The following is a 48,101-nucleotide window of genomic DNA, read 5'->3' as shown; positions in this document are numbered from 1 at the left end:
CACGTGCTCATGGCAACAATAGGCGATACTCATGAATGTACTAGATCGGTTTCGTAAACGGGGTTTTATCCACCAAAAAAGAGGCGACCTCAGACCTGCATTAACAGGATGAACAGTTTAATGCATCATTAAACCGCTAGACCCAATTTTCATTCATTGCGGTGTCTGACAGGACATGGGGTTTCGTATACTTTGTTGCTCTTGACACAAAGAAAAAACAGGCAGTTGTTTTTTTCGATTGATTACTTCCTTTTTATCTAGAAATGAAGAATTTTTCATTAGGAAAGGCTATTTTCGCAAAGTTTGTTGCTTTTCGAACCAGTCTGTAAACGGTGATATAGCTTTGTTTCGGGCATCATTTCGTCTATTTTTGATGGAAATCCACAGTGAAATGGGCGATTTAATCAAAAATCAGATGAAATAACCACAATGTATACGAAAAGAGCCTTAGGAAAAGAGCACGAAGTCATACAAGTCAAGGGATTCCTTCATATTCGAAAAGCCACAATCTTTGCGAAAACAGCCTTTTTATAAGATAATAAAGTGTGAATTTTGGGTGTTAGATAAATGTCTAGCTCCATGCGCTCTCGGCTAGAGGTCATAAGCCAAGCCCTGTCATGAGACAAGAGCGCGCCAGAAGAGTCCTCATCTTATGCTTATTGCCGATGAGTGGACGCCTTGCGTTTTTCTAAAGTCGAAGGAGAAGGATTCAGATGAATATTCCAAATTTATTGTTACAAAGAGCTCATCTTACCCCTGATCGTATTGGATTATTTGGCATTGAAAAAAATTATACTTTTCAGGAATTATTCGCGCAATCATTAATAGTTGCAGGAAGACTAAGACGGCTTGGGGTGAAATCTGGCGATCACGTAGGAGTATTGTCAAGCAATGACGAAAAAATGGTAATCCTCCTACATAGTTTGCAACAGTTGGGGTGCGTGAGTGTTTTACTCAATACTCGGTTAACGGCAGAAGAGTTGTCATTTCAACTACGGGATGCAAATGTTGAAGTGATCTGTACGGAGGCAGCCTTTGCTAACCGCTGTTCCTTTATCAATAAAGATAGCATTTATACAATTACCGATCTTTTCTCAAACGAGGGAGAAGAATTTGAGCCTGAAAAAGAGTTAATCTTAGAGGACATTTGTTCAATCATGTTTACTTCTGGAACAACGGGTAAACCGAAGGGGGTTCTCCAATCTTATCAAAATCATTGGTGGAGTGCGATGGGATCTGTGTTAAACCTCGGACTAGACGAGAACGATTGCTGGCTTTGCGCTGTGCCACTTTTTCACATTAGTGGGTTTTCGATACTCATGAGAAGTGTCATCTATGGGATACCGATGAAAATTTACCGGGAATTTAATGCTAAAGAGATAAATCTGGATATAGAAGCAGGGAACGGTACGATTATTTCGGTTGTTGCCACGATGACCTTACGATTGCTGGAGGACTTAGGAAATCGAAAATATCATCCACGGTTTCGTTGTTTTCTATTAGGAGGAGGACCTGCCTCACTTTTACTGCTTCAAAAATGCATGAAAGCTGATATTCCTGTTTTTCAAACTTATGGAATGACCGAGACCTGTTCTCAAGTGGTTACCTTGCCACCTGAATATAGTTTAACGAAACTTGGTTCAGCAGGGAAAGCACTATTTCCATGTCAGTTAACCATTCTTGATCCAAATGAACAAGGAGAAGGAGAAATCGCTGTAAAGGGACCTAATATTAGTTCAGGCTATTATCGCCGCTTAGAAGCAACACAAGATGCCTTTCGAGAGGGGTGGCTGTTGACTGGGGATATTGGCTATCTCGATGAAGAAGGTTTTTTATTCGTGGTTGATCGTCGATCAGATTTAATAATTTCAGGTGGTGAGAATATTTATCCTGCTGAAGTGGAAAGTGTTCTTCAAGCTCACGAAGCAGTGATAGAAGCAGGCGTGACGAAAATACCTAACGACAAATGGGGACAAGTACCTTACGCATATATTACGGTAAGACAAGTAGTAGGGGAAGAGGAGCTATTACGATGGTGTGAAGAACGGCTAGCAAAATATAAAGTTCCGCATGGTATTAGTATTGTAAAAGAATTGCCACGTAATGCAGCAAATAAATTAGTAAGAAATGAGCTGAGAGCCCTATGGGAGAGAAGATGATGAAACTCAACTGCATACGGCTACATGTTATTGAAATGAATCTAAAAACTCCCTTTGAAACGGCTCTTGAGGTAGTTTCAAATCGTAAGGGAATCATTGTTGAAGTGATTGATGAGGACGGATTAGTCGGTTACGGGGAGTGCGTGGCTTTTTCTACTCCTTGGTATACTGAAGAAACCATTTCAACCTGCTACCACATGATAACTAAAAGTTTAATTCCTTTACTTCAACAATATTCATGGAGTCATCCGGGAGAAGTAAGATCTATTTTTGCTTCTGTGCGAAGAAATCGGATGGCTAAAGCAGCGCTTGAAACAGCCATTTGGGATTTGTTTGCTAAACAACAAAATCAACCATTATGGAAGATTATTGGAGGCGAAAATAAGCCTATTCCTGCTGGAGTGGTTATAGGCACTTCTTCGGTAGACATGGCAATTACTCAAATTGAAGAGTATATTCACGAAGGATATACAAGAATAAAGGTGAAAATCGCTCCTGGTAGGGATTACAATGTGTTAAAAAAAATCAGAGAAAAATTTCCAAAACTGGATATTATGGCAGATGCGAATTCTTCTTACACGTTAGCAGATATAAAGTCACTACAAAAATTAGATGAACTGGAGTTACTGATGATTGAGCAACCCCTGGATGTAGAAGATTTGGTTGATCATGCAAAATTGCAACAATATTTACAAACACCGATCTGTTTAGATGAAAGCATAGGAACCATCAAAGATGTTCAAGATGCTCATAATCTAGACAGCTGTTCGGTCATAAATCTGAAAATTGGTCGAGTAGGTGGATTATCAGAAGCTATTGCCATTCATGATTTCTGCCTTCAACATCAACTAGGTGTATGGTGCGGAGGGATGTTGGAATTTGGTGTGTCTCGTGCTCATAATCTGGCCTTGTCATCACTTCCAGGATTTATCATCCCCGGAGATATTTCTTCTTCATCACGGTATTGGGAAGAAGATATTGTTCTCCCGGAGGTTGTAGTAAAGAATGGCTATGTAAATTTAATGAACCAACCGGGCATAGGAATCAAATTAAATCAGAAACGAATGGGAGAAGTTACAACGCATAAAGAAGAGATTTATTTTTCATCTTAAGTCGAGCTGGATTTAATAACATAGAGGGTTGTTTTGTGAAGGGTGTTTTCGTACTAATCGATAAACTACGATATAGCTTTGTTTTGGGGCAGCTTCTCGTCTTTTTTTTCTGAAAGTAACATCTAATTGGAGGATTCCATCTAGAATTAGATGAAAAAGTAACAATATATATGAATAGAGCCTTGTTGAAAAGTGTGAAAGGTTAAATTTTTAGACATGGTTTTGGTGTCTAGCACCAGTCCCCGTCTTATGAGTGTCATCTGCAGGCATGCACTTTTTATATTTATAATGTTTAGTATCAGACGGCTAATCGCATATATTTTTGAATGTATTCAATACTGAGGATGAAGGATTTCATCGATAGTTAAGTTGAAATGCTATAACTTATACTAAAGGAGAGCGGAGACATATTTTTCAGGTGCATAGCCATATCCGAATGCCTCCAGCGACAAGAAAGAATAATAAAGAAATGAGCAATAATGGCAAATCATTGAGCATGTTCTCAAACAGCCAATTCGCTTCAGATTTTAGCGTTATCATGATCAAAAAAGCCATTACTAAGGAAATAGGACCTGTAATCAATGCATCTCGACGATAAACATAATATGCCTCAAGCTCATCACTTGCTTTTGAATAGTCAGCTAGATGCAAGGAGGATAAAAATAAAGTTGACGAGATAGCGAATCCGATAAACATATATTCATTTGGACTAGTAAACAAAGCTCCTAAGTTTAATGTCTGCCCTTATTCGAAATCAACAAAGGTTCCATGCGATACGGGTAATACACTAATTAGTAGTCCGGGAATTAAAATCCCAGATATTCCAGAGATATAGGTAAGTATCAACTTATAATCATCGGCAATATGAGAAAAAACCATGAAGGCACTACGCAGGGCTAACAAAATTAAAATGAGTGATCCTGGTATTAACAAGACCGTCCCTAAAGTATACCCAGCACCAAGGAGAAAACTGTAAATGGCAACAACAATCGAAACAATAAATGTATTGGTGACTCCCCATGTAGGAGAAAGATAGCGATTAGCGATGTTGGTTGCATTTGTTTTTTCTCGATTGATGTAGATCATCGACCAAAAACCTGCTCCAAAGTCCATAGTAGCCATAACAGCATAAATGAACACAAACCCCAGAGTACCGTGATAGCGATCAATGCATCAGACATATCGACACCTCCTTATCAAGTATGTAGCTCCACATTCCCTCTAGTGTCATTGGCCAAATCGTCCGCAACAGTATGACGTTTAAAATAATAAGGCTGTTTTCGCAAAGTTTGTTGCTTTTCGCACCGGTCTATAAACGTTAAGATAGCTTTGTTTCGGGCATCATTTCGTCTATTTTTAATGGTAATCAACAGTGAAATGAGTGATTTAATCAAAAATCAGATGAAATAGCCACAATGTATACGAAAAGAGCCAATAATAAAGAAGCACCAACACAACCGCTAAGCCCAAGATAATATAAACCAGTACAAACAAAATAAATAATATGCCTAAGTTTCCAGTAGTTGTAATCGAATCTTCAGTACTGAGCATGCGATAAATTGTCCAAGGTTGTCTACCTGTACAAGCGAATATCCAGCCAAATTCAATGCCAAGCAAGGAAAGTGGACCACTTGTGAAGAATAACCACATAAGCCACTTTGGGAAGGAATCTTTCTTAAAAAACTTATTCCATACAAAGGCAAGTAGAGAAAGTAAAATCAGAAAAGAACCTATTTTGTGAAAATGGTAGACTTTTGTGCCGAATGGCTCTTTTAGCATTTTATATGCAGCAACAGAAGCAATCACAAAGGCTCCAGTCATATACTCAGACAAAGCTACGTGTCCAGCTGTAACGAAAAAGCTAAGGTTGAAAAAAGCAGCCCAAGGGTCAACATCCACAATGGTTCCGTTCTCCATCCTAAAGTCAGCAGGAGTTCCTTCGAATGCATGAAGATTCGTAATTAATACCGCAGAGGCCATCGCTCCAAACGCAACTAGACTAACACTTAATATTCTCATCCAAGGACGAATCCGGTCAGCAGCGTAGACATAAATGGACATAAATAAGCCCTCTACGAAAACGCATAGATTTCAATTTGAAAAGGAAGGGCGATTACCCGACCAATTACTTCCATGAAACCAGGTCAAAGTAGTGAGAGCTGTACACCTGCTATTGTGCCGGTTGGTATACCCACCCCAAGTAATACGGCAAAGGTTTTTGTCCACCTTTTTCCCATCAGCGCGTAATCTCGATCATTTGTTTTTTGAAACAATAACTCAGCAATAAGCACAATCAGTGGTATGTCTACTCCTAACGTAGCAAAGATAATATAATATGAAATCCCATCGTCGTTCTGAACAAGGATCTTGCCAGTACTAAATCTTCCATATCCGTTCCCCTTTTCCAAGTCTTTCATCCTCGGATAGTGTTTACAGAATGATATCTAATATGCATTTTTTTCATTCACATCCAAAAAATGCCTCCTATAAAAATAGGAGACATTTTGCAAATGTTATTTTTTTGAAGGCGATTGATTGGCCTCCGGAACAGGGTCGATTCCGCCGGGGTGAAAAGGATGGCAGCGGCTAATACGTTTCACCGTTAGCCAACCACCCTTTAAGGGACCAAACCGATTGATGGCTTCTAGACCATAATGTGAACAAGTTGGATAATAACGACATGTAGGCGGCTTTAAGGGGGAGATGACTTTTTGATATATTTTGATGAATAAAATCATGATTTTTTTCATTTGGAGGCTCCTTCAAGGGTTTCTTTTACTATATCATGAATACACTTTTAACAGAAAAACAATGTTTAATAATTAAAATGTATTAATTCGATGAATTTACTCGGGATTTAAGTTACAATAGCTATATGAGGTAAACAAAATAAAAGGAGTGAGGAATATGCCTTCAGTTGAAAGTTTTGAACTTGACCACAATGCGGTGAAAGCACCCTTTGTACGTCACTGCGGAGTACATCACATTGGATCAGATGGAGTTGTAAATAAATTTGATATTCGGTTTTGCCAGCCAAATAAACAAGCAATGAAGCCAGATGCAATCCATACTTTGGAACATTTGCTAGCCTTTAATATCCGAAAATATGCTGATGAATTTGATCATTTTGATATTATCGATATTTCGCCTATGGGATGTCAAACTGGATTTTACCTAGTCGTGAGCGGGAGTCCTACGGTTGAGGAAGTCATTGACTTACTTGAAAATACATTGAAAGAAGCGGTTGAAATTACAGAAATTCCCGCTGCAAATGAAAAGCAATGTGGTCAAGCCAAGCTTCATGATTTGGACGGAGCCAAAAGATTAATGAATTTCTGGCTCTCTCAAAGTAAAGCAAAATTAACGCAAGTGTTTGCCTAATGAAATTTTTTTCACAGCAGTGAATAAGCCGTTAAAAGGACAGGAGTCGGACTTCTTTAGGTAAGGCTGTTTTCGCAAAGTTTGTTGCTTTTCGAACCTGTCAGTATACGGTGATAGAGCCTTGTTTCTAGGCTCTTTTCGTCTGTTTTTGATGTGAATTACCAGAAAAATGGAGGATTCCATCTCAAATTTGACTAAATAGAAACAATATATACGGACAAAACCCTGTTAACATAAGCCTGTTAGTTCTTTTTTTAACCAATAAGTTTACCTATTTTGATATATTTGGATAGAAGACCAAATCTAATAATTCCGATTTTGTCTGTTGTTAAATAGGAGTTAAAGTTGCATTTAAGTCACAAAAAAGAACTTGGAATATCATCCAAGTTCTTTTTTGTGTTTGCACTTGCCATCAATAAGAAGGATATCACCAAGATGCTTCTGTTTTCCTTCAATTGAAAGGATGTAATACAAGTGTCGTAACCTCCAAAATAGAATACTGTGATTCTACCGATTTATCGTTATGTGAAATCAAGATTTGAAATGTTTTGTTTCGCGGGATTTTTTCGTTTACTTTTGATAGAAATCAAAAGTGAAATAGAGGGTTCAATCAAAAATTAGATGAAATACCCATAATGTATTCACAAAATGCCTTTAATAAAATTGGATTCTTTCGTTCAACGTTTCGTCATACTGATGATCATTTTTTTAAGTCTAATCCATGTTTACCTCATTATTTCTGGCTTAATTCCTCGCTATAGCTTATCAAGTGATTCTTTGGTGGCATTAGGTTGAGTGCTACGAGACCAGTTTATTTCGTCTGTTTGTCTGCGTTATTTGAGTCATGCTCTGCATTCTTGTCATAGGAATTTTCTTGGACAGGATCAATCGTATGTTTATAGGAATAGGCCTTGCTAGTGGTCAAGGCACTGATCCCAATCACTAAGAGAATGATGACAATAGAAATGATAATGACTAATGTATAAACCATAATATCCTCCTTAAATTAATTAAATAGAGAGAGAAATTTGCGAATACGAGAAATTAAACTCTTGTTTACTTTTTTCAATAAGTTTATCATATTTTTGTTTAAAATTCTGATAAGCGGGTAAAAGTTATAGTGAGGAGCTGATAAAGGTATGTCTGAAAAATTAATGAATAGTGTGAATAAGCAAGTAGCTAACTGGACGGTGCTTTATACAAAATTACATAACTTCCATTGGTATGTGAAAGGACATCAATTCTTTGCTCTCCATGAGAAATTCGAAGAGTTTTACAATGAGGCAGATACGCATATTGATGAACTAGCAGAGCGGTTACTTGCACTTGAAGGAAAGCCAGTTGCGACTATGAAAGAAAGTTTAGAGTGGGCATCAATTAAAGAGGCAAAAGGAAATGAAAGCTCTGATCAGATGGTCGAAATTTTAGTTGAAGATTTTAGAACATTAATTGATGAGTTAAAAGAAGGTATGAAGGTAGCGGATGAAGTCGGCGATGAGACCACTGGTGATATGTTGCTTTCGATTCACCAAGGGTTAGAGAAACATGTATGGATGTTAAATTCATTTTTAGGTAAATAGGAAGGGAGGAAAAGGTCAAACATAACCGGTTTGGCCTTTTTCTTGAAGTTTTTTTCGTAAGCGACTGTGAACTCGGAGATAGGATGATTCCTGGTCATCCATTAGTAATTATGTGTAAGTAATCTTTTCGAAAACTAAAGACTCATCAAAATGATTACTTCAATAGCAACCATGTATACAAAAGGCTGTATTCTTATTCTTCTGTAAATCAGGATAAAGAAGATTTTGAGCATTTTTCCTATCATTAAATAGCCAATTATTGATGAAAATAGGTGTAGTCCCTATTCTTTGTTTCAATTGTCACAAACTATTCGAGATGTAGATTTGAAATAAAGCCACGATGTTTATAAAAAAATGCGATGTTTTGAAGAAAGTCGCGATGCTTGTAAAAAAGATACGACGTTTTACCCTTTGGATATATATCCAAAGGGGTTTTTATAATTTGGGATAGAAAATCTGAATGACAATATAGTTATTCAAGAAAAGGGGCATTTAGTGGAACAACTCTTTATTACAAAGTAGACCATTACTGAGCAATAAATATGATGATTTTAGGTGAATTTGTGAAACAATGTACTTAAGCTAACGAAGTAGGTTTGTTCAATAAAAAATCACAAAAGGAAGGGCATTTACTATAAAATAAGATTTGACGTATTAATGTCTAATAAAAAAGTAATGCAAAAAATTGAGATGATTCACATTAGTATTATTGCACGCCAAAAATAAAAACATATGGAGGTTAGTAATGTTTATAATATTTGGGGTTATTGCAATAGTAGCAACTTTTATAAATCTTTAATATGTATAAAGCAGGAAAGGATTATAAGCTTGCTATGGCGATAGGACTATCATTTACAGCATTAACACTTTGTTCAGCATATAGTCTTGTATCTCGGTGGGTAATAGTGGAAGATTGGTCAGCTATAGGGGATGTAGTACCTGGTATGGAAAGGGCATTAGGGTTTTTGACAATTGTTTCTATCTTAATAAATATAGCACCTATATTTTTAGAACTAAAAGGTAAGAAATGATTACTTGTTGTCACATCATTTATATAATCTGCAATTAATGTGTAAGTCTTTATGTATAACTAACGGGTGCGTTTCTTTAAAAAGGAATGCTTTTTGTATGAGAAAAGGCATATTTAGGCATCGCCAAATTAGTAAGTTTGCTCCAAACATATCGGGTTTATATCATTATTGGGGTTGAAATTACTTTTTTTATGATAGGCGGTGGCGACGTGACGTGAGCGCTGCCACCGAGTTTTTCGTATCCAATTAAAAGGAAGTAAAAGTTATTATTATATTAAAGCTGGTTGCTCTTCTATTATAGGTAGAGAAAGCTTTAATCCGATATATGCTACAATATGAAATAAGGTAAACTTTGGAGGCACACCACTGCAATAAGACTTATAACGAAATTAAGTTTTTGATCTATCCCGTCAAGGACATTTATGAAACAGTGCTTTAATAAAGGAGTTGTGTAAAATGGATGAAAAAAAAGATACAGAAATAAAACGTTCTTCAAAAGCAGAAAACATTCTACCTCAGATCAATAGTAAAACAAAGCTAGGCGACTTACGAAAAATCGCAAAGGACATTAAAAAAGATCACGAACTAGCTATGGAACTTTGGTCAACCGAAGAGTTTTTGCTCAGACTATTAGCAATCTTAATTATGGACAAAAAACTTCTTTCACAAGATGTGCTAAATAAGCTTGATAAGGATATGCAGACCCACACTTTTGATGAGCGGAATAACTTAATGGATTGGTTAATGGCTAATCAGCTCACCAAAGACAAGAAGAAAATTGCATTGATGGAGTCATGGGAAAATAGCCCTTCTGCTCTACAAAGGCGAGCTTTCTGGTATTATCAAGGGCGATTGAGATGGACTGGACAAACACCGCCTGATAACACCGCAGACTTGCTATCTGCATTAGAAGCTAATATTACGCAGGAAGAACCGGAAGTTCAATGGGCTATGAATTTCACCGCAGGCTGGATAGGCGTTTATGATGAAAAGAATCATGCTCGTTGTATTAAACTTGGTGAGAAAACTGGTCTTTACAAAGATGAAATAGTAGCAAAAGGGTGTACTCCGAGCTATTTGCCGAAGTTCATTACGATTGAAGTTAACAAACGACATAATCATTAGTTACCTCTGAAAAATTTATTAGGGTTTAATGCAAAAATAAAGGAATTCCAAGCCTCAATATGAAAATTGTAATAGGCTTGGACCGAAAAATAAAGAAAACATCGCATTTTGGCAGCTAGTTAGTGAAATATGCAAGGAAGATGTGAAGGATTAACCCACTATCTCTTTTTGATCTGTAGGGAGCATATCTTTAAGAAGAACAACTTTCCAGCTGCGCAGTACCACCATACTGTTCAGCAGAAAATAAAGAAAGTCGATTTCCACAAAAATGGTGATTGACCTTCTTCAATTAAACCAGCTAATAGTTTGTCAACATTTTTCAATAAAAACTTAAAATAACTCATGTTATACTAAAAATGAGCAGGCCAAATAACCTTCCACTTTCTTATGCTTGGAAGGTTTTGTCTTTTTTAGATGTAAATCTTAATTAGGCTATACCTTGGAAAGTAGTTTTGTTTTTTAATATGGCATAGATCCAGTATAAGAGTTTATTTACGCAAGCAATGACGGCTACTTAATAAAGTTTGCCTTCTTCACGCTACTTATCGTAAAACGCTCTAAATCTCTTGTTTCTAGGGATGATTTCATCTGTTGTTTTTTGTTTACGACAGTCAAGAATACCAGAGCGAACAGCCATATATAAGGCGAGCCTTAATCTACTTGAACCACGTTTTGTAATTCGAACAAGAGTAGCTTTGAACTTACCTGATTCAAACACTTCTGGATCAATCCCAGCGAATGCTACAAGTTTTTTAGGGTGATTAAACCGGTCTATCTCACCAATTTCAGAAATAATCGTTGCCGCGATTTTTTCTCCGATACCAGGGATAGATTGGATAATCTTATATTCTTCAACTTCTTTTGCGAGAGTGTCTATCTCTGACTCCAACCTGGATAGATGCTCTTTGTATTGAAGAAGCATATCAATATACATACTAAGACTCATTAAATGACTTTGATAGAGTGTCTTCTTGAATGGCTTCCGAGCTGCAGCTTGTTTTAGATCTCGAGCTTTTTCTTCTGCCCATCTCTTAGAGCGGTGTTTGTCAAGATAGTTGTCGCATTTCCCTAGTTTTTTAGTGTCAGTGTAAAGTGCTTCTACCGTGCTTCGCTTGCTGGCCTTCTCGAAATAGAACAGAGCCTTTCTCTGTTCTATTTTGAGAAGGTGAAGGTGATTCCAGCACTCTATTAATCGGTTGTGCTTTATTCGGTTTCTTTTCCTTCTTTCATTGGATTCAAAGCCACAGGCTCGTGTGGGTTCCAGTTCCTTGTCGATCTTGTCCAACGTTCAGGATGTTTTTGTTTCGCTTGCTCATATACTTCTTTTCGCTGTTGAAGAATCTCTACATAAGCTCCTGTATGACACTGCTCAGGCGTCACAAAATTGATGCCACTATGCAAATGCACCGAATTATACCAATGAACAAATTTAATTCCCCATTCTCGAGCTTTATCAAGCGTTCCAAACCCTTTAAACCGGTAATCTTGACGATACTTTAATGATCGAAACATCGCCTCGGAATAGGGATGATCGTTGCTCACTCTTGGTCTAGGATAGGAGCTTTGAACCCCCATTTTTTCTAGTAGTACTTGGAATGTTGCTGCTTTCATGGGATTTCCATCATCGGAATGGAGGACCAATGGCTTTCCTTGGATTCTCTCATTTATTACCGTCTTCTTCATTAATTCTTCTGCATATTTGGCTTCTTCTGTTTCCCCAATCTCCCAGCCAACGATCTTTCTACTAAATAAATCGATTATCATATAGAGACGGTAGAACATCCCTTTTACCGGGCCCTTTAACCAGGTAATATCCCATGTCCAAACCTAATTTGGGGCGGATGCTAAGTGACTTTCCGGTAATCTACGTACAAGTCTTTTACTTCTTCCCCGATGGTTCTGCATACGTTTTTCACGAAGGATTCGATAAAAGCTAGATTCAGAGGCAATATAAATCCTTTGATCAGCTAATTTCGGCACAATTTGACTGGGTGCTAAATCAGCGAATTCCTCTTTTTCACAATCTCTACGATTTCTTCTTTTCCTCTTTTGTCAGCTTATTTTTAGGATCTGGGCGTAAGGCAAGGGGACGCTGATCTTCTTTAATGCCACCTGCTGAAACTCAGCGTTCATAGGTGCGTACACTAATATTTAGTTCTTTACACGCAAGGGCTAATCGCGCACCGTTTTGGTTAGTTTCTTGGATGAGTTCTACTGCTAGCGCTCGATCTGACGGGCTGATCATTCGTCCCCTTGGTCCCCCCAGATCGCTTGTTTCTTTTTTCTTAATAGTAATAGGGCGGCTGCTTCTGCCAATGCTTTCTCTTTTTTCTGCAAATCTTTTTCTAATGTCTTGGCTCGTTTCTTTTCTTCTTTTAATTCATGACTTAACTGCTTCTTTTGGTTTGTTTCCTGACCATTTGCTTGAAGACAAGTATCACGCCATGCTTCAATTTGTTCTTTATATAGTCCTTTTTTACGGCAGTACTCGGCTAATTCTGCCTGATTCATAGAATACGTCTCCATTACGATTAGAAACTTATCTTCCCTCTTCCATTCTTCTGGCCCGTGACCACCACCTGGAGTTGCCTTCCCGTTCACCGGGGCTTCTCTCCTCCATTTATATATATAGCGTAGCTTCTGTAATGCCTACTTCCTCACTAATTCGACTGATCGCCTCGTTATTTGGTGGCATCATTCTTTTTATAATGGCCTCTTTTATTTCTTGGGGATATCGTTTTCCTATTTTCTCTGCCATGTCGATCAACCTCCGTATTTACTATAGTTTAACACTAAAGTTACGCGCGACATCTATCTTAACAGAGGGGGGATTCGAAAAGCCACAAACTTTGCGAAAACAGCCTTATAAAAATAAACATTTGACCTACAGGAAAAGAAGTGATTTTGATCAATTTTTATTCAAAAATGGCTTCTTTTTGTTAGGGATAATATTAAGATTTGTGAGACGTGTTTGTTCAAACTTTATTCCAAGGCAACATGAGAAGATCGTTAATGTAAAAGTGTGCTTTGTACCTATTTTAATTCATGTAGCTGTTTGGTAAAATATAGGTGTAGTATTTTTCATTCATTCTCTGAAAGTGAATGGAAATTGACCCTAACGAATAACAAATAAGGCGTGCCTAGGCACGCCTTATTTGTTATTTTTATTTAAAACATTTCCTCTAAGCAGCCAAAAGCATGAAAGCTTTTTTTTGTTTAAAGTTCTACTTGAACTTAATGCAAATGTCTGTATTCAGAAGAAGAAATATCTTGATCCTCTTCTTTGATGATTTTCTGTTTTAAGGACTCAAATATGTATAAACGGACGAAATATTCGAGTTCGTGATGCTCCATATCATGAATCATCTCCAATAACTCTTCCCTTGATAAATGCTCTAATACGGTAAGTGTAATCATGTCTAGATCCTCTTCAGTCCCTCGAATTCTACCACGATATAATTCATATAATTCATCGACTAGCTTCACAATATCACCGCCTTTCTTAATAGTTTGACCAGTTGAACGAGAAATAGCAAGAACAATTAGAGGATATAGCATACATAAACATGGATTTACCTTCACTTATTTTGTACCCTGTTTCATGTTTAATAACCGTTGGATGTAGAACCTTCGTTCATTCAATTAAATGAGGATACACAAAAAAGAAGGACAGGGACGGAAATATATTTTTAAAAATACCAATGAAAAAATAAAACAAGGATATTTGTGCTTAACCATCAAATGTTTTTTCTTTTCTTATCAATATATATCATGTTGATTGAGGTTTGCTGTTATTATCACTACTACACAAGTGAAAAAAAGCCGCAACTGCCTTTGGCGATGTTCTTACTAATTGTACTGGATCAAGGACAAAAAAACAGGGGTTGATTTTTTTGTAGCTATAGTCTATTTACTGGATACTATATTATTTAATTCGGATTTTATTCGTAATACAACCCAATATTATTAATATGAAAAATGGATATCAATCATAGAGAATGCAGGGCAAGCGGGTGTACTTATCTCAAATAATAAGAAGAATGATCAGCATCTTTAATGATTTTTAAGAATAAAGATACGCCTTCTAGGGGAAAAGATAACTAAATGAGGTGAAGTAATGTCGGCAGAAAATAAAAGAACTTATTATATTGGTATTAGCACAGGAGAAATTTCTAGTTCTTCAACAGACTCTCCTTGGGAGTTTAAAATCTCAGCAAATGACGAGGAAATCACCTACTTAAGAGACTTGTTTGACTCTAACTATTCAACAGATTGGCAAAGTTTTTTCCGAGCACATGTACCTTATATTCAATATCATTACGATCGAGAAAATGATGCTTATGATCAAAATCTCCAGCAGATTTATGCTACGATTTACGAATTAGGTGATGAGGAAGCCAGAGAGCATATTGGCAAGATGAATATTTTACCTTAACTATTCCAGTAATTGGGGTGGAAGAAAAATATTTGCTACTATAACTCTAACAATAACCCCAATATCGAGGGAGTGCAAGCAAAGGTCGATGATTTCTTCATCGACCTTTGCTACGAAGAAATTCAATAATTTGTGCAGTGTATATGAAATTTTGGAGAAATTCTTCATTTATTCGATTTAAAGACTAGAAAAATCAAACCAATACGCAAATCATCTTCCTGGTGAATCCATTGTTGAACCTTTTCGGACACGAATTCCCGGGAAGCCTGTTTGCAATACAATTATTAAGGCTGTTTTCGCAAAGTTTGTTGCTTTTCGCACTAGTCTATAAACGATGATATAGCTTTGCTTCGGGCATCATTTACGAAATGCCCTAGTCCCTAGTCGCTGCAGCTAGATCCGTCTATTTTTAATGGGAATCAGTGATTTAATCAAAAACCAGATGAAATAGCCACAATGTATACGAAAAGAGCCTTCAGCAAAGATTGTGGCTTTTCGAATAAGCCCTCCCCTATCGTGATGAAGAATGAGTTCGGGCATCTTTTTGCATCATTTTTAACACGAAATGAGGAAAGAAAAGGGTGTTCCCATCCTTTTTGGTATGCTACAGCAACAAAGTAAGTGAAAAGAGCCATTATTAAAAACAAAGCCAAAGAAATAAGGATCGAAAATCGGTATAATAGGAAAGAGGAGGGATGTTATGCAACAGTTTATGGATCAAAATGGACAGTTTGTGCAGTTCTCACCATCGATCAATGCCTTTGCAAAAATGGCTCAACATGTATTTGTCTTAGCAAGGTATCGACAGGAGTGGCTTCTTACTATACATAAAAAAAGAGGATTAGAGTTTCCTGGGGGGAAAGTAGAAAAGGGAGAGAGTATAGAAGAAGCAGCTAGAAGGGAAGTTTTTGAGGAGACTGGTGGCATTATTCAAGATCTGGTACCGCTAGGAGAGTATTTGGTTCACGATAAAGACACTCCTTTTGTGAAAAGAGTGTTTTATGCGGACATTGTGCGCCTTGAACACAAAGATTCCTACCTTGAGACGAAGGGTCCAGTACTTATTTCAGGGGATATTCTTGATCAAGTGCAAAAATCAGAATTTAGCTTTATTATGAAAGATCAGCTTTTGCCATTAGTATTATCAGTTCTTGCACAAAAAAAGCTCCCAGAAGGCAGCTTATAAGTCGTCTTTAATTAATTTTTGTTGGAGCATTTCAACAAATTTATACATAATTGTGGCGAAGAAGGCAATTAATAACAACGCCAGCAGAACTAAGGTAAAATTAAAGACTTGGAATCCGTAGATAATAAGGTAGCCAAGTCCTTTCTGTGATACAAGAAACTCTCCAACGATAACTCCTACCCAAGATAAGCCGACATTCACTTTTAATGTGGAAATAATGCTTGGAAAAGAAGCTGGAAGAACGCATTCTTTAAAAATTTGTGTTCGAGATGCATGAAAGGTCTGGAGTACTTTAATATAGTTGACATCGACTTCTCTGAACGCAGTGTAAACGACAATAGTCGTAATGATAACCGAAATGATCATCCCCATAGCAATGATCGAAAGAAATCCTGGTCCTAAAGCCACAATTAATATAGGTCCTAATGCTACTTTTGGCATTGCATTTAAGATGACTAAATAAGGATCAGATACTTTCGACAAAAACGGTGACCACCACAGGAGAGCTGCTAGTAGTGTTCCGGTTAATGTTCCTAATAGAAAACCGATGATGGTTTCTGTCAATGTAACCCCAATGTGAATAAGAATAGATCCATTTAGTAATTTTTCAAGAAACAGGTTGAAGATTTTGGTTGGAGAGCTAAAAAGCAAGGGATCAATCCAGTGATTGGTGCTAAAAAGTTGCCAACTTGCAAAAAATAAAATGAAAATGGTCACTTGCGTATAAAAAATATGACGTTTCTCTTTTTGTTGGGATCGAACATATTGAGAATGGAGGTGTTCTTGGTTACTATTGCTTTTCAATGTTCTCCATCTCCTTCCATACTTCTGCAAAAAGGAGAGAAAAGTCTGCTGAATTCCTGGCTTCAAATGGTGACAATTCGCGAATGGCAGTAGGAATGTTAAATTCTTTATACAAACGCCCAGGTCTTGGTGAGAATAAGAGAATTCGATCACTCATCGCAATTGCCTCACTAATATCATGTGTCACCAAAACGGCACTTTTATTCAGTTGCTTTAATGTTTGAACGACAAGATTTTCAAGTTTTAGTTTGGTTTGATAATCAAGAGCTGAAAAAGGTTCATCTAATAAAAGAAGTTTAGGGGAGAGAGCTAAGGTCCGAACAAGAGCTGCTCTTTGTCTCATCCCTCCTGAGAGTTGTCTAGGGAACTGATTTTCTGTTCCTTGCAAGCCCATTTCTGATAAGAGAGAGAGGGCATATTTTTTGTGTTTTTCATCAAGTTGTAGATCAATCTTTAGTCCTAATAAAATATTTTCTTCAATTGTTTTCCAAGGATAAAGATAATCTTGTTGCAACATATAACCAATCGAGTTGTTTTCGGGAATGGAAACTGTTCCTCTAGTAGGCTCTAACAGTCCGGCGATAATCGATAAAAGCGTCGTTTTCCCGCACCCACTCGGACCAATCAATGATATGAACTCACCCTCGGTGACGGTTAATGAAACATCCTCTAAGGCATTTACGACGGATTTTGTCGTAAAATAGAGGTGTGAAATGGAATGAAGTTCTAGTACGTTCATCTGCTTCGCCTCTTCTTTAATGCAACTATTCCATCACTTTTTCAGCGATAGACGTGTTTACAAGGGTGCTGTGTTTTACGGCCCTTGGTAATTCACCAGCTTCATCCATAATATTCTGGAGATTTTCCCATTCATTTTCATCAAGTAGTGGGTCTTGAGCATAGGACCCTTGGGATTTATACCGATTTACGACTGTTTCAATTAAAGAAATGTCAGTGTCTTCAAAATACGGTTGAATGACTTCGGCAATTTCTTTAGCGCTATGTGTTTCTACCCATAGTTGAGCTTGGTACAAGGCTGCTGTAAACTTTTCAACCGTTTCCTTATTTTCTGTCATGTAGCTTTCTTTTGCCATAAAAGTTGTGTAGGGGACAAATCCTGATTGCTCACCAAATGAAGCGACGATATGCCCTTTTCCTTCAGCTTCAAAAATGGACGCGGTCGGTTCGAATAATTGAACATAGTCACCTGTTCCAGAAGCAAAGGCGTTGGCAATATTGGCAAAATCAATGTTTTGAATGAGTTGAAGATCGTTTTGGGGGTCAATTCCTCTTTGTTTCAGAACATATTCACCAACCATTTGCGGCATACCGCCTTTACGTTGTCCGAGAAACGTGGCTCCTTTTAGTTGATTCCACTCAAAGTCTTCAACCTCTTCTCGGGAAACAAGAAAGGTTCCATCCGTTTGGGTTAGTTGGGCGAAGTTGATCACAGGATCAATTGTTCCTTGGGCATAGACATAGATGGTCGTTTCAGAGCCTACGAGCGCAATGTCTGCTCCGTCAGATAATAATGTGGTCATGGTTTTATCTCCACCCCAGGTGGTTTTGAGTTCAATATCCAATCCTTGCTCCCCAAAAAACCCTTTTTCAATCGCTACATACTCTGGCGCATAGAATATAGACCTAGTTACTTCTGCTACACTAACTTTTTCTAAATCCGAAGAACTGTTGTTACAACCGCTAAAGAGCATGATGAATAGGATGCTCATAGCTACATAAATGAACAATCGTTTCATGCTTATATTCCCTCCATACCAATAATCATTTTTGCTACGATATACTATGTGGTATAGAAAAATGTGTGAACGCCTATCTAGATTGAAAGGATGACTAAACTTGAATGAAGGAGAAATCGTAAGTAAACAGGAATTCCCGTCCCCGCATCCAAATGTTGAGTTATGGTTAGTGACGTATCGTTCCCAAGGATTAAACGTGAAAGGACTTCTTGCTAAACCTAAAATTGAGGGGAAGTTAGACGGTTTTTTGTATTTGCGTGGTGGAATAAAAAATGTAGGGAAGGTTCGTCCGGCTCGAATTACCCAATTTGCCTCCCATGGTTTTATTGTATTTGCTCCTTTTTATCGTGGAAATCAAGGAGGGGAAGGTCATGAGGATTTCGGCGGGAAAGACCGATATGATGCGATTTCGGGTTTCCAATTATTAAAACAGCAAGATAACGTGAATCCGAATAGAATTCATGTGTTTGGCTTTTCACGTGGCGGAATCATGGCGCTTTTCACTGCCATTGAATGTAAAGAGGTTGCTACTGTGGTATCTTGGGCGGGCGTTTCGGATATGTTCCTTACGTATAGCGAGAGAAAAGATCTACGTCGAATGATGAAGCGAGTAATAGGTGGAAGTCCGCATAAACTTCCTGAAGCCTATGAATATCGAACACCCCTTTCTTCTTTAGAGAGGATTCAAGCACCTACCCTACTTATTCACGGGCACAAAGACCAAAACGTATCGATTGAACATGCATATCGTTTAGAAAAACAGCTAATTAATCTGAATAAAGCAGTTGAAAGCTGGTATTTTGAACAGTATACTCATTATTTTCCACCGCATATAAACCGGAGAATGGTGAAAGATTTATGTAGTTGGATGAAGAAACAGGGCTGATATGATACGATAAAAGTAAAAGAGGTGACTCATTGATGGGAATGCCGATAGAACTAAATACAATGATTGTTACAAAAGGGAAGGAAGAGCGTGCAGAACAGAATTTGTTTTGTCTGAAAAAAGACGGCTACCGAATGTATCCACTTCATATTCCAGTTGAAGTAAGAAAAACAATAAACAGCGACATTAGTGGGATAGCTGTCATCCAGAAGCTCGTTTGGGAAAATGACCAAACACATCTTACATACGAACTTCAGTCTTTGAACTCAACAAATTAAAAAAGCCCCCCACGAAGCGTGGGGGCTTTTTTTAGGCGATCGGTCCACCTAGTTGTTTGATTTCTGGGGACACATTCGAAAACTTTTTAAAATTTTGACGGAATTTTTCGGAAAGCTCCTTCGCTTTCTTCTCATAGTCACTCGAATTGGCCCATGTTTTTGCAGGTTGTAATACTTCGTCTGGTACGCCAGGAACGTGCAAAGGAATAGCTAATCCAAATATTTCACCCTTTACCGTTTCAACGTTATCAAGCTCACCTTCTAGCGCTGCTTGAACCATTGCCCGAGTATAGCCCAGTTTCATTCGGTTACCGGTTCCGTATTCTCCTCCGGTCCAACCCGTATTAACTAAAAATACTTTTGCATTATGTTCATCGATCTTCTTCCCTAGCATTTCAGCATAGCGCTGAGCTGGAAGAGGAAGGAATGGTGAGCCAAAACATGTAGAGAAAGTAGCTTGTGGTGAAGTGATGCCACGCTCTGTTCCGGCGAGTTTGGATGTATAACCACTTAAGAAATGATACATGGCTTGTTCTTTTGTTAGTTTACTAATAGGAGGTAAAACACCAAATGCATCAGCTGTTAAAAAGATAATCGTATTCGGGTGCCCAGCGATACTTGGTACAACAATATTATCTACTGCATCAATCGGGTAGGCTGCTCGAGTATTTTCTGTTAATGAATTATCTTCATAATCAGGTAAGCGCGAGTCCTCATGTAAAACAACATTTTCTAACACAGAGCCAAAGCGAATAGCATCAAAAATCTGTGGCTCTTTATCACGAGTCAGTCCAATACACTTTGCATAGCAGCCGCCCTCGATATTAAATACACCATTTGGAGACCATCCATGCTCATCATCTCCAATTAGGCGACGATTCTCATCGGCTGAAAGCGTTGTCTTTCCTGTTCCGGATAATCCGAAAAATAAGGCGACATCCCCTTCAAATCCAACATTAGCAGAGCAGTGCATGGACAAAATATCTTGCTCAGGAAGCATATAGTTCATTACTGAGAAAATCGATTTCTTCATTTCGCCAGCGTATTCCGTGCCGCCAATGAGCACAGTTCTCTTATCAAAGGAAACTATGATGAAGGTTTCTGAATGGGTACCATCTTCTTCTGGAACGGCTTTAAAATTCGGAGCAGAGATCACCGTAAATTGTGCTTGATGATTATCAAGTTCTTCCTCTGTTGGGCGTATGAATAATTGATGAGCAAATAAATTATGCCACGCATACTCGTTAATAACTTGTATCGGCATTCTATGTTTATGATCAGCGCCTGCGAAGCCTTTAAAGACGAAAACTTCATCTTGTTCTTCCAGATGCTTGATGACTTTATGGTAAAGATTATCAAATTTTTCAGAGGAAATCGGTTGGTTTACTGAACCCCAATCAATTTTGCTGCTTGAAGAATCTTCTTCAACGATATACTTGTCTTTTGGAGAACGCCCAGTGTATTTTCCTGTTTCCGCACGAACAGCTCCTGAAGCAGTCAAAACACCTTCATTTCGGTGTAATACCTTTTCCACTAACGTAGGTACAGACAGTTGAAGTTGAATATTTTCTCCCGCTAATAGTTCCATTAATTCACTAGACATGCTCACTGAATTCATAATAATAAACCTACCTTTGTCTATATTTTTAACCCCAATGTTCACTCATCATTAGTATAACACATTCAAATCATTAGTCTATACTAATGAAGCTCATTTTCTTAATGTTTCTAATTTGTCATCAATTCGTCAAATAGTTCCTTGCATTAGTCTATGTTGTAAAGAATAATAGGGGATTCTTAGGAAGTTCTAAGGCGAGGTTTAGCATAAGGATTTTTTCGTATACATTGTTGTTATTTCATCTAATTTTAGATGGTATCCTCTACTTTGCTCAGGTGTTTCACATCAGAAAAAAACGAAATGATGCCATGAAAAAAGCTGGATCCTCGTTTTTAGATGGGTTCGAATAAGAAGAAATCCCTTGACTTGTATGACTTCGTGCTCTTTTCCTAATGAAAAATTCTTCATTTCTAGATAAAAAGGAAGAAATCAATCGAAAAAACCCTACTGCCTGTTTTTTCTTTGTGTCAAAAGCAACATAGTGTACGAAAAGATCCCATTAAAAAAATTGGTGATATGTAAGGGAAATGGATTGACACTACCGTCGGCTTTAGATATTATAGAAATTTGAACGGATACTCTTATTCCGAGCTGGTGGAGGGACAGGCCCTAGGAAACCCAGCAACCTACTCATTTACAGTAGTAACTGAGAAAGGTGCTAACCTGCAAGGTAAATCCCTTGAGTGATGAGAGTGAAAGGCGCGATGTTGTATTCAAAACCTTTCCTCTTTTGAAGTAGGAAAGGTTTTTTAGTTTGAATTCTAATAAGTGAATTGAGCAATGTTAACACGGTTTAATATTGTGGTCTGTGACTAAAAACCCGGAGTTTATTTCATACTACTAAGGGAAATGAGTACCGTGAAGATTAATCCTGCAGACATAAGGCGAGAAATTACATATAGATTGGTCGCTTCAAGCACTGCAATTAACTTTTAGGGAGGAATATAGATTGACAAAGAAACGCCATTTATTTACTTCAGAATCAGTAACAGAAGGACATCCAGATAAAATTTGTGATCAAATCTCAGATTCTATTTTGGATGCAATTTTAGATAAAGATCCGAATGCTCGTGTCGCTTGTGAAACGTCGGTCACCACAGGACTTGTCCTTGTAGCGGGTGAAATTACAACAAGCACGTATGTGGATATTCCTAAAATCGTACGTGAGACCGTTAAGGGAATTGGTTACACTCGTGCAAAGTATGGTTTCGATGCGGAAACATGTGCTGTTTTAACGGCTATTGATGAGCAATCTGCTGATATTGCGATGGGTGTTGACCAAGCTCTAGAAGCTCGAGAGGGACATATGTCCGACGAGGAAATCGATGCCATTGGCGCAGGGGACCAAGGATTGATGTTTGGATTTGCTTGTAATGAAACAAAAGAATTAATGCCACTACCTATTTCTCTAGCGCATAAATTATCTCGTCGCTTGACAGAAGTACGAAAAGACGAAGTTCTTCCTTACCTTCGTCCAGATGGAAAAACACAAGTGACGGTTGAGTATGATGAGAACAATCACCCCGTTCGTATTGATACGATTGTCATTTCTACCCAACATCATCCAGAAGTGAGCTTAGAGCAAATTCAACGAAATCTGAAAGAATACGTCATAAATCCAATCGTTCCGAAAGAATTGATTGATGATGAAACAAAATACTTCATCAATCCAACGGGCCGTTTCGTTATTGGCGGACCACAAGGAGATGCAGGTCTAACTGGTCGTAAGATTATTGTGGACACATATGGTGGGTATGCTCGTCACGGCGGTGGGGCATTCTCTGGTAAAGATGCAACGAAAGTAGATCGTTCGGCAGCCTACGCTGCACGTTATGTGGCGAAAAACATCGTGGCTGCTGGTTTAGCCGATAAATGTGAAGTGCAGCTAGCGTATGCCATTGGTGTTGCCAAGCCTGTTTCCATTTCCATTGATACATTTGGAACAAGCGATGTAAGTGAAGAAACATTAATTGATGTTGTGAGCAATAACTTTGATTTACGACCAGCTGGTATTATCAAAATGCTTGACTTAAGACGCCCAATTTATAAGCAAACAGCTGCTTATGGTCACTTTGGCCGTAATGATCTTGATTTACCTTGGGAGCGTACAGATAAAGCAGAAGCATTAAAAACACAAGCTCTTAACAACTAATCATGAATGAATCGGGCTGTTTTTCTCAATGATTGTGGCTTTTCGGTTTAAAAATATCTTTGATAGGAATAGGATTCGGGTCATCTTTTCGTCTTTTTCCTAACTTAATAAAAGAAAAAACGTTGATTTCCTTTTATTATTAGATTCGATACCAACAAAGTATTAGAAAAGAGCCTTTAAGCAAAAAAGCGGAATTCTATCAAAGAATTCCGCTTTTTTGCTATTTTTGTATCGATTTATAGTACTGAGCTTTCTCTGCGTACTCTCGAGAAATGCGCTCCATATCTTGTATGTCCTCAACCGTTAATTCTCGAATGACTTTAGCGGGTCTGCCAAATGCAAGTGAATTAGGAGGAATTACTTTTCCTTGTGGAACTAAGCTTCCTGCTCCAATAAAGGCTCCTGCTCCAATTTCTGCCTTGTCCAAAATAATGGAACCCATACCAATCAGTGCTTTTTTCCTGATTTTGCAACTATGTAAAATCACGCTATGCCCCACGGTCACTTGATCTTCCAAAATAAGCGGATTATTTGGGCTTTGGTGAAGAACACAATTATCTTGAATATTTACTTTGTTTCCAATTATAGTTGGGGCAACATCACCTCGTATTACGGTGTTAAACCAAATGCTGGATTTATCGCCAATCTTCACGTCTCCTGATATCGTGACGAAATCAGCAATAAACGCTGAGGATGAAATTTGAGGATAAGTGTCATGATAGGAATAGATCATATAAATTCTCCTTTATAAAACAGTCATAGAGATAGTGTATCAAAAAATAGCTCTGTTCATGAAGGAGTTTGGAGGAATTTTTTATGTGGAAATGGGAGGCAGAAAATCCGCAAGGTGTTGTTGTAATTATTCATGGAGCAATGGAGCACCATGGACGATACAAATGGTTAATTGAAATGTGGAGATCATCTAATTTTCACGTGGTGATGGGCGATCTTCCTGGACACGGAATCACTTCCAGGAGAAATAGAGGACATATCGAAACCTTTAATGAATATATAATGGAAGTGAAAGATTGGATAGGAGGGGCAATGGAGTATGATTTACCTATTTATGTGATGGGTCATAGTATGGGAGGGTTGATTGCTGTCCGCTTATTTCAAGAGCACAGATTAAAAGTAAAGGGACTTATCCTTTCTTCTCCTTGTTTAGGGCTTTTGCGCCCTCCTTCGATGATCTTAAATGTTCTTTCATTTGGATTAAACGAAGTTAGACCTAAAACAAAATTCTCATCAGGCCTTACCATAGATATGGCAACGAAAAATCAAGACATTAAAGAAATGGATTGTAATGATTCTTTGTACCTAACGAAAGTGTCCGTTCGGTGGTACCGTGAGCTTGTGAAATCGATAAAACTTGCTTTTCGTCATAGTGAGAAATTGCAAGATCTCCCTCTGTTAGTCATTCAAGGTGGAGATGATCAGATTGTTGATAAATCTGGGGTGAAATCATGGTTTAACCAAGTCCAGAGTTCGGATAAGCACTATAAGGAATGGCCGCACTATTATCATGAAGTGTTTAGTGAAGAAAAAAGAGATGACGTGTTTCAGTATTCGGTGAATTTTGTTATTAATCAACTAGTTTTAGATAAAAAAATGAAAAAGTGAGGTGGAAGCATGTCGGTTCCTGTGACACCTATTCCGTTGATGGCAAATGTGTATCGAAAGGTCTTTCCAATGGTTCACAAAGAATTAAATTATTGGAAAGAACGAGCTTCGCTTATTCCGGACGATGAACTTCGGAAGCAAGCTGTGCAGAGTATTAAAGGGAAGACCTTTCACTGTGAAGGAGGGGCAATTTTAGCATTATTAGCGGGAAATCGTATGGAAGAAGCAATAAAATTTATTGTAGCCTATCAAACAATTAGTGATTACTTGGATAATCTATGTGATCGGAGTACCTCACTTGATCCTGATGATTTTAGTGCTCTCCATGAATCGATGAACGATTGCTTATCGATAGAGGAAACTCCTAAAGACTATTACCGTCTGCGGAAATCTCAGGGGGATCTTCATTATTTGCGTGATCTTGTGGTAACATGCCAAAACGTCCTTAAACGGATTTCTCCCTATGAAGAGATTCGCCCCTATCTTTTAGAGCTTTGCCACTATTATTGCGATTTACAGATCCATAAACATGTGTGTGTGGAAGAGCGAGAAGAACGCCTAAGATCCTGGTTTCAGGTACATCAACCCTCACTACCAACCATGGATTGGCATGAATTCTCGGCGTGTAGCGGATCTACATTAGGGATTTTTTGCCTAGTTTCTTATTCATTAAGAGAGGACTTTCGATCAGAATATGGCGAAATGGTTAGAAATGGGTACTTTCCCTATATTCAAGGGCTACATATTTTATTAGATTACTTTATTGATCAAGAAGAAGATCTTGAGGAGGGCGATTTGAATTTTTGCTTCTATTATCAAGATAATCAACAATTATTTGAACGACTTCAGCATTTTCTCTCACAAGCAGATGAGCAAACAAAGAATCTTCCTCATCGTGAATTTCACCGATTAATCAATCGAGGATTACTAGGGGTGTATTTATCTGATGAAAAAGTAACTCAACAAAGGGAAGTAAATGCATTAGCTAAAAAAATCATTAAACAAAGTGGTTTTATTTCTCGTTTTTTTTACGCTAATGGTCGGGTGTATCGAAAGTATCAGAATAGCTTTTTAGGGCGTGCAAACCGACTTTAAGGTGGGCACTCTTAATCTGTCACCCCAATGCATTTTGAGTATTCAACTAGAAGAAGTTTGGAATGAAGGGTAAGAATCAGAGTGGCCTCAATTATAACTGTGGAAGCCAATCCTCTACGGTGCAAGTCAAACATTATTTTATAAGGGTGTTTTCGCAAAGTTTGTGGCTTTTCGCACCAGTCTATAAACGGTGATATAGTTTTGTTTCGGGCATCATTTCGTCTATGTTTAATGGAAATCAGCAGTGAAATGGGCGATTTAATCAAAAATCAGATGAAATAGTCACAATGTATACGATTAAATTCTTTTATAAATAGTAAAAACGACTCTTGGGTCGTTTTTTTTGTGGTTTTTGGCCCTGTTATGAGAAATGATCTTATTAGCTAGAAAGCCTCAGCAATCAGCTGCTTTATCGGTGGTTTTAACAAAAGTATAGGCCTATATAACTGAAATTGATTGAAAATAGTGATTATTCCGAAATAATACACTATGCTAAATAAGCAAGTTACATATAAGGGGAGGAATTCAATTTGGTAGGTAAAAAAATTATGAACGCGGCGATGGTAGCAGCCTTATCATTGGGGGCTTTCACTCTTCCTGCGTCAACCAATGCCATGAATTTAGTAGAGACAAAGATTCAGGCATCAAAGTCTGTTGCAAAAGAACATAGTCACTCGGTTGGAGGTCCTGTAGATTTAGCTCTAGCGAATGAAGAAAGATTAATGGAAATGCTTAAAAAAAGCGGTAAGCTTTCCAAAAACGCGACTGGAGCGGAAGCAGAGGCTGCCGTAAAAAGCTACTTGAAAAATGTAGCTGAGAACGCGAAGCAAATGCAAGAAGAGGGCGAATTACACGAACAAGAGTTAAAACTAAGTGAACAAATGAAAGACAAGCTCCAAGGAAATTCTTTTACCAATGGCAAAGGAAATAAACTTGGACAAGCTAAAAAGAACACTCCTGCAGGACTAGTTGAAGAAAATTACGATGGGGAAGTACGATCAGACGAAGTTTTAGTGTTATTAGTAGAATTCCCTGATTTTAAAGCAAATGATATTCACCCTGAAGACACAGATATGTACTACGGAGATTATATGAAAGAACATTATCAAGAGATGGTCTTCGGAGATAATGGGTATGAAGGACCGAATGGTGAAACATTAATTTCCATGAAGCAATATTATGAACAACAATCAGGTGGAGCTTATACCGTCAATGGAAAAGTAGCCGGCTGGTATGAAGCGAAGCATGAGGCAGCATATTATGGCGCACCAAAGGGCCAAAGCAATGATACGGATGCTCGTTCTCTTGTAAGAGAAGCACTTGAAGCAGCCGCAGCTGATCCAAGTGTGGATTTATCGGATTATGACCAAGAGGACCGGTATGATTTAGATGGTGATGGAAACTATCGTGAAGCAGATGGATTAGTGGACCATTTAATGGTAGTTCATTCATCGGTTGGACAAGAAGCGGGTGGAGGTCAACTTGGAGAAGATGCCATCTGGTCCCATCGTTGGAATCTAGGCGATGTGTATGGTTTAGACGGTACGGAAGCAACAGTGCCCTATTGGGGTGGGGAAATGGCTGCATATGATTATACCATCGAACCAGCAGATGGAGCAGCTGGGGTTTTCGCTCATGAATATGGTCATGACTTAGGTTTACCAGATGAATATGACACACAGTATACTGGAGAAGGCGAGCCCGTTTCCTATTGGTCGATCATGTCAAGTGGTAGCTGGGCAGGAAAGATTCCGGGAACAGAACCGACTGGATTTAGCGCATGGTCGAAGGAGTTTTTACAGACAGCTCATGGTGGGAATTGGTTACAGGCCGGAGAAGTGGACCTCGCTGATTTAGATAGTAAAGGTTTAGAAGTTCTTCTAGATGAAGGAGCTACAAAGGGAACAAATCTGGATGCTCTTCGTGTGAACCTTCCGCAAAAAGAACTGATCATTAATACGCCAGCAAGTGGTTCCACTGAATATCACAGTGGAAGTGGAAATGATTTAAACCATTATCTACAGACAAATGTTGACCTAACAAATGCTGCAAATGGTGAGCTCAATTTTAAAGCATGGTATCAAATCGAAAAGGATTGGGACTACGGCTCAGTCATGGTAAATGACGGAAGTGGATGGGTATCGATCCCAGGTAATATCACAACAACAGAAAATGAATTTGACCAAAATCCTGGCCATGGAATTACAGGATCTTCTAATGGCTGGGTGGATGCTAGCTTTGACCTAAGTGCTTATGCTGGAAAAGAAATTCAAGTAGGAATCAACTATTGGACCGACGGATTTGTAGCCGAACCCGGCTTATACGTTGATGATGTTCAAGTAGTAATCGATGGATCAGAAGTGTTATTCGATGATGCTGAGGGAGAAGCTCAGATGGATCTAGATGGTTTTACTAAAACGGATGGTAAGCTATACAGTGATCACTACTACTTATTAGAATGGAGAACCCATAACGGCGTGGACGAAGGATTAGCGCATATTAAACGCGGCAACAGCATCATGGAATTTAATGAAGGATTAATCGTTTGGTATGTAGATGATAGCTATGACAACAATTGGACTGGAGCCCATCCGGGTGATGGATTTCTTGGTGTAGTAGATGCCGATCAAAAAGCTCAATATTGGAGTGATGGATCGCTTGGAGCGAGTCGTTATCAAGTGCATGATGCGGCATTTAGCTTGAATAAATCAAATAAAATGTTTATAGACTATAAGGATCTTCTTGGCACTACAATGAAAGATAATTATACAAAACGGAACCCTCTCTTTAATGATAGCAATAACTACTTAAATACTGAGCTTCCTGATGCAGGACGAAACATTCCAAATTATGGAGTGAAATTCCGTGTTACAGGTGAGAGTACAGATGGAAAAGTGGGAAAAGTATTGCTATTCAAGTAAAATAAGAAACAACCGCTTTCGAGCGGTTGTTTTTTGTTTTTTATAGCCAATTTCGAAGGAACCTTTGAAATCTCACCAACTGCAATAATAAAAAGTTCTGTAGTATGCTTGATCTTTAATTCAGACTGTTTTTCTCAAAGTTTGTCGCTATTCAGCTCAGTTCATTATCTGATATATAGCTTTGTTTCGGACATCATTTTGTCTATTTTTGATGGAATACAATAGTGAAATGGAAAGTTTAATCAAAAATTAGATGAAAAAGCAACAATGTATTCGAAAAGAGCCGTGATTAATCGCTATTTAAACAAATGTTACCTGATCCTTAAAAGCAAATGATTATGTAATTAGCGTAGATTTGCCTATAATAAGGGACACAGAAATTAAAGGAGTTGTTTCCTTATGGAATTAAAATTAAGTGTTCTAGATCAAACGCCGATTGCGGAAGGACTTACCGCTACAGAGGCTTTAAAACAAACGGAAGAGTTAATTCAGCATGTGGAAAAGCTAGGATATCAACGGTTTTGGGTGTCAGAACATCATGATACGACGACATTAGGTGGTTCATCGCCAGAAGTGTTAATTGCTCATCTGGCGGCTAAAACATATCGGATTAAAGTAGGTTCAGGCGGTGTGATGCTTCCACATTATAGCGCATATAAAGTAGCTGAAAACTTTAAAGTGTTAGAGGGATTGAATCCGGGTCGAATTGACCTGGGCTTAGGGAGAGCACCTGGTGGAATGCCACGAGCCACCTTGGCGTTAAATAATGGAGGCCGTAGTGACATAAGAGAATTCCCAAATCAAATTAAAGAATTACAGTATTACTTGACCGATTCTTTACCTAAGGATCATCCTTATTATGGATTAAAAGCCACCCCTATCATTCCAACGTCACCTGAGCTTTGGCTGTTAGGATCAAGTCCTTCAAGTGCGATGCTGGCAGCTGAAAAAGGATTACCTTATACATTTGCTCAGTTTATCAACGGGGAGGGCGGCCCTCAATTTATGCGCCATTATCAAACAAGTTTCCAACCAAGTGAAAGACTAAAGGAACCCAAAGGAATGGTTGCGGTTTTTGTTATTTGTGCAGAAACCGATGAAGAGGCTGAGAGAGTCGCTTCGAGTTTGGATTTATCTATTTTAATGATTGAACAAGGAATGGTTTCAAAAGGAACACCATCCCCTGAACATGCAGTGGCTTATGTCTACTCCCCATACGAACGCATGAGAATGGAAGAAAATCGTAAGCGGATGGTGGTAGGTGGACCACAAAAAGTCAAACAACAACTCCTTAGGATCGCAACAGAGTATGAAACAGATGAAGTAATGGTTGTGACCATTACACACGACTTTCAAGATAAATTAACTTCTTTTGAGTTACTAGCAAAGGAATTGTTGTAAATTAATTGAAGAGACCCTTACATGATTTTTCTATTTGGCTCTTTTCGTATACATTGTGGTTATTTCATCTAATTTTTGACTAAATTCTCCATTTCACTGTTGATTTTTATGAAAAATAGACGGATCTAGCTGCAGTGGCTAGGGACTCAGGTCAAATGTCAGCCCACTACGTGAAGCAGGCTTCACTGCGTGTTCTGCCAGATGCCTGCCGTCCCTGGTCAGCCACTTCCGCTTTTCGTAAATGATAACCTGATACGAAAAGTCACAAACTTTGCGAACAACCTTTTGAAAAAGATAAAGGGAAATATGGTTTTCTTCAGACCCATTCCCCTTTTCTTGTTTAAATTATTTTCTTTTTTCAATCGCAATAATAAATGGCGGGGAGTTTTGAACATTTGTAAATTGGTATTGAAGCACATATGCTTTCTGTTGATCAATGTTTTGGGTATAAGCTAAAAGGGCATCTCGTTCTATTTTTCCTTCATCATGACCGTGATAAATGACCAGAACAATGATTCCCTCAGGTGCTAATAGATCAAGCAAGGCTTCAATCGCTGCTATGGTGGTCTTTTCGCCGGTGACAACATTTTTGTCTCCGCCTGGAAGGTACCCTAGGTTAAAGATTGCTGCTCGTACTTTTCCTGCAACCGTTTCTGGTATCATGGTTTTTATATTTTCATGTCCCGTTCTGAATAATGTAACGTGGTGGGAGAGGGCATTTGTTTCTAGTAAGGCTTTGGTTTTCAGCAGTGCTTGTTCTTGAATATCAAAACTATAAACCCGTCCCTCAATCCCTACCAGTTTTGCCAAAAATAATGTATCATGGCCATTGCCCATCGTGGCATCTATGACTACATCACCGTTTCCAGCCGCTTTTTCGAGTAAGTTGTGCCCGAAAGGAAGGATTCTTTCTAGTTTCATTTGATAGTCACCTCAACGGGCGTATAAAATTTCCCTTGCCAACTATCTCTTCGTTTTAGTTCAGCGTCGATCGAGTTGAGGACCTCCCATTTATTGAGACTCCACATCGGCCCCACCATTAAGTCAATCGGGCCATCCCCCGTTATTCGGTGCACAATCATTTCGGGAGGAAGAATTTCTAGTTGATCACAGACTAAGCTTACATAGTTTTCAAATGTAAGGAATTCAAGCAGTCCTTTTTCATATTGTTTGACCATCGGTGTTCCTTTTAAGAGATGTAGCAAATGAATCTTTATTCCTTGAACATCAAGGTTGGCTACGATTTTTGCACTTTCCATCATCATTTCAGGACTCTCTAAAGGAAGTCCATTAATAATATGAGAGCAAATTCGAATGCCATGTTTACGAAGTTTGTTCACGCCTTCGATGTAGCAATCTAAATCATGAGCACGATTAATGAGAAGAGCGGTTCGTTCATGAACAGTTTGTAAGCCTAATTCGACCCATAAATACGTACGTTGGTTTAATTCCGCCAAATAATCCACAACATCGTCAGGTAAACAATCTGGACGGGTGGCGATGGATAAACCTACGACATCCTCCTGTTGTAAAACCTCTTCAAATTTTTCACGGAGTACGTCTACAGGGGCGTGGGTATTTGTGTACGCCTGAAAATAAGCGATACACTTTCCGTCTTTCCACTTGCTGAGCATTTTGCTTCTGATGTCGTTAAATTGAACGGAAAGGGGATCGACACGATCTCCCGCGAAGTCTCCTGAGCCTGCTGCTGAACAAAAAGTGCATCCGCCGTGGGCGACTGTGCCATCACGGTTGGGACAATCAAAGCCTCCATCTAAAGCGATTTTAAACACCTTATGCCCAAACTCATTCCGTAAATGATAATTCCATGTATGATATCGTTTGTCATCTGTAGCGTAAATAAATGGGTTTGTCTGATGCAAACCAGCCACTTCCTTTACAATTTTTTACATTAATTCCTATTAAAAACGTAATCTAAATTGAAGTTGATAAAACATTCATCCTTGTATCTTTTTTTCATATTTATTAAAGGCTCTCTTCATATCTCTTGTTTCGATTGAACATAATAGCCAATTTCATCTTCCGTTTTTCCAATGATCCATCTGAAAACACGCAAATAAATTACTTAAATACCCCTTTTTAACAATGTTTTTCCTGCTATGAAAAGTAATAATATTTGTCAGAATAGCCTACACATATGTGGAATTTTACCACGAAGGACAAATTTGAGCCAATCTTGATGATGAATAACCGACTTTTACCACTAATGAAGCGAAGACTAGTGGTTACACTATTAGTGAAACATCATTAGTGAAAATTTATTTCACTAATGTTGAGATGTGAGCTAGTGCTTTTGTATTCTAGCGAGGAAAGGGAGGATGACTATGGCAACAAGAGAATCGGTTGAGGCTTGTTTGCATCAATGTGCAGATGCCATTCGGTGTGCTCAAGAGCAATACACAACTGGTGCAAAACAAGCCCATTATCATGATGAGGAATACAGCCATGCGCTTCAAGGATTGGAGAGTGCATCGATTGAGTTAGAAAGGATTAACGCTAGTGCGAACCATCAACAACAAGAGCAATTGCATCGGATGCGTCTTCAGGTACAACAACTACAAAATGAAATGATCTTATTAAATCACGATCACTAGAAGGAGGAGTAAGATGGTACAACCCCGATCGAAGCAAAATAACCCAGAACAGAAAACACGAGATACCAGTCGGAATTTAGAAACAGAATTCGGTGCCGAGTATAATCCGGTAAAAGCTTCCAAGCAAAAGTACGAAAAGAAACAGAGTCAAGCTGTTATATCCAAACAACATTGTGAAAAATCAGATTAGAGGAGAGCAGGGAATTCCTGCTCTCTACTTTTTTGTTGCATATCCCTCCAAAACACTTTAAAATACTTCTGTTATCGAAATAAAATACAGAAGGGCGGGGTTCTTTTTATGCCGAGAGCATTATGGCTACTTGTGATGGGAATGATGGTTAATGTCACGGGGGCCTCTTTTTTATGGCCTTTGAATACAATTTATATCCACGACTATTTAGGGAAATCCCTAGCAATGGCTGGCTTGGTACTTATGATGAATGCTGGTGCAAGTGTGCTAGGTAATTTAATAGGTGGGAGTTTATTTGATAAAATCGGTGGTTTTCGATCCATCATGACTGGAATCGGAATTACGTTAATTTCCTTAGTGGGACTTAATTTCTGGCATGAATGGCCATATTATGTTTTCTTTTTAATGTGGATAGGATTTGGCTCAGGAATTGTCTTTCCATCTATTTATGCGATGGCAGGATCAGTTTGGAAGGAAGGTGGTCGAAAAGCCTTTAATGCAATATATGTCGCTCAAAATGCCGGAGTTGCTATAGGAGCTGCCCTAGGCGGATTTGTAGCAGGTTATTCCTTTGATTATATCTTTTTGGCTAATTTAGGGATGTATGTTTTATTTTTCAGTATTGCTTTCTTTGGCTACCGGAACATAGGTGTCGGGGCTTCTCAACAAACAAATGTCCTGAAAGAAAAGAAAAAAGTAATCAATAAAGCAAAATTTACTGCGTTAATCTTAGTCTGTGGGGCCTATTTATTATGCTGGGTCGGTTATGTTCAGTGGCAAACGACTATTGCCACTTATACACAGGATATTAACATTTCCCTGAAACAATATAGTTTACTTTGGACAATAAATGGGACGCTGATCGTGTTTGGCCAACCGCTTATTCGCCCACTGATAAAGAAGTTCGATCAAAATTTAAAGGGACAAATTATTTTAGGTATATCAATCTTCATAGTGTCCTTTGTGGTGGCTGGAAACGCGAGTGCCTTTAAAGGATTTGTGGCAGCAATGGTGATTATTACTATAGGTGAAATGCTGGTGTGGCCAGCTGTACCAACAATAGCAAATCAGCTAGCACCGAAAGGAAGAGAAGGCTTTTATCAAGGGATTGTGAACTCAACAGCAACAGGTGGAAGAATGATCGGTCCACTTTTAGGTGGTGTCATGGTCGACCTCTATGGAATGTCGATATTATTCTTTGCTTTAATTGGACTATTAGCGATGGCCATCGTGTTAACCACTTTTCATGACCGACTCTTAAAAAGGGAAGAAAGTCTAACCTTATCGCGTGTTTAAACGAGTCTTTATCTATATGATGTTGAAAGATGAAAAGTGTCCGTTAGTGTTTCTGTTTCGCTGCTGTATATAAACAATTAAAAAGAGAGAGTTTGTAACATTTTTTCAGCTTTTTCTGGTAGGATTCACTGTCTAAATGGTCGATTCCATTAAGGATTCCATTCAATTGTAACAAGAGCCAGCAAAAAAAAAGAGAATGACACTTGCAACGGAAGTCATAATCTCATACAATAAGAAACAAACAATAGCTCAACGTTGATAAGGAGCAGTAATGAGGAACTTTCGCATTAGAGAGTTGACGGATGGTGCAAGTCAACCGAAAGGATCATGAACTCGCCTTGGAGTTGTAAACATGAAATAAAGTAGTGTTTACCGTTTGTCCTCGTTACGGATTCGTGAGCCGAGTGCATTTTTGCACTAATTTGGGTGGTACCGCGGGAGAATGACTTTACCTCTCGTCCCTTGTATAAGGGACGGGAGTTTTTTGTTTTGGCTCTTTTCGTATACATTGTGGCTGTTTCGTCAAATTATAGATGGAATCCCCTACTTCTCTATTGATTCCCATCAAAAATAGATGAAAAGCTACCTCGAAACAAAGCAAAATCATCGTTTATAGATTGGTACGAAAAGCAACAACCCTTGTGGAAATAGCCTTTGTTTTTGTACTTCTATTATGATGGAGTTTTCTGATCCTGCGGTTTAAATCGACCTTCCTGCGTTCCGTTTCGACTCTTTACACTGGAAAAAAGAGCTAATGAACAACTTTTTTATTCGAGAATAGGAGGAAAAATAATGAGTTTTAACCATGGTGAAATCGAAAAAAAGTGGCAAAAATATTGGGAGAAAAATCAAACATTTAAAACTGGTGAAGAAGAAGGGAAGCCGAATTTTTATGCCCTAGACATGTTTCCCTATCCATCTGGTGCAGGACTACACGTCGGGCATCCTGAAGGCTTTACAGCTACCGATATTTTGGCTCGTGTCAAACGCATGCAAGGATATAATGTTCTTCATCCAATGGGGTGGGATGCGTTTGGACTTCCAGCTGAGCAATACGCACTTGACACAGGAAATGATCCAGCAGAATTCACTAAATTAAATGTAGAGAACTTTACCCGTCAAATTAAAGAATTAGGATTTTCTTATGATTGGGACCGTGAAGTGAATACAACAGATCCAACTTATTATAAATGGACACAATGGATTTTCACAAAGCTTTATGAAAAAGGGCTGGCATATGTCGATGAGATTCCTGTGAATTGGTGTCCGGCACTTGGGACCGTTTTGGCAAATGAAGAAATTAAAGACGGAAAAAGTGAGCGTGGTGATCACCCCGTTGAACGTCGTCCAATGCGTCAATGGATTCTAAGAATCACCGCGTATGCTGATCGACTTTTAGAAGACCTAAATGAAGTTGATTGGCCAGAGAGCATCAAAGATATGCAGCGAAACTGGATTGGTCGTTCAGAAGGCGGAGAAGTGACTTTTAGCATTGCTAATCATGATGAATCTTTCGCAGTCTTTACGACACGACCAGATACCATTTTTGGTGCAACCTATGCAGTATTGGCACCAGAACATCCATTTGTAGACTCCATCACAATTACTGAGCAAAAAGAAGCAGTCGAAGCCTATAAGGATAGTGTAAAAGCAAAAAGCGATCTTGAACGTACGGATTTGGCTAAAGATAAAAGTGGTGTATTTACAGGTGCTTATGCGATAAATCCAGCAACAGAAGAAAAAATGCCAATCTGGATCGCCGATTATGTGCTAATGAGCTATGGATCAGGAGCGATTATGGCAGTGCCTGCTCACGACGAGCGAGACTATGAATTTGCCCAAAAATTTGATCTGCCGATTCGAGAAGTGGTTTCAGGTGGAGATATTAGTAAAGAAGCTTACACGGGTGAAGGGGACCATATTAATTCAGACTTCTTAAATGGTTTGGGAAAAGAAGAGGCCATCAAACAAGCTATTTCTTGGCTTGAAAAAAAAGGAATTGGGACCAAAAAGGTGACGTATCGCCTTCGAGATTGGCTCTTTAGCCGTCAACGTTACTGGGGCGAGCCGATTCCAGTCATTCATTGGGAAGATGGCACGAGTACGGTCGTGAAAGAAGAAGACCTGCCACTTGTGCTCCCAAAAACAACCGAAATTAAACCATCCGGCACCGGGGAATCGCCACTAGCAAATATCGAAGAGTGGGTCAGTGTTGTCGATCCTGAAACAGGTAAAAAAGGACGTCGTGAAACGAATACAATGCCACAATGGGCAGGAAGTTGCTGGTATTACCTTCGTTATATTGATCCTCATAACGAAGAGAAGCTAGCGGATCCAGAAAAATTGAAAAACTGGCTACCTGTCGATATGTATATAGGCGGAGCAGAACATGCCGTTCTTCACCTGCTTTACGCACGTTTTTGGCATAAATTCTTATATGATATTGGTGTGGTTCCAACGAAAGAGCCATTCCAAAAGCTCTTCAATCAAGGCATGATTCTAGGTGAAAACAATGAAAAAATGAGTAAATCAAAAGGCAATGTCGTCAATCCCGATGAAATAGTCGAAAGCCACGGAGCGGACACTCTTCGTCTTTACGAAATGTTTATGGGACCGCTTGAAGCTTCGATTGCATGGTCGGAAACAGGTCTTGACGGGGCACGTCGCTTCCTTGATCGTGTCTGGCGTTTGCTTGTTAATGAAGATGGATCACTAAGCAGTAAAATAAAAGAAGATAAATCAACTGAATTGGAAAAAGTGTATCATCAAACGGTGAAAAAAGTAACAGAAGACTTTGATGGTTTGCGTTTTAATACCGCAATTTCACAAATGATGGTCTTCATCAATGATGCGTATAAAGCAGAAATGCTTCCAAAGGAATATATGGAAGGATTTGTGAAAATGCTTGCTCCAGTCGCTCCGCATATGACAGAAGAGCTTTGGTCCAAATTCGGACATGAAGGGACAATCTCTTATGTCGCTTGGCCGACGTATAATGAAGAAAAATTAGTCGATAATGAAGTGGAAATTGTGGTTCAGATTAACGGAAAAGTACGGATGAAACTAATGCTAGCTACTGACGCAACAAAAGAAGAAATGGAGAAGCTAGCACTTGCTGAAATTCAAGCAGAGCTTGATGGGAAAACGGTACGAAAAGTGGTTGCCGTTCCTGGAAAACTAGTGAATATTGTCGCAAACTAGTCAGTTTATGACACAGCGGAGAAATACCCCGCTGTGTCATTTTTTGGTGGAAGTATTCTGCCTTTATGAGAAGAAATTCCTCTATATATTGTTGTTACTTGATATCAATAGCGATATATTTTAAAAGGCTGTTTTCGCAAAGTTTGTTGCTTTTCGAACCAGTCTATAAACTGTGATATAGCTTTGTTTCAGGCATCATTTCGTATATATTTGATGGAAATCAACGTGAAATGGGAGATTTAATCAAAAATCAGGTGAAAATAGCCACAATGTATACGAAGAGAGCCTTTAAAAAAAAGCCTAAAAGAAAGATAGAATGAAAAGGGTAGGAATTCAGTTATAGGGGGGGAGAAATGATAAAAAAATTAACAGAGAAGGACCATGAGAATGTAATGAGATTACTTTAACTTAAGTCAGCTGAAAATCTCTTTATCATTGGGGACATTGAAGGATTTGGGTATGAACAGGATTTTCAGTCTGTGTGGGGAGACTTTGATGAACAGGGAAATATTCGAGGATATCGATCTGTGGATGATATTCGGTTATTAACAGGTCAAGCAAGTTCGAGCTCAACCATTTTCTTCTTCTCAGCAGCTTTGCTATAATAAAATTCATAAAAGGGAAAGGGTGATGAGTGATGGAACAGGTAAAAACCATTACACCTCAAGAATTAGAAAGTAAACTTAAAAAAGGCGAAGAACTTTATATCGTCGATGTCCGTGAAGATGAAGAAGTGGCAGAAGGAATGGTTAAAGAAGCCAAGCATATTCCAATGGGAAACATTCCTGAGTCATTGGATCAATTTGATAAAGAAAAAGAATATGTGTTTGTCTGTCGCTCTGGTCGCCGAAGCGAAAATGTTTGTTACTTTATGAAGGACCAAGGCTTTAAAGTAGTGAATATGGAAGGCGGCATGTTAGAGTGGGCTGGGGAAACTCAACAGAAACGATAAAATAAAAAACCACCAATGAATGGTGGTTTTTTATTTTTTTGAAGCCTCTTTTTGTGAACTTTGTTTCTCTTAGCATAAGCCTCTTTTTGTACACACTGTGACTATTTCATCTGATTTTTGATTAAATCGCTCATTTCACTGTTTATTTCCATCAAAAATAGACGGATCTAGCTGCAGTGGCTAGGGACTCAGGTCAAATGTCAGTCCACTACGTGAAGCAGGCTTCACTGCGTGTCCTGCCAGATGCCTGCCGTCCCTGGGCGAGCCACTTCCGCTTTTCGTGAACTAGCTGCAGTGGCTTGAGGCTCGGGTCAAATGAATAACTCTCCAGTGATGCAAGCATCACCTGCGAGCTCTTCATTTGCCTGTCGCCTCAGGGCGAGCCACTTCCGCTTTTCTTAGTATGTCAGCCTTCATGCAAATCTGAAATCGCAACCTCTGTTCTTTCTTCTAGCGGTCCTCGCAAATGTACGGTAGCCATTTGTCCATCTTCATTAATACTATCAATCCATACAGGAGTCCCATTATATTTCACAGTGATGTCAGCTGATGAAGAATAGATTTGTTTCGCTCTTCTTAAGTCCATAGATGTTCCTCCTCTAATGTTTTCGGTTTATTTTGTGGAAAACGGCTAGTTTTATTCTTCAAGTAACAACGAATATTGTCCATTAGAGCTAATATAATGATAAAAATGGGGCGAGGAGTGAAAAAATGATACAAGTAAAAGTGTTCGATTTTGAACATGAGAAAGACTTAGAAAAAGAAGTGAATTCTTTTTTAACTGATTTTCCTTCACGAGATATTGTGGATATCAAATTCAATGTAGCCGTCTCGACGGAAGCAGGAGAACAATTTTATTGTTTTTCGGCTATGGTCATATATAGGGATTAGGAATAGAGGTTTTGGGTAGTTAGATGGTTAACAGTAACACTGAATAAGAGTAGTGAAAAATCGAGTAGGAAATCTCTTAGGTTTCGGCTCGATTTTTTATTGTTTTTTGGTGTTCATATAGAGAGTGATTGGCTTGGTGCACTTTAACGTAGAAAAGGACTAGTTGATGAGGAGTCTTTTAATCCGCAATCAGACGATTTCGCAAATGAGCAGGTTAGTAAAGAAGGGTATTGGAAAACAACGAAGAAATTATTCATTATTATTTGGGTTTTTAAGGAGGAGAAATGAATAGTAATGAGACAATAAACGTGGAGGTTCTTCTAAAATCCGTGGTATCAGTCACGAACAAGTTTGTATATTGATAGCAAGAGACAAAGGACTGGAACACTATCGCTTTAAATCAGATGGTACTGAGCGTGTTAAAGGGCTTTACCTTATACAAAATGTTAATAACTATCACAGTCGATTAAAAGGATGGATGCAACGATTTAATGGTGTGACAACAAAATACCTCGACTATTATTTGAGTTGGTTTCAATTTTTAGATGTTGTAATTCATCGTAATGACGATAAAACAATTATCAAAATGATTGTCGAAAGCTGTTTATTTAATACCAATGAATCTTATGTTAGGTTTAAATTATCAGAATTTACCATTTAAGCAACCTGTTACAATTATACGAAAGATGTGGTGGATAATTTGGCTTTATTTATCGGGGGATTGCTTATTTTCTGGGGAATCCTTGTCCTCTATTTCTCTTTGTTCAAAATGAAAAAAGAGGATTTTAAAGATAAGGGTGCTATCGGTGCAAATGGACATATTGAGTTTGAATTTTTATTTAGATGATTAAGTAGACTTCCATCTGGTGTAATTAAGGAATTCACATTATTAATTGGAATCGTATTCGTTATTTTTGGAACAGTTATCATAATTTGAAAAGGCTCTTTTCGTATCCTTTGTTACTATTGGCACAAAGAAAAAAACAGCTTTTGAAAAAGGACTTCAATTTCATCGAAGTCCTTTTCTTATTTTAATTATCAACAATAATGTTTAACTGAGCCAAATAATAAGAAAGAAATAATTCGATAAACCTTACTGTCTTTTTTTACTAAGAGTAACAAATTTTTCGAAAAGAGCATTATTTATTTACAAATAATGCAGCATTTGTTCCTGCTAGACGTCCGGTCACAAGTGCCGAGGTAATATTATAACCGCCCGTATATCCGTGGATATCCAATACTTCTCCGCATAAATACAAGCCTTTCGTTTTCTTAGAAGCCATCGTTTTCGGTTCGATTTCTTTGACTGAAACACCGCCCCCTGTTACAAAGGCCTTGTCGAGAGAAAGGGTGCCATGAATTTGGATGTTGAACTGCTTACAGAGAGTAGCGAAAGTTCGTTTTGCTTCTGATGGGATTTGTCCACCTTGTGCACCTGGATCAATGTTAGCTTGCTCGAGTAAAAACAATAAATAACGCTCTGGAACAAGCCCTTTAAGGCTGTTTTTAACAGCTTTTTTGGGTTCATCGGATAGCATTTGATGGATGGTTTCAAAAACAGATTGTCCGTTTTGATCCGGCAATGCGTCAATACTCACATATACAAAATTCTCTTTGCTCTTTTTTAGTTCTTTTACCACGTACTGTGAACAACGTAAAACAGCCGGTCCGGAAAGACCAATATGTGTGAATATCATGTCCATTTTATGAGTAACGACTGGTTTTCCGCGTTTATTTAGTACACTGAGTGCAATATCACGCAATGCTAGTCCTTGAAGTGTTTTTTCTTGAATAAACGGTTCCTTGGATGTTAGTGGAACTTCAGTAGGGAACAGTTCAGTGACGGTATGACCGGCTTTTTCAGCCCAAGGATAGCCATCTCCAGTTGAGCCTGTATGTGGAACGGATTTCCCACCTACAGCAAGCACGACCGATTGACAGTGGATTATCTCACCATCTTTTAGCTTAATCCCAGCGGTTTGATTATTCTGATAGAGAACTTCATCTACAGGGGTATTCGTTCGAATGGTGACATTCAATTCAGCTAAGCGATTCAATAAAGCATCTACAACAGATTGGGCTTTATTCGATACGGGAAACATTCGTCCGTGATCTTCCTCCTTGAGCTCTACCCCTAGCTTTTCGAAAAAAGTAATTATATCTTCATTATTAAAGACGGAAAAAGCGCTAAATAAAAAACGACCATTCCCGGGGATATGTTTAATAATTTCTTCTACTGGTAAACGATTCGTGACATTACAGCGTCCACCACCAGAAATCGCTAATTTTCTCCCCAGTTTATTTCCTTTATCAATCAGCAGAACCTTTCCACCATGTTCACCGGCTGCAATGGCAGCCATAAGTCCAGATGGGCCCCCGCCGATAACTACTACGTCAAATTTCATTGTTTTTCACCAACTTTTTAAGTGCTTTTCCTATTTTATGACGGTTTTAAGGAATGAGCAATGTTTATTAAAGGATCTTTTCGCATACTGTGTTGCTCTAGCATACAAAACGGATAGCAACACACCTTTCTTTCCGTCTATTTTTGATGGAAAGAAACAGCAAAAATGGAGGAATCCATCTAAAATAAGACTAAAGAGCAACAATGTATACGAAAGAGACTTACGAATACAGCCTTATTAAAAAAATTGTCATTCGAGAGACAGAAGTGTACACTACACATAGTGTATATTTTGACTAAGATAGTAGGTAGAGATTATATGTCATCCAAATTATTTAGAGGTACCCTTATTTTATCGTTAGGAACGTATATTTCCAAATTTCTAGGGTTGTTTTATGTGATTCCGTTTTACGCCCTCATAGGTGGAGAGGATAACGCCGCTTTATATACATATGGCTACACACCATATACGATATTTTTAACAGTTGCTACAGCTGGTGTTCCTTTAGCTGTATCAAAGTTTATTTCGAAGTATAATACGCTAGGTGAATATGAAGTGGGAAGGAAGCTGTTTCGTTCAGGACTGCTTGTGATGACCTTAACGGGAATATTGTCATTTATAGTGATGTATGTATCGGCTCCTTTTTTGGCGGAAATCACGATTCCAAATGATGAACAAAAAGTAGCCGTTGCTGATGTGACGACCGTTATCCGGGCTGTCAGCTTCGCGTTAATCATTATTCCTTTTATGAGTTTAATTCGTGGTTTTTTTCAAGGTCATCAATCGATGGGACCTTCTGCCGTTTCTCAAGTGGTGGAGCAAATTGTTCGAATCGCCTTTTTATTGGCAGGAGTTTATGTGGTTCTTAACTTGATGGATGGGAATTTAACCACTGCGATTGCGGTGGCGACGTTTGCGGCAACGGTTGGAGGTATCGCTTCATTGGCAATTCTGGGTTGGTATTGGTTCAAACGAAAACCCGGACTCGATACGATGTTGGAAGAGAATCCAGGAAGCATCGATGTTTCGTATAAAGAAATGTACAAAGAAATTCTGATTTATTCCGTTCCATTTGTTTTTGTCGGACTAGCCAATCCATTATTCCAAATTATTGATCAATTTACCTTTAATAAAGCAATGGGAGCAATTGGACTTGCGGCAGGTGCGGACAGAGCATTTGGAGTTTTAAACTTTAGTTCTCATAAGTTGGTGATCATTCCTGTTTCACTGGCTACGGCGTTTTCCATGACCTTGATTCCTTTAGTGACAGAGTCATTCATCAAAAACGATCGTCGTGAATTGAAACAACAACTTGATCAAACGTTTCAAGTGTTGTTGTATTTAACCATCCCAGCTGCGGTCGGAATATCGATACTTGCAGAGCCAGCCTACACGATTTTTTATGCGCATAGTGAGTTAGGCACAGAAGTTTTAAGGGCATATGCTCCAGTGGCCATTCTTTTTGCGTTGTTTGCTGTAACAGCGGCCATTCTTCAAGGAATCAATGAGCAAAAATATACGATTTTAAGTTTGTTAGTCGGGTTGCTAGTTAAGTTGGTACTAAATATCCCTCTGATTAAAGCATTTGAAACGCAAGGGGCGATTATTGCGACCACTTTAGGATATTTGATTGCCATTATCATTAACCTAGTGGTCATCCGTCATTACGCTGAATATAAATTTACGATGATTTTTAGAAGAGTGCTGTTAATGGGTGCTTTTAATGGCGTGATGGCCTTTGTTGTCTGGATAATCTATCTTCTACTGCAACTGTTCTTAAGTCCAGCGAATACCTTCTCGGCGACAATAATCGTCTCCATTTGTGGGAGTGTTGGCGTGGTCGTTTATTTTTATCTAGGATTTAGAAGTCATTTAATTGATAAGTTATTTGGTGCTCGTGCGACAAAGCTAAGAAGAAAATTACGCTTAGGATCATAGATAAAGTTTGTTCAAGATAAATATTATTGCTTTTCTTTTCCACCATATTGTGGACCTAGTGTGAGGAATGTGAAACATAACCGAGTAAACGTGGATTATATTCGGTGAATCTATGGAGTTCCTTTTTCATAGTGATGTGTACTTGACCTGAAAAATACAAAAAGTGTTTTTTAACAAGGCTGTTTTCACAAAGACTTTTACTTTTCGAACCAGTCAATAGACTGGTAAACAACTTTGTTTCGGGCATTTTTTGGTCTATTTTTGGTGAATATAAACAACAAAAAGAAGGATAGAATCTAAAATCAGATGAAATAGCAACAATGTATACGAAAAGAGTCCTTAACAAAAGCAATAAATATTAAAAAAAAGCTTAAAAAAGAGGTCTTTCTATTGGAAGAGACCTCTTTCGATTTACGTATGTGAGTTATTGGAGTGAGGCTGTGCTCTGCCAGAAGCCTGCCGTCCCTGAGGAGCCACTTCCGCATTTATTGGTATCTAGCTCCGGCGGGTAGCAGCTAAGGGTCAAATAACAGCCCATTACGAAGGTCAGGACCTTCTCCATGGTCTAACATTTGCCCGCCGCTGCTGACCAACCCGCCTCCGCATTTATTGGTATCTAGCTCCGGCGGGTAGCAGCTAAGGGTCAAATAACAGCCCATTACGAAGGTCAGGACCTTCTCCATGGTCTAACATTTGCCCGCCGCTGCTGACCAACCCGCCTCCGCTTTTATTGGTATCTAGCTGCAGTGGCTAGGGACTCAGGCATTTGTCAGTCCACTACGTGAAGCAGGCTTCACTGCGTGTCCTGCCAGAAGCCTGCCGTCCCTGGGCAGCCACTTCCGCTTTTATTGGTACCCGAGTTGTCTTTCTACTCTTTCTAACCTTCTGTTTAGTCTGTTTACTCGGCGGTTTAGGCGTTGGACTTGGCGTTCTAGGCGCACTATTTGGTTTTCGTAGCCACCGCCTCCGTATTCTCCACCATACCCACCTCCCCCGTAGCCAGGGTAGTTTTGTTGTTGTTGGTTTGGAAATAGGATTTCAGGAATTGAAAATTGTTGTCGATAATGCATATGGACACCCTCTTTCGCTCTTTTTATGGTCACTCCTTAGTAGCGTATGTAGTTTGTTGCCTAGTGTATAGGTCATTGCCTAATTGAAATTTGAATAGAAAGGATTGAGGTCGATGAGATTAGATAAATTATTAGCCAATATGGGCTATGGAAGTAGGAAGGAAGCAAAAAAGTTATTAAAAGGAGGAGTAGTCCTCGTTAATGGATCCACAGTAAAAGATGCAAAAACGCATATTGATCCAGAGAGTGATCAAGTTGTTATCAACGGGGAAGAGGTTCATTATAAGGAAAATGTCTATTTGATGATGAATAAACCTCCTGGTGTGATTTCGGCAACAGAGGACCGGAATGATGAGACGGTTATTGATATTCTTCAATTTGAAGATTCTGTTCTAAAGCCATTCCCTGTAGGGCGACTTGATAAAGATACTGAAGGACTCTTACTTATTACGAATGACGGTCATTTATCTCACTCGCTTCTCTCTCCAAAAAAACACGTTCCCAAAACGTATTACGCTGAAATAGCTGGAGTGGTCTCAGAAGAAGACATTCAGGCTTTTAGAGCTGGAGTTATGCTTGACGATGGATATGTTACCAAACCTGGAGAACTCGAAATCATAACTGCTGATGAGCAATCCGAAATATTGTTGACGATTATGGAAGGAAAGTTTCATCAAGTTAAGCGTATGTTTGAAGCTGTGGGGAAAAAGGTCACTTATCTAAAGAGGATTTCAATGGGTCCTTTGAAGTTAGATGAGTCTTTAGCTCTTGGTGAGTACCGGGAGTTAACGGAAAATGAATTAGATTTACTTGCAAATATTCAACAAGAGGAGAAAAATAGTTGAAAGGTGTAGTATCAGCTTGTTAATAAATGGATTATGGAGAGAAAATGAACAACTTGATTATCTGACGAAGCTCTTCTATATAGTTTTTTATGATTGGGATTGTCTAAGAGATAAGAAAAAACCTCACTCATTGAGTGAGGTTTTAGTTGTTTTGCTGGATCGTTTAAGAAATCTTGACCTTTTTTTGAGTTGTTGTCCATCTGCCTCGGCTTGGGCTTTCAACCAAGTCGTTGTATGCTAGAACGTTTAAATCGCGTTGAACCGTACGAGGAGTAATGCCAAATTCCTCGACAATATCCTGAGTTGTAACGATTTCATTGTCTTTGATAAAAACATAAACGGATTTAATGCGCGTAAGCATTCGGTTAGTAGAAGGTTTCAACAAACCACTCCCTCATCATTTTTCCTATGGCATAAGCTATGGATAGTTATGATTGGTCCATGACGTGTTCATCAAATAAAGTTAGGTTCTCTCCGAGCAAACAACTCCTTTAATTAGTATAATAATCAGATAATTTCATACCTCTATTTTACCTCTAAGCGTAAAATAATACTAGAAAAATGTTGAAATTCATAAAAAAAATAATCGTCATTTACAATTAATAAATATTTGTTCATTAAAGTATATATAGAAAGGGGTCAAGTATGAGCACTAATTTCCACTTTTACAATTTTCTTGTCATTTTATTTTTATTTCCACTGAATAGAGTTTAAAATAGATATCATTACGATGTGAAAAATGAATTTTCCATTTGCAAAGGGAAAACTTCCTCGCTGATGGTTAGACAAGCAAATCGTTTTTTGCCAGCTCGACCTCTCAACTAATTCGTTCGATTTATTTTAGTGGAGAATGGGAACGAGTTATAACGGGATAAAGGAGAAATGGTATGACTACGATCAATTGGATGGAAGAAGTGGAAAAAAGAAAAGAAGATTTACTAGCAGATGTCAAATCACTATTGCAAATAAAAAGTGTGCTAGATGAAGAAAATGCAACCGACCTAGCACCTCTTGGAGAAGGAGTAAAAGAGGCACTCGATTTTATGTTGCAACTAGGTGAAAAAGATGGATTTTACAGTAAAAATGTTCAAAACGTAGCTGGACACTTAGAGTTCGGTCAGGGAGACGAATTATTGGGTGTATTATGTCATGTGGACGTCGTACCAGAAGGGGATGGCTGGAGTGTAGATCCTTATAGCGGCGACATAAAAGAAGGAAAGATATTTGCTAGAGGTGCGATAGATGATAAAGGTCCAACGATGGCGGCTTACTATGCAATGAAAATTGTAAAAGATCTGGAGTTACCGCTATCAAAGAGAGTCAGAATGATTATTGGCACGGACGAAGAAAGTGATTGGCGCTGTGTAGATACCTACTTCCAACATGAAGAAATGCCTTCAATGGGCTTCGCACCAGATGCGGATTTTCCAATCATCTATGCAGAAAAAGGGATTGCTGATTTTGATGTGGTCAACCAAACAGTTTCCAACCAACTAGATGAGTGTCCAACATATGAACTGGTTACCTTTCAATCGGGAAGACGTTACAATATGGTTCCAGACTTTGCTAAAGCAGTGATTAATATTGGCGTTGATCCAACCGTTATTTGTCAGTCGTTTGATGACTATGTAAAAAAACAAAAACTTGAAGGAAGCTATTATATAGAAAGTGGACAGCTGTTTATTACACTTAAGGGGATATCTGCCCATGGAAGTGTCCCGAATAATGGGAAAAATGCAGGAATCGCATTAGCAGCCTTTTTACAGACATTTGATTTTGACTTAAATGGACAGAAGTATCTTCTAGCCATTTCCAAGTGGTTCTTCCAAGATGTGAATGGAGAAAAGCTAGGAGTTTATTTTGAAGACAATATCACAGGACCGCTAACCATAAATGTAGGAATCCTTCAATATGATAAGAATGAGGGAGGAAAAATGGGACTTAATATGCGTTATCCTGTAACATTTGATCTTGAACAAAGTATCCAGAAGCTTGAAGCTGTTTTTATTTCAGATGGATATAAGATAATAAACTTTACGGACTCTAAACCGCATCATGTAGATGAAAAAGAAGAGTTAATTGTAACATTGAAGAAAGTATACGAAGAGCAAACCGGAGAAAAAGCAGAGTTAATTTCCATTGGGGGAGGAACATATG

Annotated in this window: 42 protein-coding genes, 6 pseudogenes, 1 riboswitch and 1 other annotated feature (1 of these 50 only partly in view); of the genes and pseudogenes, 26 read left to right on the top strand and 22 right to left on the bottom strand. The window is 38.5% G+C overall.

Annotated elements, in window-relative coordinates:
- Positions 1-713: 713 nt before the first annotated feature.
- Together U8D43_RS11750 and menC are read left to right on the top strand one after the other, a co-directional pair.
- On the top strand, positions 714-2,159 hold the full coding sequence (locus U8D43_RS11750) for an o-succinylbenzoate--CoA ligase (protein WP_335871363.1): 1,446 nt from the start codon (positions 714-716) through the stop codon (positions 2,157-2,159).
- A complete protein-coding gene (gene menC, locus U8D43_RS11745; RefSeq protein ID WP_335871362.1) occupies positions 2,159-3,271 on the top strand; it encodes an o-succinylbenzoate synthase in 1,113 nt (370 codons plus the stop codon). Before U8D43_RS11750 ends, menC begins: the two co-directional genes overlap by 1 nt.
- Positions 3,272-3,712: 441 nt before the next feature.
- Here menC and U8D43_RS11740 read toward each other — a convergent pair.
- The 3 genes and pseudogenes from U8D43_RS11740 to yidD form a co-directional block, all read right to left on the bottom strand.
- Positions 3,713-4,452: pseudogene (locus tag U8D43_RS11740) on the bottom strand (cytochrome d ubiquinol oxidase subunit II); the annotation flags it as partial.
- Positions 4,453-4,657: 205 nt separating this feature from the next.
- Positions 4,658-5,660, bottom strand: a pseudogene (locus U8D43_RS11735) (cytochrome ubiquinol oxidase subunit I).
- Positions 5,661-5,784: 124 nt separating this feature from the next.
- On the bottom strand, positions 5,785-6,021 hold the full coding sequence (gene yidD / locus U8D43_RS11730; RefSeq protein WP_335871361.1) for a membrane protein insertion efficiency factor YidD: 237 nt from the start codon (positions 6,019-6,021) through the stop codon (positions 5,785-5,787).
- A 157-nt stretch (positions 6,022-6,178) separates the two neighbouring features.
- On the opposite strand from yidD, the gene U8D43_RS11725 reads away from it, so the two are divergent.
- Complete coding sequence (locus tag U8D43_RS11725; RefSeq protein WP_335871360.1) at positions 6,179-6,652, top strand: S-ribosylhomocysteine lyase; 474 nt, start codon at positions 6,179-6,181, stop codon at positions 6,650-6,652.
- A gap of 811 nt (positions 6,653-7,463) precedes the next feature.
- Here U8D43_RS11725 and ytzI read toward each other — a convergent pair.
- Complete coding sequence (gene ytzI, locus U8D43_RS11720) at positions 7,464-7,643, bottom strand: YtzI protein (RefSeq protein ID WP_335871359.1); 180 nt, start codon at positions 7,641-7,643, stop codon at positions 7,464-7,466.
- A 148-nt stretch (positions 7,644-7,791) separates the two neighbouring features.
- Here ytzI and U8D43_RS11715 point away from each other — a divergent pair, with 148 nt between their 5' ends.
- The 3 genes and pseudogenes from U8D43_RS11715 (at position 7,792) to U8D43_RS11705 (ending at position 10,388) form a co-directional block, all read left to right on the top strand.
- The gene (locus U8D43_RS11715; protein ID WP_335871358.1) at positions 7,792-8,232 is read left to right on the top strand and encodes a Dps family protein; all 441 of its coding nucleotides are present in this window, start codon (positions 7,792-7,794) and stop codon (positions 8,230-8,232) included.
- A gap of 745 nt (positions 8,233-8,977) precedes the next feature.
- Positions 8,978-9,263, top strand: a pseudogene (locus tag U8D43_RS11710) (hypothetical protein).
- A 456-nt stretch (positions 9,264-9,719) separates the two neighbouring features.
- Complete coding sequence (locus U8D43_RS11705; protein ID WP_335871357.1) at positions 9,720-10,388, top strand: DNA alkylation repair protein; 669 nt, start codon at positions 9,720-9,722, stop codon at positions 10,386-10,388.
- 427 nt (positions 10,389-10,815) lie between these two features.
- Here the strand turns inward: U8D43_RS11705 and U8D43_RS11700 are convergent.
- From U8D43_RS11700 to U8D43_RS11675, 6 genes and pseudogenes are all read right to left on the bottom strand, one after another.
- Positions 10,816-11,433: pseudogene (locus U8D43_RS11700) on the bottom strand (IS110 family RNA-guided transposase); the annotation flags it as partial.
- Between the two features lie 158 nt (positions 11,434-11,591).
- Positions 11,592-12,203: pseudogene (locus U8D43_RS11695) on the bottom strand (transposase); the annotation flags it as partial.
- 307 nt (positions 12,204-12,510) lie between these two features.
- Complete coding sequence (locus U8D43_RS11690) at positions 12,511-12,633, bottom strand: hypothetical protein (protein WP_335871356.1); 123 nt, start codon at positions 12,631-12,633, stop codon at positions 12,511-12,513.
- On the bottom strand, positions 12,630-12,989 hold the full coding sequence (locus U8D43_RS11685) for a transposase (RefSeq protein WP_335871355.1): 360 nt from the start codon (positions 12,987-12,989) through the stop codon (positions 12,630-12,632). The genes U8D43_RS11690 and U8D43_RS11685 overlap by 4 nt, the downstream gene beginning before the upstream one ends.
- A gap of 19 nt (positions 12,990-13,008) precedes the next feature.
- Positions 13,009-13,146: a hypothetical protein gene (locus U8D43_RS11680; protein WP_335871354.1), complete on the bottom strand. Its 138-nt coding sequence runs from the start codon at positions 13,144-13,146 to the stop codon at positions 13,009-13,011.
- A 476-nt stretch (positions 13,147-13,622) separates the two neighbouring features.
- A complete protein-coding gene (locus tag U8D43_RS11675) occupies positions 13,623-13,970 on the bottom strand; it encodes a DUF6154 family protein (protein WP_335871353.1) in 348 nt (115 codons plus the stop codon).
- Positions 13,971-14,505: 535 nt separating this feature from the next.
- On the opposite strand from U8D43_RS11675, the gene U8D43_RS11670 reads away from it, so the two are divergent.
- Together U8D43_RS11670 and ytkD are read left to right on the top strand one after the other, a co-directional pair.
- Positions 14,506-14,823 carry a hydrolase gene (locus tag U8D43_RS11670; protein WP_335871352.1) on the top strand — a complete coding sequence of 106 codons (318 nt, stop codon included), beginning with the start codon at positions 14,506-14,508 and terminating at the stop codon, positions 14,821-14,823.
- A gap of 700 nt (positions 14,824-15,523) precedes the next feature.
- Positions 15,524-16,009, top strand: coding sequence for an RNA deprotection pyrophosphohydrolase (gene ytkD / locus U8D43_RS11665; protein ID WP_335871351.1), 486 nt, complete (start codon positions 15,524-15,526; stop codon positions 16,007-16,009).
- On the opposite strand, the gene U8D43_RS11660 is transcribed toward ytkD, so the two are convergent.
- The 3 genes from U8D43_RS11660 to U8D43_RS11650 are packed head-to-tail and all read right to left on the bottom strand — an operon-like array spanning position 16,004 to position 18,525.
- Positions 16,004-16,813, bottom strand: a complete 810-nt coding sequence (locus tag U8D43_RS11660; protein ID WP_335871350.1) for an ABC transporter permease — start codon at positions 16,811-16,813, stop codon at positions 16,004-16,006. The genes ytkD and U8D43_RS11660 overlap by 6 nt on opposite strands.
- The gene (locus U8D43_RS11655; RefSeq protein ID WP_335871349.1) at positions 16,800-17,552 is read right to left on the bottom strand and encodes an ABC transporter ATP-binding protein; all 753 of its coding nucleotides are present in this window, start codon (positions 17,550-17,552) and stop codon (positions 16,800-16,802) included. Before U8D43_RS11655 ends, U8D43_RS11660 begins: the two co-directional genes overlap by 14 nt.
- Before the next feature lie 25 nt (positions 17,553-17,577).
- Positions 17,578-18,525: an ABC transporter substrate-binding protein gene (locus U8D43_RS11650; protein ID WP_442893599.1), complete on the bottom strand. Its 948-nt coding sequence runs from the start codon at positions 18,523-18,525 to the stop codon at positions 17,578-17,580.
- Between the two features lie 145 nt (positions 18,526-18,670).
- Between U8D43_RS11650 and U8D43_RS11645 the strand changes: the two genes are divergently transcribed.
- Both U8D43_RS11645 and U8D43_RS11640 read left to right on the top strand, forming a co-directional pair.
- Positions 18,671-19,456: an alpha/beta hydrolase family protein gene (locus tag U8D43_RS11645; protein WP_335871347.1), complete on the top strand. Its 786-nt coding sequence runs from the start codon at positions 18,671-18,673 to the stop codon at positions 19,454-19,456.
- A 35-nt stretch (positions 19,457-19,491) separates the two neighbouring features.
- Positions 19,492-19,734: a DUF2584 domain-containing protein gene (locus tag U8D43_RS11640; protein ID WP_335871346.1), complete on the top strand. Its 243-nt coding sequence runs from the start codon at positions 19,492-19,494 to the stop codon at positions 19,732-19,734.
- A gap of 31 nt (positions 19,735-19,765) precedes the next feature.
- Here U8D43_RS11640 and pckA read toward each other — a convergent pair whose 3' ends face one another.
- Positions 19,766-21,352 (bottom strand): phosphoenolpyruvate carboxykinase (ATP), encoded by a 1,587-nt coding sequence (gene pckA, locus U8D43_RS11635; protein WP_335871345.1) that lies wholly within the window; start codon positions 21,350-21,352, stop codon positions 19,766-19,768.
- A gap of 578 nt (positions 21,353-21,930) precedes the next feature.
- A riboswitch (SAM riboswitch) is annotated at positions 21,931-22,045 on the top strand.
- 256 nt (positions 22,046-22,301) lie between these two features.
- Between pckA and metK the strand changes: the two genes are divergently transcribed.
- Positions 22,302-23,504 (top strand): methionine adenosyltransferase, encoded by a 1,203-nt coding sequence (metK, locus tag U8D43_RS11630; protein ID WP_335871344.1) that lies wholly within the window; start codon positions 22,302-22,304, stop codon positions 23,502-23,504.
- A gap of 220 nt (positions 23,505-23,724) precedes the next feature.
- Here metK and U8D43_RS11625 read toward each other — a convergent pair whose 3' ends face one another.
- Positions 23,725-24,237, bottom strand: coding sequence for a gamma carbonic anhydrase (locus tag U8D43_RS11625; RefSeq protein ID WP_335871343.1), 513 nt, complete (start codon positions 24,235-24,237; stop codon positions 23,725-23,727).
- 83 nt (positions 24,238-24,320) lie between these two features.
- On the opposite strand from U8D43_RS11625, the gene U8D43_RS11620 reads away from it, so the two are divergent.
- The 4 genes from U8D43_RS11620 (at position 24,321) to U8D43_RS11605 (ending at position 30,541) form a co-directional block, all read left to right on the top strand.
- The gene (locus tag U8D43_RS11620) at positions 24,321-25,124 is read left to right on the top strand and encodes an alpha/beta fold hydrolase (RefSeq protein WP_335871342.1); all 804 of its coding nucleotides are present in this window, start codon (positions 24,321-24,323) and stop codon (positions 25,122-25,124) included.
- A gap of 9 nt (positions 25,125-25,133) precedes the next feature.
- Positions 25,134-26,219 carry a tetraprenyl-beta-curcumene synthase gene (gene tbcS / locus U8D43_RS11615; protein ID WP_335871341.1) on the top strand — a complete coding sequence of 362 codons (1,086 nt, stop codon included), beginning with the start codon at positions 25,134-25,136 and terminating at the stop codon, positions 26,217-26,219.
- Between the two features lie 548 nt (positions 26,220-26,767).
- Positions 26,768-29,140: an immune inhibitor A domain-containing protein gene (locus U8D43_RS11610; protein WP_442893598.1), complete on the top strand. Its 2,373-nt coding sequence runs from the start codon at positions 26,768-26,770 to the stop codon at positions 29,138-29,140.
- A 399-nt stretch (positions 29,141-29,539) separates the two neighbouring features.
- Positions 29,540-30,541, top strand: a complete 1,002-nt coding sequence (locus U8D43_RS11605; RefSeq protein WP_335871340.1) for an LLM class flavin-dependent oxidoreductase — start codon at positions 29,540-29,542, stop codon at positions 30,539-30,541.
- A 345-nt stretch (positions 30,542-30,886) separates the two neighbouring features.
- Here U8D43_RS11605 and mnmM read toward each other — a convergent pair whose 3' ends face one another.
- Entirely contained in the window at positions 30,887-31,462 is a 576-nt protein-coding gene (gene mnmM / locus U8D43_RS11600) for a tRNA 5-(aminomethyl)-2-thiouridylate-methyltransferase MnmM (RefSeq protein ID WP_335871339.1), read from the bottom strand.
- Positions 31,459-32,424, bottom strand: a complete 966-nt coding sequence (mnmL, locus tag U8D43_RS11595; protein WP_335871338.1) for a tRNA modification radical SAM protein MnmL/YtqA — start codon at positions 32,422-32,424, stop codon at positions 31,459-31,461. Before mnmL ends, mnmM begins: the two co-directional genes overlap by 4 nt.
- A 462-nt stretch (positions 32,425-32,886) precedes the next feature.
- On the opposite strand from mnmL, the gene U8D43_RS11590 reads away from it, so the two are divergent.
- The 6 genes from U8D43_RS11590 to U8D43_RS11565 all read left to right on the top strand — a co-directional run bounded on the left by U8D43_RS11590 (position 32,887) and on the right by U8D43_RS11565 (position 38,795).
- Positions 32,887-33,156, top strand: coding sequence for a YtzC family protein (locus U8D43_RS11590; RefSeq protein ID WP_335871337.1), 270 nt, complete (start codon positions 32,887-32,889; stop codon positions 33,154-33,156).
- A gap of 13 nt (positions 33,157-33,169) precedes the next feature.
- Positions 33,170-33,346 (top strand): glycogen biosynthesis protein GlgD, encoded by a 177-nt coding sequence (locus U8D43_RS11585; RefSeq protein WP_335871336.1) that lies wholly within the window; start codon positions 33,170-33,172, stop codon positions 33,344-33,346.
- A gap of 108 nt (positions 33,347-33,454) precedes the next feature.
- Positions 33,455-34,642 carry an MDR family MFS transporter gene (locus U8D43_RS11580; protein ID WP_335871335.1) on the top strand — a complete coding sequence of 396 codons (1,188 nt, stop codon included), beginning with the start codon at positions 33,455-33,457 and terminating at the stop codon, positions 34,640-34,642.
- A gap of 246 nt (positions 34,643-34,888) precedes the next feature.
- Positions 34,889-35,108: a binding site (T-box leader), on the top strand.
- Between the two features lie 326 nt (positions 35,109-35,434).
- The gene (gene leuS, locus U8D43_RS11575; RefSeq protein WP_335871334.1) at positions 35,435-37,843 is read left to right on the top strand and encodes a leucine--tRNA ligase; all 2,409 of its coding nucleotides are present in this window, start codon (positions 35,435-35,437) and stop codon (positions 37,841-37,843) included.
- 479 nt (positions 37,844-38,322) lie between these two features.
- Positions 38,323-38,448, top strand: a complete 126-nt coding sequence (locus U8D43_RS11570; RefSeq protein WP_335871333.1) for a hypothetical protein — start codon at positions 38,323-38,325, stop codon at positions 38,446-38,448.
- A gap of 32 nt (positions 38,449-38,480) precedes the next feature.
- Complete coding sequence (locus U8D43_RS11565) at positions 38,481-38,795, top strand: rhodanese-like domain-containing protein (RefSeq protein WP_335871332.1); 315 nt, start codon at positions 38,481-38,483, stop codon at positions 38,793-38,795.
- A gap of 208 nt (positions 38,796-39,003) precedes the next feature.
- Here U8D43_RS11565 and U8D43_RS11560 read toward each other — a convergent pair whose 3' ends face one another.
- Positions 39,004-39,156 carry a hypothetical protein gene (locus U8D43_RS11560; protein WP_335871331.1) on the bottom strand — a complete coding sequence of 51 codons (153 nt, stop codon included), beginning with the start codon at positions 39,154-39,156 and terminating at the stop codon, positions 39,004-39,006.
- Positions 39,157-39,201: 45 nt separating this feature from the next.
- Complete coding sequence (locus tag U8D43_RS11555; protein ID WP_335871330.1) at positions 39,202-39,381, bottom strand: H-type small acid-soluble spore protein; 180 nt, start codon at positions 39,379-39,381, stop codon at positions 39,202-39,204.
- 125 nt (positions 39,382-39,506) lie between these two features.
- Between U8D43_RS11555 and U8D43_RS11550 the strand changes: the two genes are divergently transcribed.
- Both U8D43_RS11550 and U8D43_RS11545 read left to right on the top strand, forming a co-directional pair.
- Positions 39,507-39,686: a sporulation protein Cse60 gene (locus tag U8D43_RS11550; protein ID WP_335871329.1), complete on the top strand. Its 180-nt coding sequence runs from the start codon at positions 39,507-39,509 to the stop codon at positions 39,684-39,686.
- 304 nt (positions 39,687-39,990) lie between these two features.
- Positions 39,991-40,347, top strand: a pseudogene (locus tag U8D43_RS11545) (IS1595 family transposase); the annotation flags it as partial.
- A gap of 478 nt (positions 40,348-40,825) precedes the next feature.
- On the opposite strand, the gene U8D43_RS11540 reads toward U8D43_RS11545, so the two are convergent.
- Positions 40,826-42,091, bottom strand: coding sequence for a BaiN/RdsA family NAD(P)/FAD-dependent oxidoreductase (locus tag U8D43_RS11540; protein WP_335871328.1), 1,266 nt, complete (start codon positions 42,089-42,091; stop codon positions 40,826-40,828).
- A gap of 318 nt (positions 42,092-42,409) precedes the next feature.
- On the opposite strand from U8D43_RS11540, the gene U8D43_RS11535 reads away from it, so the two are divergent.
- Complete coding sequence (locus tag U8D43_RS11535) at positions 42,410-44,029, top strand: putative polysaccharide biosynthesis protein (protein ID WP_335871327.1); 1,620 nt, start codon at positions 42,410-42,412, stop codon at positions 44,027-44,029.
- Positions 44,030-44,874: 845 nt separating this feature from the next.
- Here the strand turns inward: U8D43_RS11535 and U8D43_RS11530 are convergent.
- The gene (locus U8D43_RS11530; RefSeq protein ID WP_335871326.1) at positions 44,875-45,099 is read right to left on the bottom strand and encodes a hypothetical protein; all 225 of its coding nucleotides are present in this window, start codon (positions 45,097-45,099) and stop codon (positions 44,875-44,877) included.
- 113 nt (positions 45,100-45,212) lie between these two features.
- Here U8D43_RS11530 and U8D43_RS11525 point away from each other — a divergent pair, with 113 nt between their 5' ends.
- Positions 45,213-45,944, top strand: coding sequence for a pseudouridine synthase (locus U8D43_RS11525; protein ID WP_335871325.1), 732 nt, complete (start codon positions 45,213-45,215; stop codon positions 45,942-45,944).
- A gap of 163 nt (positions 45,945-46,107) precedes the next feature.
- Here the strand turns inward: U8D43_RS11525 and U8D43_RS11520 are convergent, their stop codons facing one another.
- Positions 46,108-46,326, bottom strand: coding sequence for a DeoR family transcriptional regulator (locus U8D43_RS11520; protein ID WP_335871370.1), 219 nt, complete (start codon positions 46,324-46,326; stop codon positions 46,108-46,110).
- Positions 46,327-46,831: 505 nt separating this feature from the next.
- On the opposite strand from U8D43_RS11520, the gene pepV reads away from it, so the two are divergent.
- Positions 46,832-48,101: the 5' portion of a dipeptidase PepV gene (pepV, locus tag U8D43_RS11515; RefSeq protein WP_335871324.1), read on the top strand. It continues 155 nt past the right edge of the window; 1,270 of the gene's 1,425 nt are visible here — the first part of the coding sequence; its start codon is at positions 46,832-46,834; its stop codon lies beyond the right edge, outside the window.

Source organism: Bacillus sp. 2205SS5-2, from assembly GCF_037024155.1.
In the GTDB taxonomy this organism is placed as follows: domain Bacteria; phylum Bacillota; class Bacilli; order Bacillales; family Bacillaceae_K; genus Bacillus_CI.
The sequence above is the reverse complement of the archived record's forward strand: the minus strand, read 5'-3'. Positions and strand labels throughout refer to the sequence as shown.

Coding starts and splice junctions, on each gene's coding strand:
- ytzI (WP_335871359.1), bottom strand. CDS start 7,643: ATGGTTTATACATTAGTCATTATCATTTCTATTGTCATCATTCTCTTA.
- U8D43_RS11690 (WP_335871356.1), bottom strand. CDS start 12,633: ATGATCAGCCCGTCAGATCGAGCGCTAGCAGTAGAACTCATCCAAGAA.
- U8D43_RS11650 (WP_442893599.1), bottom strand. CDS start 18,525: ATGCTCTTTAGCGGTTGTAACAACAGTTCTTCGGATTTAGAAAAAGTT.
- U8D43_RS11525 (WP_335871325.1), top strand. CDS start 45,213: ATGAGATTAGATAAATTATTAGCCAATATGGGCTATGGAAGTAGGAAG.
- U8D43_RS11750 (WP_335871363.1), top strand. CDS start 714: ATGAATATTCCAAATTTATTGTTACAAAGAGCTCATCTTACCCCTGAT.
- pckA (WP_335871345.1), bottom strand. CDS start 21,352: ATGAATTCAGTGAGCATGTCTAGTGAATTAATGGAACTATTAGCGGGA.
- U8D43_RS11535 (WP_335871327.1), top strand. CDS start 42,410: ATGTCATCCAAATTATTTAGAGGTACCCTTATTTTATCGTTAGGAACG.
- U8D43_RS11550 (WP_335871329.1), top strand. CDS start 39,507: ATGATACAAGTAAAAGTGTTCGATTTTGAACATGAGAAAGACTTAGAA.
- U8D43_RS11670 (WP_335871352.1), top strand. CDS start 14,506: ATGTCGGCAGAAAATAAAAGAACTTATTATATTGGTATTAGCACAGGA.
- U8D43_RS11555 (WP_335871330.1), bottom strand. CDS start 39,381: ATGGACTTAAGAAGAGCGAAACAAATCTATTCTTCATCAGCTGACATC.
- tbcS (WP_335871341.1), top strand. CDS start 25,134: ATGTCGGTTCCTGTGACACCTATTCCGTTGATGGCAAATGTGTATCGA.
- U8D43_RS11640 (WP_335871346.1), top strand. CDS start 19,492: ATGGGAATGCCGATAGAACTAAATACAATGATTGTTACAAAAGGGAAG.
- mnmM (WP_335871339.1), bottom strand. CDS start 31,462: ATGAAACTAGAAAGAATCCTTCCTTTCGGGCACAACTTACTCGAAAAA.
- yidD (WP_335871361.1), bottom strand. CDS start 6,021: ATGAAAAAAATCATGATTTTATTCATCAAAATATATCAAAAAGTCATC.
- U8D43_RS11620 (WP_335871342.1), top strand. CDS start 24,321: ATGTGGAAATGGGAGGCAGAAAATCCGCAAGGTGTTGTTGTAATTATT.
- U8D43_RS11625 (WP_335871343.1), bottom strand. CDS start 24,237: ATGATCTATTCCTATCATGACACTTATCCTCAAATTTCATCCTCAGCG.
- U8D43_RS11585 (WP_335871336.1), top strand. CDS start 33,170: ATGGTACAACCCCGATCGAAGCAAAATAACCCAGAACAGAAAACACGA.
- U8D43_RS11610 (WP_442893598.1), top strand. CDS start 26,768: ATGAACGCGGCGATGGTAGCAGCCTTATCATTGGGGGCTTTCACTCTT.
- U8D43_RS11565 (WP_335871332.1), top strand. CDS start 38,481: ATGGAACAGGTAAAAACCATTACACCTCAAGAATTAGAAAGTAAACTT.
- U8D43_RS11725 (WP_335871360.1), top strand. CDS start 6,179: ATGCCTTCAGTTGAAAGTTTTGAACTTGACCACAATGCGGTGAAAGCA.
- U8D43_RS11605 (WP_335871340.1), top strand. CDS start 29,540: ATGGAATTAAAATTAAGTGTTCTAGATCAAACGCCGATTGCGGAAGGA.
- U8D43_RS11580 (WP_335871335.1), top strand. CDS start 33,455: ATGCCGAGAGCATTATGGCTACTTGTGATGGGAATGATGGTTAATGTC.
- U8D43_RS11530 (WP_335871326.1), bottom strand. CDS start 45,099: ATGCATTATCGACAACAATTTTCAATTCCTGAAATCCTATTTCCAAAC.
- U8D43_RS11680 (WP_335871354.1), bottom strand. CDS start 13,146: ATGGCAGAGAAAATAGGAAAACGATATCCCCAAGAAATAAAAGAGGCC.
- U8D43_RS11540 (WP_335871328.1), bottom strand. CDS start 42,091: ATGAAATTTGACGTAGTAGTTATCGGCGGGGGCCCATCTGGACTTATG.
- menC (WP_335871362.1), top strand. CDS start 2,159: ATGAAACTCAACTGCATACGGCTACATGTTATTGAAATGAATCTAAAA.
- U8D43_RS11590 (WP_335871337.1), top strand. CDS start 32,887: ATGGCAACAAGAGAATCGGTTGAGGCTTGTTTGCATCAATGTGCAGAT.
- U8D43_RS11705 (WP_335871357.1), top strand. CDS start 9,720: ATGGATGAAAAAAAAGATACAGAAATAAAACGTTCTTCAAAAGCAGAA.
- leuS (WP_335871334.1), top strand. CDS start 35,435: ATGAGTTTTAACCATGGTGAAATCGAAAAAAAGTGGCAAAAATATTGG.
- U8D43_RS11560 (WP_335871331.1), bottom strand. CDS start 39,156: ATGAAGAGCTCGCAGGTGATGCTTGCATCACTGGAGAGTTATTCATTT.
- U8D43_RS11655 (WP_335871349.1), bottom strand. CDS start 17,552: ATGAACGTACTAGAACTTCATTCCATTTCACACCTCTATTTTACGACA.
- U8D43_RS11715 (WP_335871358.1), top strand. CDS start 7,792: ATGTCTGAAAAATTAATGAATAGTGTGAATAAGCAAGTAGCTAACTGG.
- ytkD (WP_335871351.1), top strand. CDS start 15,524: ATGCAACAGTTTATGGATCAAAATGGACAGTTTGTGCAGTTCTCACCA.